Origin of the sequence: Streptomyces nitrosporeus (genome assembly GCF_008704555.1) — a bacterium.
Classification (GTDB): domain Bacteria; phylum Actinomycetota; class Actinomycetes; order Streptomycetales; family Streptomycetaceae; genus Streptomyces; species Streptomyces nitrosporeus.
On sequence record NZ_CP023702.1, the window covers coordinates 1,599,048 to 1,656,718 of the forward strand.

Sequence of the window (57,671 nt, forward strand, 5' to 3'; positions counted from 1 at the left end):
TCGATCTCCTGGAGTTCCAGCTCCTGGCGTCCCTGGTTCAGTTGCCGCTCGTGGCCGAGGTTCTGATTCTGGAGCTCGATCCGGTGCTGCTGTGCTCCCTGCGCGAGCGCACGTTCCGCCGCCAGTTCGTCCTCCCTCATGAGCAGGGCATGCTGAGGATCGAGCTTCTGCCGGGCGAACTCGATCTCACGCAGCTGGCGGGCATGTTCGAGTGCCTCCTCGTCGCGGCGGATCTGAATGCCGCAACGGACGGTCAGCCCCGCCCCGGCGCCCAGCGAACCGGCGGCTTCAAGCGCCCGCTGTACTTCCTGCTCGGCCTTCGCGCTGTCCTCCATGGGGAAGCCGCGAAGGACGGGTCGTACGGTCTCCTCGACCTGGCGCTGGAGCAGGCCGGGGACATGGCGCTCTCCGCTCGCCACGAACGCCCCGGGGTCACGGACCTGCCAGCTGCAGTTCAGAGAAACCTCGAAGAGGAACGCGTCATCGCTGCTCGCCAGGGTGAGAACGGCCGAGTACTCGTGCCACCCCATGTCCACCTCGTACACACTGGTCCAGCGACGCGTGGTGAGGTCGGCGCGGCTCGGCCGGCTCGGCGGCAGATAGGCGTCGAGGCCGCCCTGGGCCGTGGTGAAAACCAGGGCGTGGTCGACGCGTGTGGTGCGCAGCGGCTTGAAACGCGCCAACTGCTGGATCGTGATCACGGGATCGACGAGCGGGGAGTGGCGGTTCACGTCCTGCTGCCACTGCGGCGGCTCGTTCATCATTCTCATCTGCTCCTTGGTCGGGTCCCGGCGACTACAGCCGCAGGGCACACCGGATGGGGTGCCGGGCTGTGCACGGTGGGCCGGAGACCGGCTCCCGCGCGGAAGTACTCGGCTTGTTCAGGACGGTGCCGAGGCGCCCGTGATCTCATGCGCCGGTTGTGGCACGAAGGGCGCACGCGGGCCGGTCAGCAGGTGGTGCAGCCTGAGCGCGACCTCGGGCGGGGCCTCCCCCTGGCCGTCGCGCAGGTTCTCCAGCAGGTAGGTCAGCCGCCGGGTGTCCTCGCCCGAGACCGCCAGCAGCACGAGGAGATCCGCGAGGGCGGCCTCGGCCCCGGGGTCGTTCCCTGCGGCACGGACCCAGCTTCGCAACGTCTCCAGACCGGAGGAGGAGCACGTCACGTCGTTCAGGACCTTGCGCCACAGTGCGCCGAGAGAGTGCCGCAGTGTGGCTCCGGCCGTACCGGGGGTGGGATCGGCGCGGCCGAACAGGTCGAGCATGAGCGGGCGGCCGGCGCCTGCCATGCCGTCCGTCGGGCCACAGGCGTGGATCACCGTCCGCAGCACGAATTCCCTCGTCGCGCCCGCCTGTGTCAGGGGTACCAGGGCGGACCACAGTTCGGCGGTCGTGTCCGCGCCGCCGGGCCCCACTGGCTCCTGACCGGCGGCGAGCAGCAGGGCGGCCGCCGACTGGGCGAGATCGTTCAGTTCCTGCGCCCATCCACGCACCGGGCCACCCCGCTGCTCGACTCCCCGTGCCGCTGCCGCGAGCGCGTCGACGGCCTCCCGCGGGAAGGTGTCCCCGACGAGGGCGTACGTCCGCACCGCCGTCCAGCGCAACCGGTGGTCGGGGGCCGCGCACCACTCCTCCAGGATCCGCGGCACGTGCGGAGCACCCAGGCGGTGGGCCAGTGCCAGCGCGTTCGCGGCTGCCATGCGGGACCGGAGCCGGGTGTCGACCGCCCAGGGCCGGATGAGCCGCACCATCGTGGACGGCAGATCCGCGTCCACCAGTACGGCGGCACTCGACGCAGCCCGGGTGCGTACGACAGGACGCGGGTCGTCGGCCAGTCGGCGCAACCAGGCGATGAGCGCGGGGCGGGCCGACGGATGGCCGGTCCAGACCTCGCGGAGCAGAGTGATGGCGGTGAGCGGATCCCTGAACTGGATCTTCGTCTGGAGGACTGGCCCCCATTCCGTCTGCTCCGCCTCCTGGTACCGGTCCGCCAGCGCCCGCTCGACGCGCTGGGCGCTGGACGTGCCGAACACCGGGATGCGAGTCGGTTCGCCCGGGCTCTCGATGCGTTGCAGGAGACCGTAAAGGATGTCGCTCATCTCGGCAGTGAGGGGATAGGCCGCCTCGTCGAAGGCAGCGAGCGAGATGAGGAACGCCTTGTCGTGCAGGGTCTGATCCGTGCTGTCGAACCAGGAACGCACCTGGCGTTCGGCCACGTAGTGGCCGAACGTCCCGAGTTCGGCCAGGGACAGCTCTCCTCGGGCGTACGCGGCGATCCGGTCGGCGAAGCGGGCTGTTTCGCCGACCGGCCGCCGGTGGGCAAGCAGGGAGCGCACCTCGGTGAGGCCGAGGAGTTCGTCCACGCTCCGGCCGCCGAGGTGCTTGTCCTCCAGGTGTCCGCGGAGCAGCGTCTCCGGCTCTGCCGGCCTCCAGGGCACAGGCCTCACCACATCACTGTTGACCACGGGATGCGGGCCTACCACGATGACCAGGTGGCTGCCGGTCGTGTGCAGTCGCTCGATGAGCGCCCGCAGGTGGTGTTCCTGCAGGGGGCGGTCCGCGTCGTTGGCGAAGTCGGCGATGATGTGGCCGCACTGCCCGCGGAGTTCCCCGACGAGCCGCCCCGGCGGCAGCTCCGGGTCGAGCGCCCTGTACGCGGGCGCCCTCACCGCGCGCAGCAGCATGAGGGCCGCGGACCTGCGTCCTGTGGTCGCCGCCCCCGAGAGCACCGTGACACGGTGCTCCTCCAAGGCGGTGAGGGCGAGCGCGAAGGGACTTCCGGGCTCCCAGGGGCCGAGCGTCCCTGAGGCGTCCGCTCCCGCGTCCTCGTTGCCGGAGCCGGGCGGTGCCGGCGTGGTGGAGTCGGATGACGCGCTCGCGGCGCGCGGGGGGTAGACGAAGTGCCGGGCCAGGGCTTCGACTTCCGCGGCAGGGATCCGGCCGGACCGCTCCTCCGTGTCGCCCCCGAGGTGGTATTCGACCTTACTGCCTCCGAGGATCACGTCACCGGTGACCTGGCCGCCGCTGACCCCGTGCTGGTCTCCCCCGACGAGTGAGCCGCCCAGGCGGGCCGAGCGGCCGAGCATGATGCCGGGACTGTGCCGGTACAGGCCTCGGCGGGAGTCCCAGGCGTGTTCCTCCTCCTCGGCGTCCGCATGTTCGCCTGCGACGTCGGCCGTGGACTCGTCTAAGGAGTCGTCGTGAGCCCTCGGCACCTGGTCCGCCCAGGTGTTTCCAGCGGCGCCGTCCGGCAGGGGGCCGCTCTCCCCCTGACCAGGCATGCTTTCGCCTGGCATGTTCACCGTCGGCCTCCGTCGTCGGTCGTGCCCTCGTCGGCGGCGGAGGCGGGAAGCGGGACGGACCCGGTGGCCGAGCCGCCGAGGACGACCCCGCCGGACACCTGGCCGCCGCTGACCCCGTGCTGGTCGCCCCCGACGAGTGATCCGTGGACCACCGGGCTGCCATGGAAATGGAAGACCGCGCCACCACCTCGGCGTTCCTGTGCCGGTGGCCGGGCGGTGGCAAGCTCCGCCGGACCCTCGGGATCCCGGGTCCCGGCAGGCTCCCCGCCGCCGGATGGCGCCGTCCCGTCGCTGGACGCGGACGGGCGTCCTTCGGTCGCCCGCGTGTCCGCGGTGCAGCCGTTGTGCAGCCAGGCAGAGAGCGTTCCGTCCTTTACCGCCACCTCCGAACGCCGGAACAGCTCGGGGCGTACGCCTTGGTGACCGTGCCTGACGATTCCCTCGTACACCGGCGCGCTCACCGCCAGGACGCAGCCCTCGGCCTCCCGCCGGGCAAGTGTGTCCCGCAGGGTGTCGGAATCGAGCAGCCGGAACGCCTGGTTGAGGTCGTGGCCGACGAGTCCTCCGGTGGTCCCTCCCTGGGGGTCGTGTGCGACCTCACCCGACGCGAGCACGATACGCAGCCGCATCTGCGCGCTGCCCGAGGCGAGCCGGTTGTAGTCGTGGACGAGTTCGGGCGTCACCCCGAGAAGTGACCGCAGGACTGCGGTCTTTGCCACATCTCCGCTGATGAGCACGATCAGACCGTCACCGCGGTCCTCTCGGTACTGCTGGGTCGCCTCGACACCGGCGGCCACGAGCGTACGGTCCACGACAGCGTTGAGGGTGCGCCGGAGTGCCACCTGCACCACGTCGTCGCGGCGGCTGAACCTCTCGATGTCGAGGAGCAGGATGGTCCGGTTGACAGGCTCGCGCATGGGTGCCTTCCGCAGAGGACGGGGCCCGGGGCGGGCCGTGTGGATACCGAGAAGGTGTCATTGGTGAGGTGCCGGGGGCGACGGAATCCTGCACACCGCGAATGTGACCGCGTACACACAGCGGGACCTCGCCAGGTGGCCGGGGCCGCGTGCCGAGGGCCTGCGTCATCCCGTCCCGGCACGCGCCATCTGCCGCAGTACGTCCGGACGTACCACCACCAGTCCGCGGCGGCCGGTTCGCACGACGCCCCGGTCCCTCAGCTGCTTCAGAAGCCGGGCGACCGCCTCCCTGGACGCGCCCACCGAACCCGCCAGCTCGCTCTGGGTGAGCCCTGCCGTCAGCTGTACCCCGCCCCCCGCCTCCTCGCCGTGCGTGCGCATCAGCTCCAACAACAGCAGGGCCAGCCGCTCCTGCACGTTGAGGGAGGCGAACTGCACCCGTCGGCGGTCGCTGTCGCGAGTCCGGTCCGCGGTCAGTTCCAGCAGCTTCCGGGAGATGTCAGGGTGCTCGTCCAGAAGCCTGTTGAACCGTCCCGAGTCGACCGCCAGCGCCTCGACCCGGCTCAGGGCCGACACGGTGGCCCCTCGGCGGCGCCCACTGAGCGCGGCCTGCTCACCGATGATGTCCCCCGGGCCTCGTAACGCCAGCAGGGCTTCGTAGCCGTTGGGCGCGGCCGAGGTGACTTTCGTCCATCCGGTGAGGACGATCAGCACGTGTGTCGTGGGCTCATGCTCCCGAAGCAACACCTGACGCACGGGGAAAGCGAGGGGAGTGCCGTTGGCGAAGAGCGCTTCACGGTCCTCTGCCTCCAGCCGGACCACGAAGGGGACCTGGTCCTCGAACTGCATCAGCCGCTTCTCCTCGCAGAACCCTTCACGCTGCGTCACCCGCGCGTGACGATGCGGCAGGCTAGCGCATCCGGCGCTCTCATGCCGAAAGACCGGGTCAGCACATCGATAGGGCGCCGGTCGCCCCCACGACGGCGGCATTCACCGGCCGGTGTCCGGGGGCGGAACGGCCCCGCTGGTGCGGCGGGCGGATTCCGGCGCCCGGGTCGGCCCCGCGAACCGCCCGCCCGTGGGCGGGACGGGCCGACGGACAGGCGGGACAGACGGAACGGCCGGTCGAGCACCGCACAGGAACGGCTGAGCAGGCGCGCCGGCCGGGCCGGCCGCGGCAGACCCGTGGAAGTCCGGACACATCGCGTTTTCCGGCACGTGACGCAGGCCATCGTCTGGGCACGCGATCTCTGGGAATGTCTCCGGTACGGTGACGAACGCTCCGGCCCGGGAACGGGCCCGGGGTTTCGGAGCACCTCACCACCGATCTGTGACCGCCGGGACGCCGGTCCGCGCGTCCGCGCGCCGTCGCCCGCCTTGGGACCGTACGCCCGTGACACGACTGGGGAGTCTGATGTTCGAGAAGGTATTGGTGGCCAACCGCGGGGAGATCGCGATCCGCGCGTTCCGCGCGGCGTTCGAGCTCGGGATCTCGACGGTGGCCGTGTACCCGCACGAGGACCGCAACTCCCTGCACCGGGCCAAGGCCGACGAGGCGTACCGGATCGGGGAGCCGGGGCATCCCGTGCGGGCGTACCTCTCGGTGGACGAGGTCGTCCGGGCCGCCCGGGAGGCGGGGGCCGACGCGATCTACCCGGGGTACGGCTTCCTGTCGGAGAACCCCGACCTCGCCGCCGCCTGCGCGGACGCCGGGATCACCTTCGTGGGGCCTCCGGCGCCGGTGCTGAACCTGACGGGGAACAAGTCCCGGGCGGTCGCGGCGGCCCGGGAGGCCGGTGTGCCGGTGCTGAAGTCGTCCGAGCCGTCCGAGGACGTCGACACACTGGTCGCCGCCAGTGAGGACATCGGCTTCCCGGTCTTCGTGAAGGCGGTCGCGGGTGGTGGCGGGCGCGGGATGCGCCGGGTCGCGGAGCCCGGTGAGCTGCGCGAGTCGATCGACGCGGCGATGCGCGAGGCCCGTTCGGCGTTCGGTGACGCGACGGTCTTCCTGGAGCAGGCGGTGATCGACCCCCGCCACATCGAGGTGCAGATCCTCGCGGACGCCGAGGGCAACGTCGTGCATCTCTTCGAGCGGGACTGCTCGGTGCAGCGCCGCCACCAGAAGGTGGTGGAGATCGCGCCCGCGCCGAACCTCGATCCGGCGCTGCGGGAGCGGATCTGCGCGGACGCCGTCGCCTTCGCCCGCCATATCGGCTATGTGAACGCGGGCACCGTCGAGTTCCTCGTGGACGGGCGCGGCAACCACGTCTTCATCGAGATGAATCCGCGCATCCAGGTCGAGCACACCGTGACCGAGCAGGTGACCGGGCGCGACCTCGTCATCGCGCAGCTGCGGATCGCCGCCGGCATGACCCTGCCCGAACTGCGGCTGACCCAGGACGACATCACCCTCACCGGTACCGCCCTGCAGTGCCGCATCACCACGGAGGACCCGGCCAACGGGTTCCGGCCGGACACCGGCACCATCTCCGCCTACCGTTCGCCCGGCGGGCCCGGCGTCCGGCTGGACGGCGGCACCGTGCACACCGGTGCCGAGGTCTCCGCGCACTTCGACTCGATGCTGGTGAAGCTCACCTGCCACGGGCACGACTTCGCGAACGCGGCCCGCCGCGCGCGCCGGGCCATCGCGGAGTTCCGGATCCGCGGGGTGGCCACCAACCTTCCGTTCCTCGGTGCGGTGCTGGACCAGCCCGACTTCCGGGCGGGGCACATCACCACCGGGTTCATCGACGCGCACCCGGAGCTGATCCGGGCCCGCCCGTCGGCGGACCGCGGCAGCCGCATGCTGCACTACCTCGCCGAGACGACGGTCAACCGCCCCTACGGGACCCGCCCGTCCGTCATCGAGCCGGCCGCCAAGCTGCCCCCGCTCCCGTCCGGGATCCCGCGGGCCGGGTCGCGCCAGCGCCTCGCCGCCCTCGGCCCCGAGGCGTTCGCCGCCGAACTGCGCGCCCAGCCGGCGGTGGCGGTCACCGACACGACCTTCCGCGACGCCCACCAGTCCCTGCTGGCGACCCGGGTCAGGACCCGGGACCTGCTGGCCGTCGCCCCGCACGTCGCCCGCACCGTCCCCGAGCTGCTCAGCCTGGAGTGCTGGGGAGGCGCGACGTACGACGTGGCGCTGCGTTTCCTGGCCGAGGACCCGTGGGAGCGGCTGGCGAAGCTCCGGGAAGCGGTACCCAACATCTGTACGCAGATGCTGCTGCGCGGCCGGAACACGGTCGGGTACACGCCCTACCCCACCGAGGTCACCGAGGCGTTCGTCGCCGAGGCCGCCTCCACCGGGATGGACATCTTCCGGATCTTCGACGCCCTCAACGACGTGTCCCAGATGCGCCCGGCGATCGACGCCGTGCGCGCCACCGGCACCGCCCTCGCCGAGGTCGCGCTCTGCTACACCGCGGACCTGTCCGACCCCGGTGAGACCCTGTACACCCTCGACTACTACCTGCGTCTCGCCGAGCAGATCGTGGAGGCGGGCGCCCATGTGCTCGCCATCAAGGACATGGCCGGGCTGCTGCGCCCGCCGGCCGCCCGCACCCTGGTGACCGCGCTGCGCGAACGGTTCGACCTCCCGGTCCACCTGCACACCCACGACACCGCGGGCGGTCAGCTCGCCACACTGGTCGCCGCGATCGACGCGGGGGTCGACGCGGTCGACGCGGCGGTCGCCTCCATGGCCGGCACCACCAGCCAGCCCCCGCTGTCGGCGCTGGTCGCCGCGACCGACCACACCGAGCGCGCCACGGGTCTCTCCCTCCAGGCGGTCGGCGACCTGGAGCCGTACTGGGAGGCGACGCGCAAGGTCTACGCCCCCTTCGAGTCCGGACTCGCCTCCCCCACCGGCCGGATCTACCACCACGAGATCCCCGGCGGGCAGTTGTCCAACCTGCGCCAGCAGGCCATCGCCCTCGGTCTGGGCGACCGCTTCGAACTGATCGAGGACTGCTACGCGGCGGCCGACCGCATGCTCGGCCGGCTGGTGAAGGTGACGCCGTCCTCGAAGGTGGTCGGCGACCTCGCCCTGCATCTGGTGGGCGCGGGTGTCGAGGCGGCGGACTTCGAGTCGGACCCGGGCAAGTTCGACGTACCGGACTCCGTGATCGGCTTCCTCCGGGGCGAGCTGGGCGATCCGCCGGGCGGCTGGCCAGAGCCGTTCCGTACCCGTGCGCTGCACGGCCGCCCGGACAAGGCGCGGACGCCGCACCTGTCGGACGAGGACCGCGAGGCCCTGCGGACGGCACCGCGCGCGACGCTGAACCGGCTCCTCTTCCCGGGCCCGACCAAGGAGTTCGAGGCCCACCGTGAGACGTACGGGGACACGTCGGTGCTGCCGACCCAGGACTTCCTGTACGGGCTGGAGACCGAGACCGAACACACCGTCACCCTCGAACCGGGGGTGACCCTGCTGATCGAGCTGGAGGCCGTCTCCGAGGCCGACGAGCGCGGTTTCCGCAGCGTACTGGCCACTCTCAACGGGCAGTTGAGGCCGGTCTCGGTGCGGGACCGGTCCGTGGCCACCGAGGTCAAGGCCGCCGAGAAGGCCGACCGCTCCCGGCCCGGCCATGTCGCGGCGCCGTTCGCCGGGGTGGTCACGCTCCAGGTTGAGGAGGGCGCTCCGGTGGCGGCGGGCGAGACGGTCGCCACGATCGAGGCGATGAAGATGGAGGCGTCGATCACCGCGCAGACGGCGGGCACCGTACGGCGTCTCGCGATCGGCGGTGTCCAGCAGGTGGAGGCGGGGGATCTGCTGATCGAGATCGGCTGACCGCACCCAGGCCCGCCGCGTCTCCCCCGCCGTTCCCCCGGTGTCAGCGGCCCGTGTGATGATGCGCAGCACACATGTCCGCCCGGGGCGAGGTCCGGGCGCGGCCCCGGGCCTGGCCGGGGCGGGTGAGAAGGGGCGGGGGCACAGCCGTGGGCAAGGAGAGTTCGTCGATACCGGACGAGGAGTGGGAACGCTTCCTGCGGGATGCCGGAGCGGGCGCGGCCGAGGCTCCCCAGGAGCCCTCGGCGCGGGCCCGGATGGTGACGCGGCGGCTGCGCGAGGAGCCGGAACCGCCGCGTGGCTGGCGGATCCACGAGCCGCCCCGGCAAAGGCGGGGCAAGGGCCGGTACGCCGTCGGCCTGGTGGCGGTCGTGGTCTGCCTGTTGGCCGTGGTGCTGGCTCCGGGGCCGGTGGCCGGATGGTTCGGCGGTGAGGACGACACCGGTTCGTCGTCCGCCGCCGTGCGGGAGGGGCCCGGCGGGTCCGCGGCCGGAGGCTCCCAGGACGCGGTACCGACGGTCGAGGAGCCGTTCAGGGGGTCGCCGGCGGCCGGCTGGGAGGACGGAAGGGCCGGTATCGGCCTGCCCGAGGCGCGTGCGACCGGCTGGATGGACAAGGGGCAGGTCGCCGACGCCCTCGACCGGACCCTGGACTTCCTGGCCGCCTCCAGCCTGGACGCCGGGGTGCTGGCCGGGCAGCGGCCGGACGGGGCGATCGCGCTGGTCAACCCGCACCAGGAGGACGTGCGGGACTATGTGAAGGCCGCGTTCGGCTCCCCCAGCGAGGAGAACGACCCGCTGCTGCTGTTCAGCCGCTTCGACGCGTCGGAGGTACGGCCCGCCGGGGACGTGGTCAAGACCCGGGGGAAGGTGACGTACCGGGAGGGGAAACGCGGTGCGCTGGAGGTGACCGCCGATGTCACCTATGTCTACGCGCTCGTCCGCGCGGACGGGGAGAGCGACGAGGTCGCCCGTACGGTCGTGCGCCGCGAGACCGTGATGAGCTGGGACGACCCGGAGAAGGTGATCACCGAGCCGGGGACGTTCTCGCTCGTCTCCTATGCGGCGGACATCGCCAACGGCGGCTGTGACAACCACACCGGTTATTTCTCCCCCGAGTTCGTCGCCGAACGTACGGCCGGCGGTTCGGGTGAGGGCCCCGAGGTGGACCCGTACGACCGGGACGTCCCCATGGAGGAGCGGATGCGCCAGGGCGACGCGACGGAGTGCGGGAGGGCCGGCCGCCTCTGACCGGGGCGCCCGGCAGCACCACTCGCCCGCCGGCCTGCCTGCCTGCTCGTCCGCCTGCGGGATTTCCGTCAGGCGGACGGGCCGTACCGCTCTTCCGCTCACCCGCTGTTGTAACCCCACCTCGCCTGGCCGTCCTTGCCCATGTAGCACTTCGCGGGGCGGCCGTCGGCCGTGGTCGCGGTGGCACCCACGGGTGAGCAGTACCGTCCGAAGCCGACACCGGCTCCACCGCCGGAGGTGCCACCGGACCCGCCCGTGGACCCGCCTGTGGACGACCCGCCCGAGGTGGATCCTCCGCCGCTGCCGCCGGACGAAGTGCCGCCGCCGGACGGGCTTCCGCCGGAACCGCTGCCGTACGAGGGCCGGGGGCGCGGCTCGGGGTCGGCCTTCGGCTTCGGCTCGGGTTCCGGCTTCGGCTTCGGCTTCGGCTTCGGCTTCGGTGTGGGCTTCGGGCTGGGGGCGGTACAGGGGTCTCCCGGGCCGATCAGCCACAGGTCGACCGGCCTCCACGTGGAGATCTCGGTGCCGGGGTCCGGTTGCTGGCGGCAGACCTCCCAGGCGGCCTGGCCGTCCGGGTCGTCGCTCAGGCGCTTCCCTGTGTGCGCGTGGAAGCGGTCCACCCGGGTGGCTTCGACGTCGAGCCCGGCAAGCGTGTCCGAGGCGTCCGCGTAGCGCTCACCGACCAGGTCCGGCATGAGGATGCGGCGCGGCCCGAACAGGTTCGCCGGGCACTCCTCCCTCTCCGGTACGGCGTACAGGGTCAGCATCCTGGAGGAGGGCCGGACGGTCTCGCCCCTGGCAGGCGTCTGGAAGCAGATCCGCCAGTCCGCCGCGGAACCCGTCACCGGCCGGAAGCCTGAGGTCGCGTCGGCCGTCGACACCCTCATCCACCCCTGGCCGTCGGCCTCGGCGGTGGCCGCCGCGAGGGAGGAGTTGCCGAAGAACGGGACCCGCAGGCTGCCGTCGGCGCTCGCCCCCGTCGTGGCGGTCCCCTCGCCGGGTCCGGACGCCAGCCCGCCGGCGAGCAGTGCCACCGTCCCCACGGACATCAGGACCGGGTGCCGGCGCATCCATGTGAGCCGGCGGGCCTTCGGGCCGGGGCGGAGGGGGGAGTCGGGGGGCAGCGCCTCTCCCCCGGAGACGAGGAGCTTCCCCTTGGGGTCCAGCTTCGAGCCGTGCAGCTTGTGGAGCTTGCCTCCGACGAGGAGGTCGACGGAGTCGAGGATGCCGTACGGGCCGCGGAGAATCTTCCAGGGCCCCGGCACACGTATCGCCTTGGGCGACAGGAAACCGCGCAGCAGGATGAGTCCGCGGCTGGTCAGCGCGGCATAGCTCCAGCCGTCGTGGTAGAGCGCGCGGACCGCTTCGCCGGGTTCCAGCTCCTCCAGCAGCGCCTTCCTGCCGTCCTCGGGGAGACTGACCGTCTCGCCCGCCAGGACCTCGCGCAGGCCGGGCTTCTCTCCGGCGGGCCCTGCGGGCGGCACCGGCGCCCCGGGCGCGGGGCTCCCGGCCGCGGGTCTCCCCCTGCGTACGAGCAGTTCGCCCGCCGGGTCGGTCGCCGAGCCCCAGAAACCGGCGGGCCGGCCCCGCACGGAGAGTTCCACGCGCCGCTGGGGGCCGTGGGCGGGGCGGAGGACCACCAGCGGCACGGGGACCCGGACCGAGGTCCTCTTGTCCAGAAGGATCAGGGCGCCTTCGGTGAGGGCCGCACGCCCTTCCTCCCGGCGGTAGAGGGCGAGTACCTCTTCTCCTGCCCGGAGGGCACGCAGGAGCGTTTCCGCTTCCTGGGTGGTGATTCCCGCGGCTTCGTCGGCCGCCACCCGCATGGTGCGTGAGTCGTTCCGCAGGAGACGCTGCGCTGAAGTCCCGGACATGCGGGGATATTAACGACTGCCGCCCCAGGGGCGAAAACCAGCCATCCGGAAGCCCGCCCCGGGATCCGGCCGTCCGCCCGCCCACCCGGCCGCCGGCTGTCCGTCCAGGTCAGAGCATGATGAGCAGACGCGTCTTCGGCTTGAGCTTCCTGTTCACCGAACGGCTCTGTACGTACACCTCCAGATCGGGGTTGTTCCCGGCCTTCACGGAGACGGTGCCCTGGATGCCCGTGCCGAACAGGAGGTTGCGGGCGGCGTCACCCGTGTAGGCGCGGTCGGTGTTCTTCTCCACCACGATGACGTCCTTGTCGGGCTGGACCTGGACCCGGGCACCCAGCTGGTAGTAGCAGGAACCGCGCTGGTACGTCACGCCCGGGTGCGAATCGACGAAGGCCCGGATCCCGGTCTCCTGGTCGACCTTGAGCAGGCGGTACCTGTCGGTCGGGACCGGTTCGAGGCTGGCCCGCACCTGGTCGACGGATATGCCCTGGCCGACGGCGAACAGGTTCTTCGTGCCGCGCACGCCCTGTTCGCGGCCCCGGAGGAAGCTGGTGGCGGCGGCGCGGACGGTGCCGATCGCCTCCTCGACCCCTTCCTTGGAGTCCGCGTCCCATATGGCGATGTTCCCGGCCGGGAAGCCGTAGTTCTGGGCGGTGCGCTTGGCCAGGGAGTTCGGGACGAGGATCGCGGAGGTCCAGTGGCCCGGCAGCGCGCCCATCTTCGCCGTGATCCTGTCGAGCCACGGCCCGAGGATGCTCATGTCGCCGTCGTGCCGCCTGTCGCCGCCGGAGGCGTTCTCCTCGCCGTCCGTCACCACGATCTGGAGGAAGCTGTGCTCGCCGTACTCCTCCCAGATGTGCCCGAGGTCGTCCAGGGACTTCAGGGACGCCTCGATGAGGGCCGTGGCGCCGTTGTTGACCTTGTACAGGCCGCGCATGGACGGCAGATGCTTCACGTCCATGTCCCAGACGAGGTTCTCGACACGGTGGTCGAAGGAGTAGAGGCTGATCCGGGTCTCGTGGCCGAGGCTGTCCGACTCGGCCTTCAGTCCCGCCACGAACTCGTCCACGACGCGGATGAGCTGGCCTTCGTGCGGACGCATCGAACCCGAGCAGTCCACGACCAGCGCGACGTGGTTGACCTTGTGCTGAATCCTGTTGGCGGCCATGCTTCCGCTCCCCCTCCGACGTTCCCCGAGTGATGTCTTCACCCTAGGAGGGGGCTCTGACAACGGGACCCGCCGAACCGTCAGTGCGGGAAGGTACGGGGCGGGCGGGTGATGACGGAATCGCGGAACTCGGCGCTCCGGCACACGACGCCGGAGCTGCCGGGCCGCCGCCCCGAGCCCGGTCTGCTGCTCCTGCGCGATCTGCGCGAACTGCATCTCGCCGCCGCGCACAACTCGTTGCACTGGAAGATGCTCGCCCAGGTTGCCCAGGCCACCAGGTCCACCGGACTGCTCGACCTGGCCTCGTCCTGTCATCCGCGGACGCTGCGCCAGATGCGCTGGACCAACACCATGATCAAGAACCTGTCTCCCCAGATCCTCAGCAGTCTGTGACCCCGGGGACGGAACCGGGAACGGGACGCGCGTAGGGAGGCATAGGGGGCGGGGGCCGGGGTAGACGGGCCGATGACCGGCCCGGACGGCAGACGGAACCCGGACGGCAGACGGAGAAGGAGACTTCGGTGTTGATGGCCCACCCTGCGGTGCTGCAGAACCTCATCGAGCAGTACGACACCCTGCGGATTCTGCACGCGGAGAACGGCGACCCCGATGTCCGGCAGCGGATGAACGACGTCGCCTACACGCTCTGTGTCTCCACCGGCACCCGTGACGTCGACACCGCTCTGATCGTCGCACGCCACCGGCTGCCCGGCGGACGCGTCCAGGACGACTCCGTCCTCACCGGCTGAAAAGGTCCGGAGCCCCCGCCCGTACGCCGGAGCCCCCTCCCCGGCGTACGGGGCGGGGGCTCCGCGCGTCCGCCGGGGAGGGCGGAGCACCGCTCAGGGCCGGTGCGGGGAGCGGCCGAGGTGGTGCTGGAGGTGGGTGTGGCGGAACTGGTAGACGGCGCCCGTCCGCCGGAGGACGCCCCGGTGGTACGCGTCCTTCAGGAACGCGGCGGTGTTCCAGGGCAGCTGGCCCCGGAGGGGCAGCAGGAGGCGCGCGAAGACCATCCACTGCCCCCACGCGGTGAAGCACAGGGCGTACGAGAGGCCGCCGCCGACGCCGCCCACCGTGCCGATGACGACCGCGTCCTGCGGCAGCCACAGCAGAGGGCCCAGGACGGGGTCCAGCAGATCGGTGACCAGTCCTCCGCCGAAGGCGATCGTCAGGGCCAGCGCGGGAGCGATGACGGACAGCTGGCTCCGTACCGCCCTGCGGTTGGCGTCCAGGAGGCTGTCGGGTGTGGCCGCGGAGGACACGTCCAGGGGTGCTTCCAGCATGGCGGCCAGTCCGAAGACCGTGCCGAAGGCGGTGCCGAAGATCAGCCCGAGGAGCAGTCCGTCGGTCGCGAGGACCCGGAGCACCTCGGGCGACGTGAGCGGCCAGTCGAGGTAGAGGACCCGTTGCAGCGTGCTGGTGCAGGAGACGCCGATGCCCATGGCGAACCCCGCCAGCAGCATCGCGCCGAAACGGGTGGCGAACGTGCGGGCCGGCGACCGTCCGGCGCCGAGTCCGCCGCGCAGGCGCAGCCGTGTGCGCGAGGGGGCGAAGACGCTGCCGCCGAACGTGGTCATCCCCGCGTACAGGGCCCCGCAGGTGATTCCCGCGCCGAGTCCCAGGGCGGCCCCCTGGGTCATCACCGCGACGAACTGGATCTCGTGGAGGAACACGAAGATCAGCGCGTTGGCCAGCCAGACCGGCAGGGCGACGCACAGCGCGGACACCGCCGCCACGGCCAGCGCGCGGGTCGAGGTGCGCAGCGACCCGCTGATCTGCCACCACGCGATGTCCTGCCGCTCCCGGCCGGCCTGGTCCAGGTGGCGGGCGAGGTAGCCGAACCAGCGGTGGGCGCGCTCCGGTGTCCACTCCCGGTGCCGGCCGCCCCGGGCATGCTCCTCGGATGTGAGGGGCCGGTGGTCGGACGGGCGGGGCCGGTAGACCGCGGGTACGAAAGCGGCGAGCAGATGCCGCCGCAGGGAGTCCTCCGTCGGGAAGCGTGACCCGTCCGTCAGCTCCTCCGGGTCCCCGGCCCGCCCCTCGCCGTACACCGTGCGGGCCAGGAACACCATCAGCGGGGTGCCGAGGACCCGTTGGAGCCGGACGTCCGGGTCCGTCCGGCCGGTCAGGGCCCGGTTCCACGGGCCGTCGCCCGGCGGGGCGGAGCGGGTGGCACGGGGCATGTAGTCGAGGAGGTCGGCCGGAGTGATCCCGGTCAGCTCGACCGCGGCAGCCCATTTCAGGGGCGTCACCGCTCCGTCCCGCGTGGGCCGTACGGCCTTCTCGTACTCGTCCGGGCGGCTGGTCAGGACGAGCGGCAGCGACGTCCGGTCGAGTTCGTCGAGCGCCCGGCGCCGCAGGCCCTCGGCCATCTCGTCGAATCCGTCCAGCACCGGGAGTACGTGGCCGTCCTCGACCAGCGCGGCGGCCAGCGTCCCCGCAGTGGACGAACCGCGGGCCAGGTACGGGTAGTCGCGCAGTAGCCGCCCGGTCAGCCAGCCGCGCAGTGTGTGGACCGTCGGGTCCCAGGAACCGATACCGAAGATCACCGGTACGGGGTCGGCGCCGGTGCGGGCGCCGTCCTGGAGGAGATCGAGGACGAGCCGGACCGCGAGCACCGATTTTCCCGAACCGGCCTGGCCGAGGACCACCAGCCGCCCCGAACCGATGCTCCGGTACAGGTCGCCGATGCTTCGCTGGTCGCCGCCCAGGTCCAGGGGCTCGGCCACGGCTCCCGGCGGAAGGCGCCGGATGTTCGCGTCCAGGTCGGTGATCCCGGTGGACACGGAGCGCCAGCGCACCGGGAGCGGGTACGGGTCGAGGACCAGGCGCTGTTCTTCCTCGCGCCGCAAGCGGCGCCCGGTTTCCGTGGCCAGATCGGCGGCGGCTTCGGAAAGACGGCTGTTCGCGGGCCGGGAGAAGGGCCGGCGGATTTCCGGCGGGGAGGGTTCTTCCGCGACGGTTCCGAGTGGGTCCTCTTTCTGGATCCCGGTGAGCAGAGCCGCTATTCGCCCCCGGTCCTCGGTGTTCGGCTCCATGGCGTCGAGCAGCCGGTTCACGGTGTCCCTGCGGACGTTACGGGATTTCCCGGTCTCGATCCGGCTGATGTGGGTCGCGCTGATTCCGGAGCGCTCTTCCAGCTTCAGCTGGCTCAGTCCCGCCTTCTCCCGCAGTTCCCTCAGTAAGGGGCCGATCTCGTCAGCCACTTCGAGTCCCTTCCGCCTGGTGATCCGGGCGCCGCAGTCTACCGGGACGGCCTTGACCTATATGTCAAGGCGCATGTCATGGCCTCCTTCCCGGCCCGGTGCCACGCTCGGAGCCACCTGAACCGCCCGTGCCGCAGGGGGGAGATCGGCTGCCGTGCCGGACGGCCGGACGGCCCCTGGCGCGGGCAGCGCGTGTCAAGAGAGCAGGAATCGACATGGCCTATCGCTACTGGTGCGGTGAATGCCGCCATCGGTCCCCGTGGCTGCGTGAGTACGAGATCGAACAGGCGCACACCGACCATTACGTGGCCGAGCATCCGCGGATCGCACCGGAGGGACGGATCGAAAGCAACGGAAAAAACTCCGAAGGGGCATCAGGATACCTGCTGGTACTGGTCGTTCTCGCCCTTCTGCTGATTCTTCCGGCCGTCTTCCAGCGGTGATCCGGGCCGGTCGCGAGAGCTCCGGGACAGTGATGCCGACCGATGAGAGAAACGTGAAAGGCAGGAATCACCATGACCCCACCGCCGTCCCGTGCCCGGCACCGCGTCCGCCGGGCCCTGTCCACCGCCGCCGCCGCGGTCGCCGTACTCGGTGCCCTGGCCGTGCCGCCGGCCCACGCCGGCGCATCGCAGGTCCCCGTCTTCCGTGACGGGTTCGGCCTCACCCAGGTCGCCGACGGTTCCGTGGTCCGCGGCGATACGGACTTCACCCTCACCGTCACCTCCGCCGAGGTCACAGGCCCCCACCGGATCCGGGTGTTCCTGCCCTCGGGGTACGCCGCGGACCCCGGACGGCGCTGGCCCGTCACGTACTTCCTGCACGGCGGTCCCGGCACCGTCGACGACGTGGCGGCGGTGCCGGCCCTGCGCTCCGACGACATGATCACCGTGGTGCCCGACGGCGGACGGAAGGGCTGGTACGCCGACTGGGTCATGCAGAACACCGCGCTGGGCGCCGCCGACTGGGAGACCTTCCACCTCGAACAGGTCGTCCCGTTCATCGACGCCAACCTCCGCACCGTGCCGGACCGCGCCCACCGCGCCGTCTCCGGGCTGTCCATGGGCGGCAGCGGCGCACTGCACTACGCCGAGGCCCGGCCCGACCTGTTCGGCCACGTGGCCGCCCTGTCCGGCGGACTCGACTTCGGCATGGCGGAGTTCCGCGCCGCGGTCCTGGCCACGGAGCTGAACCTGCCGGGCGCCTGGTGCGCCATCAGCTCCGCCGCCCCCGGTACCTGCGCGGACTACGGCCCGTACGTCGACAGCGACGCGGTCTTCGGCTCGCCGTACCCGGTCCTCGGCGCCGACCGGGTCTGGAAGGCGTACGACCCCGCCGCCCCCACGAACCTGTCCCGCCTCGCCGACACCGGGATCACCCTCTACACCGGCGACAACGACCTCATCGAGAGCTACACCGCCCGGGCCGCGCACACCGTCAAGGCCCGTCTGGACCAGCTCGGCATCGCGAACCGCCTCGTCGACTACGGAAACGGCGCCTCCCTCTCCCCGGCCTGCAACGGCGGGCACACCTACGCCTGCTGGGCCCCCGCCTTCGCGGACTGGGTGCCGCGCGTGACGGCGGCCTTCGCAGCCGCCGCCTGACATTCCCGCGTCCGACCGACGCCTCATCAAGGAGAACCCGCATGACCACCCGTCGGAACAGAACCAGGCTCTCCGCCGCCATCGGCGCCGTGTGCGCGCTGACGCTGACGCTCACCGCGCACAGCGGCACGGCGTACGCCCGGTCCGATGACCACACAGCGACGCGCACGGCGCTCCAGGCACTCCAGGCCGGCGGCGGCCCGGGAGCCGCCGTCCACGCCGGCACGGAGGGAGACGGCTGGACCCTGTCCGCCGGCACCGGCACGTTCGGTGCCGACCGGCCGATCCGGCAGGACGAGCACCTCCTCATCGGCAGCCAGACGAAGAGCTTCACGGCCACCGTGGTGCTGCAACTGGTCGACGAGGGCAGGGTCTCCCTGGACACGCCCATCGAGACGTACCTGCCCGGTGTCGTCACCGGCAACGGTTACGACGGCACACGCATCACCGTGCGGCACCTCCTCCAGCACACCAGCGGCATCGCGGCGTACAGTCCGGGCATCCCGTTGACGGTGTCGGTCCAGCCCCCGCGCAACCCCGACGGTACGTACGATCCGCGTGCCGTCGTACGGACGGGGCTGAGCCTCGCCCCCGTCTCGGTGCCGGGCGCGAGCTTCACGTACTCCAACACCAACTACATGATCCTCGGGCTGCTCGTCGAGGCGGTCACCGGAGCACCCGCGCGCGAGGCGGTCCGGAGCCGCGTCATCGAGCCGCTGGGCCTCACCGGGACCTCCTTCCCCGCCCCCGGGGACCGCTCACTGCCCCTCCCGGCGGTCACCGGCTACCACGGGGCCCGGCTCGGCGGGGTCTCCTTCTGGACCCCCGCCGCGATCCTCGACCCGTCCCTCTACGGCAGCGCCGGGGCGATGGTGTCCACCCTGGAGGACGTGACGGCCTTCTACAGGTCGCTCCTCGGCGGTGAGCTCGTCTCGTCCGCATCCCTGGCCGAGATGACGGACACCACCGGCTTCGGCGTCGGCCTGGGACTCGCCTCCATACAGTTGTCCTGCGGTGTCACGGCATGGGGCCACGACGGCATGATGCCGGGCTACCTCTCCTACACCCTGGTCACGGAAGACGGCCGGTACGCCTCCACCATGACCAACGCCCTGTTCCGGCTCGGCACGCCCAAGGCCCAGATGCGCGAGGTCGCGGACACGGCCATCTGCGAGGGCTGATCCCGGCACACCGGTGGCCGCCTCCCCTGCCGGAACCCGGCGGGGAAGGCGGCCACCGGCACGGGGCCGGTCCGGCTCCTGGTCCGGGAAACGCCTCAGACGGCCAGGGTGCCGCTCTTCACCGCGGACACGAAGGACGACCAGTCGTCCGCCGCGAAGGTGAGGGCGGGGCCGTGCGGGTTCTTGCTGTCCCGGACGGGGACGAACGCGGTGAAGTCGTCGGAGACCTCGACGCACTGTCCACCGTCCTGATTGCTGTAACTGCTCGCACGCCAAGTCGCCACAGTCAGGTCGAGGGGTCGCACGGCACTTCCTCCAGAAGGCGCAGAATGAACTTCCGCGACTCGGCAGGGGTCAACGCCAGGTCGCGTACCGAATCATATGCGCGTTGCAGCTGCTCAACCGGGCTGGTTTCTTCGATGAGTTCCCCTCGGTACCCGTTCTCCGCGTAGGCCACGACACGCCCCTCCGTCAGACGAAGAAACATCACGTCGGTATTGGTCAGGGCGTGAAGCCCCACACTGAACGGTGCCACCTGCACCGTTACCCCGTCCCTCTCCCCCGCCTCCCTCAAGTACTCCAGTTGCTGTCGCCACTCACCGGCATCCCTCAAAGGGGACCTCAAGACCGCCTCGGACAGAATGGTGCGGAACTGAGGTGCGGCTTCGCCCGCCAGCAACTCCCGTCGCCCTGTCCGTGCCTCGACCTGTTGGTCCAGGGTGTCGCCGCGCAGCCCTCCTGCGGCCAGCAGCTCCCTCGCGTACCCCGGTGTCTGGAGCAGACCTGGCACGATGCTCACCGCGAAGTGCCACAGGCTCGTCGCCTCCGCCTCCAGGGCCATGTACCGCCGGTACCGCTCCTTGAACTGCGTCTGGTCGCTGATGGCCAGCTCCCACAGTGCCAGCAGCAACCCCGGTGTCTCGTAGTACTGGTCGAGCGCCTCCACGACCTCCGGGCCGCCGACCGTCTCGCCCTTCTCCATCTTGCCGAACAACGACCAGTCCCAGCCCAGCCGTTCACCGAGCTGACGCAGACTGTCGCCGCGCGCGGCGCGCAAGGACCTCAGCTCCTCCGCGAACCGTGCGCGGGGTTCCCTGCTGCGGCCCGTGACCGCCCGCCTCGTCGGCATCTCACCCTCCGTGGAACGTGTGGAACGTGGCTCACCGCCGGGGAAGCACGCCCCGCCCCCGGTGTGTCACTTCCCTGACCGGGCCATTCTCGTAATGAGCCCCTCACGCACCGTAGTCCGGCGTGTGAGGCCGGGCAGAGGATTCCGCGAAAGAACAGCCGAAGGGAAACACCCATGACTCCGCCGTCGCAGAAGCCGGCCCTCCCCCGCAGGACGGCCAAGATCCAGGAGGCATTCGATGCGCGCGACGACCTCGCCGCCGCCCTGACCGCCGCCGGCATCCAGCTGCCCGCGATGGATGTGCGTACCCCGTGGCCGGACACGGAGGGCGACGGCGGCGCGCGGCCGGCCCGTTACGCCCTCGTCCACCTCGGCGTCTGTTCCGCTCCCGTCGCGCATGCCCTCGCCTCGGCGATCAGGAACGGGACAGCCGGGTGACCGATGACGGCGTCCCCCGGATCGGGACAGCCGTGCACGACGGTGGCAGCGGCCGGGTGGGCCTGGTGGCGGGCTACGAGGGCCCTCGCCTCCGGCTCCGCCCGCTCGGCGGTGGCCGCGCGTGGGACGCGGACCCGGCCCGCCTCCGGCCGCTCGGCCCGGCCGAGCTGCTGAGCGCTCGCGTCGCCGAGGCGAACGCCCGCAGCCGTACCGGTCTCGGTCTCGGTGAGATACGCGGCTCCCCGCCTCCCGGCCCGGCGGAGGACGGCGTCCGGTGACGGCGCGGCACGCGCCTGTCCGCGCCGGGCCGAGGCGAACGAACCGTACGTGCGGGCCGTACCCACTCGTACGAGAGGACGGGGGCTACCTCCCGGCCGTACCGGGTTCCCCGCCGAGGGACTCCTGATAGATGTCCGCGTAGGTGCGTGAGTCCTTGACGAGGTCGTCGCAGAACGCGGCGACGTCCGGGCCGATGAGTTCCAGAACGCCCTTGCCCCCAGCGGCGCCTTCCTCGAAGAAGTCGACGATCCCCGGGAGCAGGGGCCCGTCGGACAGGTCGACCGGTCCGACCTTGAACAGGTACTTCTGCATCTCCTTGTAGACGATCCGGTAGTCCGGCGGCAGCGCCTTGACCCGGGCCACGTGCGCGCGCCACTGCTTCTTGCCCTCGATGATGTCCTGGATACTCACGTCAGCCTCCCAGCCGGCTCAGTTTCCGTGCGACATTCCTGTTCAGCTGCTCGCGCCACCGGTCGCGGTAGGTCCGCGCCCCTTCCCCGCCGGCCAATGCCGTGCAGAAGCCCGGGATGTCGTCGCCGAGCACCTCATGGACGCCCTGCCCCTCCGCCGCCGTCTCTTCGAGCAGCCCCAGGACCGAGTCCAGGATCGGCGTCAGGTTGCGGCCGGTGAAGTCGCCCTGGGGAAGGAGGTGGATCTTGATCTGCTCCCACGCCGGCCGGTAGTCCTCCGGAAGCGCCGCGGCCCTGGCTTCGAACGCCTTCCAGTCCCTGGTGAGATCGCTGCCCGTGACTTTCTCCCAGAAGTTCATCCCCGGCCCTCCTTGAGCGTGTCGATACGCGATGAGACGTACTGCCATTTCGCCCAGAACTTCGCGAGCTCCTCGCGTCCGGCGTCGTTGAGGGCGTAGAACTTGCGGGGCGGCCCGACCCCGGACGGCCGCTTCTCCACCTGGACGAGCTTGTTCCGCTCCAGCCGCAGCAGGATGGTGTACACCGTCCCCTCGACGACGTCGGCGAAGCCGAGTTCGTTCAACTGCCGGGTGATGGCGTAACCGTAGGTTTCCTCCCGGCCGATGATTTCGAGCACGCACCCTTCGAGGGTGCCCTTCAGCATCTCCGTCAGGTCGTCCATGGCCAGTCCTCCTCGGCCTCGCGGTACTCCGTAGTACCGAGTACCACTACACGGTACCACCGAGTAGTGGGGGTGTCACCGGGACGTCCCGCTTTCCGTGGGCCCGAAAGCCGTCCTCTGCCGTGACAGGTGGAACCCGGCGGAGAAGAAGCCGGCGTACAGGAGTGCCCGCCGGGACCGGGTCCGCCGGACGAGCGGCTCCACCCTGCCTACGCCGGCCTGCCGGCCGCTGGTGAAGCCGCTGACCGGCCGAGTTCGCCGGCGTTCGGGAGAGGGCGGTCCTCAGCGGCACCCGGGGCAGACGGAATCCGCGCGGCCGAGGCGGGTCATGGCGCGGTCGAGTGCGGCCGGGGCGGGCGCTCCGGGGAGCGGGGCCGGGGCGTCGGGGACGGCGCTGATCAACCGGCCGGGATCAGTGAAGCGGCGGGAGAGAGTGGCCTGGCCCACGCCCGCCCGGCGGGCGATGGCGGCCGTGGAGGCGCCGGGTCCTTCGCGGGCAGCGGGCATGGAGGCGGCAGGCGGCGGGCGGCGGGCGGCGGGCGGCGGCGAGGACGCGTTCACGGTCGCGTCCGGCGTCCGGTGTCCGCCCGCGATCCCGTTCCGCCTGGGGTCCCGGCATCGGCGCTGCCTTGATCTCCCGCACCGGGGAGAGAAGCAGGGGACGCCGGCCGGTGGGTTTTGGAACGCCCCTCAGATACGCGAGTTGCGCAGCGACTGCCACGCGGCGCCGGCCAGGGCCCGCGTCGCCCGCGGGACCGACAGGTGCTCGTGCTCGCGGTACAGGGACCAGTTGTACTTGACCAGGGACATCTTGTTGGAGGACAGCGACCCCGCCTGACCGGACCGGTACACCGCGAGCGGCTCGGCCAGGCCGCGGGCGTCGGCGCCGTCCCGCATGATCGACAGCCACAGCGCGTAGTCCTGGCGCTTGCGCATCTCCGGCATCAGCCGGGTGCCCAGGGCGTTGCGGTCGTACATGGCGGTGAGGGCGCCGATGTAGTCCCGGCGCAGCATCGCGCGGTAGTCCACGTGCGCTCGCGCGGCGATCACCCGCCCGTTGGGCACCCAGTCGGTGCTCTCGCCGTCGTGGTCGGCGTCCATCTTGAAGTACGAGGTGAACGTCAGCGGCGCGTCGCCCTCGGCGGCGAAGGCGAGCTGCTTCTCGGTCTTCTCCGGCAGCCACATGTCGTCGGAGTCGAGGAACGCCACGTAGTCCCCGCGGGCGCGCTCGATGGCCAGGTTGCGAGCCCGGCCCGCGCCGCCCCGCTCGGGCGCCGACCGCGGCAGCACACGCTCGTCCTGGGCGGCGAACTCGCGCAGCAGATCCATCGAGCTGTCGGAGGACTGGTCATCGGTGACCAGCAGCTCCACATCACTGTGCGTCTGCGTGAGCACCGATCGGACGGCCGCGCCGAGGGTGGCCGCCGAGTTGTAGACGGGCATCACGACAGACACCAGGGGCACAGCACATCTCCTTGCCGGATCAGGAATGACGGTCCATTCAAGCACCGCGGCCGGGCAGGAGCTGACATGCGGGTCGTCGTCGCTGGTCAGAGCCGTGCAGGACGTCCGCGACCCGGCCGGTTCCGGGTCCGGGCGCAGCGCTCCGGAAAACAGCCGCCGCCCGGCCGGGCCGTGCCGCCGCGCCGCCAGCTCACCCGGCGTGACCGAGTGGTTCCACCGGGGTGCCCCCGGACCTCGGTCCCGGTGTCCCGGGCCGGGTGTCAGTGGGGCCGGGTACGTTCCGTCCCATGACCGACACCGAACTGACCGCGCTGCTCGGCGTCCTGGACGGCAAGCGCACACATGTCCTGGACATCCTGGAGGGCCTGGACGAGGAGGCGCTCCGGCGCCCGGTGCTGCCGTCCGGCTGGACGTGCCTCGGGCTGGTGCACCATCTCGCCCTGGACGACGAGAAGTTCTGGTTCCGCGCGGTCGCGGCGGGGGAGGAATCGGCGATCGAGGAGATCCTCGGGGCCGGGGAGAACGCGTGGCAGCCCGACCCGGGGAAGACCGCCGAGGAGATCTTCGCCCTCTACCGCCGGGAAGGGGAGCTCGCGGACGCCTTCCTGTCCGGCGCCGACCTGGACGCGGCCCCGGCCTGGTGGCCGGACTTCTTCGGTGACTGGCGGTACGGAACCCTGCGCGAGGTCGTCCTGCACGTGATCACCGAGACCGCCACCCACGCGGGCCATCTGGACGCGGTGCGCGAACTCATCGACGGCAGGCAGCGGCTGGTCATCACCTGACGGGCGAGCCGGGGCGCTCCGCCGGCCGGGCCCGCCGGGCGCGGGGTCCGGAGCCCGGAGCCGCGGCGGTCCGGCGATCCCGCGCCCTGGCCGGCGGCCCGGAGCCGGGTGCGGCCGTCACCGCGTGCGCGGTGACCGGCGGCACCCGGCCCGGAGCGCCGGTTCACCGGCGGGCGGTCGCGGCTCCGGTCAGGCGGAGCCGGTCCTGGCCCGCAGGACCTCGCCGATTGACGTCTCACGCCACCGCTCCAGCAGGGCGTGGAAGGCGACGGCGCCGTGCGGGTAGGCGCTCGCGCCGTTCGGCCGGCCGAGGCCCTCGCGGTTGTAGTAGCCGGGGGTGCACTCGGCGTGGAACCACTCGTGGTCGGGGGCGCCCTCGGTCATGGTGGCGATCCAGGCGTCCTCGGCCTCGGTGGACGGTTCGATGAGCGCGCCCTTCGCCTCGGCGGCGGCGACGAGGGCGGCCGCGTGGACGGCCTGCTCGTCCAGGATGTGCGTGAAGTTGACGCTGCTGGCGTTCTGCAGGGATCCCAGGTGGATCAGGTTCGGGAAGCCGTTGCTGGTGAAGCCGTGCAGTGTACGGGGGCCCGTCCGGGCCCAGGTGTGCAGCAGCTGGGCGCCGCCCCGGCCGTGGACGGGCAGCCTGCCGGAGGAGATGCCGGAGACCCCGACGGAGAAGCCCGTGGCGAAGATCAGGCAGTCGAGTTCGTAGGCGGCGGTGCCGACGACGACGCCGTGTTCGGTGACGCGCTCGATCCCGTGGGTGTCCGCGGTGTCCACGAGGGTGACGTTGTCGCGGTTGAACGCCGGGTAGTACAGGTCGGAGAAGGTGGGGCGCTTGCAGGCGTACCGGTACCAGGGCTGGAGTCTGCCCGCGGTGTCCGGGTCCGTCACGGTCTCCTGGACACGGGCGCGGAGTTCGTTCATCTTCGCGGCGTCGGCCGCCTCGTAGGCGGCCTCGAAGTCCGGCCCGCGCTCCGGGCGGCTGAAGCTCGGCAGGAGCTTCTCCAGCAGAGCGGCCGACGCGGTCCAGCCGTCCGCCACGAGGTCCTGGTCCGCGCCCTCGCCGGAGACGATGCGGAGGAAGTTCTCGCGGCGTGCCCGCGCCCACCCGTCGCCGCCGGCGCCGACGTCCTCGGCGGTGGTACGGCGGTTGGCGCGCACGTCCACGCTGGAGGGGGTGCGCTGGAAGACGTAGACGTGTCCGGCGTCCTCGGCGAGTGCCGGGATGACCTGGACCCCGGTGGCACCGGTTCCGACGATGCCCACGCGCTTCCCGGCGAGGCCGGTCAGCCCGCCGTCCGGGGTGCCGCCGGTGTAGGCGTAGTCCCAGCGCGAGGTGTGGAAGGTGTGGCCCCGGAAGGTCTCGATCCCGGGGAGGCCGGGCAGCTTCGGTTCGGAGAGGGTCCCGGTGGCGGTGACGACGTAGGTGGCGTGGAAGGTGTCGCCGCGGTCGGTGGCCACGATCCACGTCCCGGTCGCGTCGTCCCAGGTGAGCGAAGTGACGGCGGTGGAGAAGAGCGCGTCCGGGTAGAGGTCGAACTTCCTTGCCACGCGGACCGCGTGGCGGCGGATCTCGTCGCCGGGGGCGTACTTCCACTCCGGCACGTACCCGGTCTCGTCGAGCATCGGCAGATAGACGTGCGACTCGATGTCGCAGTGGACACCCGGGTAGCGGTTCCAGTACCAGGTGCCGCCGAAGTCGCCGCCCTTCTCGACGATCCGGACGCGTTCCACGCCCTGCTGCCGCATACGCGCCCCGGCGAGGATGCCACCGAACCCGCCGCCGATCACGGCGACGTCGACGGTGTCGCGCACCGGCGCGCGTGCGCCCGTCTCCGGTGTGTACGGGTCTGCGGCGTAGTAGCCGAACCCGGCTTCCGTACCGAGGTACTGGCGTGCCCCGTCGGGCCGTACGCGTCGCTCGCGTTCGTGGCGGTAGCGCTCCCTCAGCGCGGCGATCTCGTCGGGAAGCGGTTCTTGACTGGCCGTCATGTGGGGGGTCTCGCTCCTGCCTTGTCGATCGGCGGCCACCCCGGAACGGGCGGCCGTCCACTACCGTAACAACTACCGGACAGCGCTGTCCGGTTAACTCCGTGGACGAGCAGACAGGAAGAGTGAGACCCCCATGCGACGACTTCCGATCCGGCCCCTTGCCACGCTCACCGCCCTCGGCGCCCTGGCCCTCACCGGATGCGGTACGCAGACGGCCGGCCCCGCAGGCGACCGGAGCACCGCCTCCGGCGCGGACCGGACCATCCGCGCCCACGAACTGATGCAGGTGACGAAGGTGCACGAGGAGACCGGGATGACCCTGCTGGAGGGCCCGGTGTTCGACGAGGACGGCAGGCTGCTCCTGGTGGACGTCACCGCGCCCGCGGGCAAGCCGAAGGTGATGCGCGTCGACGTGGCGAGGAAGACGGCACGCGCGGTCCACACGGACGGGCGGGGCGCCTACACCTCGGCGCAGTTCAGCCCGTACGACGGACGGCTCTACCTGACCGACTACGCCCACGGCGAGATCGTGAGCCTGGCACCGGACGGCGGCGATCCGCGGGTCTTCTTCTCCGGCGAGGTCGACGGGGCGCAGATGAACCCGGACGACCTCGCCTTCGACGGGGAGGGGAACCTGTACGTCAGCGATTCGCGCGGCCTGTCCGAAGGGAAGGCGCGGGGCCGCGTGGTGCGCGTCGGGCGTGACGGCGAGGAGGCCACGGTGCTGGCCGACGATCTGGCCGCGACCAACGGCATCTCCTTCGACGCGGACTACCGGGGGCTGTGGTTCAGCGAACTCACCGAGAACCGGATCTCCTACCTGGGCCTCGACGCGGAGGGCCGGGTGACGTCCCGGCACACCGCGATCCGGGTCGACGGCGGGATCGCCCAGACCGACTCGATCGCCGTGGACGCGGACGGCAACCTCTACCAGGGGCTCCACGGCCGGCCCGCGATGGCCGTGTACAGCCCGCACGGTGAGCGCCTGGCGACCGTCGAGATCCCCGGCCGCGCCGAGGGGCTCGAATCGGCGACGAACATCGCGATCACCCCCGGCGGCACCAAGGCGTACATGACCGTCAGCGGACCCGCGGGCGGCTACCTGTACACCTTCGAGGCACTGGCACAGGGCATCCGGCAGTCCAACGGAGGCTGAGCCCGGCCCGCCTCATCCGGCAGTCCGACGGAGGGCTGAGCCCGGCCCCGCCTCCCCGCACTCATCCGCCGAAGGGCCGTACCGGTCCCACCTCGACACCGAGCAGCCGCCAGGCATCCAGCGCCCGGCGCTCCCGGTCCTCGCGGGTGGGGCCGGCGACGGCACCGGAGACCATGGCGACGGCGAGCATGAGGTCGTTCCCCGCGCCCAGCCGATGCCCCTTCGGGAGGAGGTCCCGCAGGGCACGCTCGACCCGCTCCGACAGGCCCAGGGCGTACACGAGCGCCTCGGAGCGGCCGACGGCCCCGCCCGCGTGCAGCAGACCCAGGAAGGCCGCCGACTCCGTCACGTGCCAGGTCAGCACGCCGAGGACGTCCGTGAAGAGCGCGTCCCGGGCCGCGGCCGCCTGTTCGATCTGCCGGACGTTCTCGTCCAGCACCGCGCCCGCCAGGGCCGCCCGGTCGGGGAAGTGCCGGTACAGCACCCCCTGCCCGACCCCGGCCCGGCGCGCGATCGCGGAGAGCGGGGCGTCCAGCCCGTACGCCGCGTAGATCTCCCGTGCGGCGGCGATCAGAGCTGTCCGGTTACGGGCGGCTGCTTTCGGCCCGCCGTTCGCGGGCCGCCGCTCATCGGGCACAAGGGGCTGAGTCATCCCGAAAGGGTACGTGCCGGTCCGGGGAGGGCCGGCGGGCGTCCGCTCGCGGGCCGGGCCCCTCAGCCCACGCGACCGGCTCACGCATGGCTCGAACCCATGTGCCGGGTGGCTGACTTCCGCCTATGCCACAGGCTCTTCACATGATCGACTTGATCTGTCGGTGCCGTGGAGGGGGCGGACGGGGCGAGACAGCTCCGACGGTCCACGCAGACCACGAGACCTTATCTGTACTACATGTACGACATGGGGGAAATCGTGGTTCGCCACTTCGGATGTACGGCCTTCGCGTCGGTCCCGGCCGCCGCCGGGCCGGCCGCACGCCCGCCGAAGGACGCTCCGGTCCCCCCGGACACGGCCGTCGCCTGAGACCGCCGTACGGACGGCGGCGCACCCGCCTCACCCGGCCGCACGGCCGCCGTGCCCGGCCGCCCGGTCCAGCGGTTTCCCGGACACGTCTTCCCCGCGTCCGGCCGACACCTCCGCGCGCCCGCTCCGGGGACGGTGGCCCTCACCGTCCCGCTGCCGGCCCGCTCCCTTCCCCGTTCCACGAGACGACCTGGAGTTCATGATGTCCGGCACCCTCAGAGCCGCCCTCGCCACAGGCGTCGGCCTCGCCGCGCTCATCGGCGGCGCGGCCCCCGTCCACGCCGATCAGCACGCGTCGTCCGAGATCCTCATGACGGTCCAGTTGCAGGTCAAGTACAAGAGCAAGTGCCTCTCGGTCGCGAACGGAAGCCTGGCCAACGGGGCGCACGTGGTCGAGGCGGACTGCGACAGCAGCGCGGAGAACCAGATCTTCGGCCTGCGGGACGCCGCCTCCGGCTGGGAGATCGTGGCGAAGCACAGCGGCCGCTGCGTCACCTACTCCCCCACCGGCACCGCCGGCGTGGTGCAGCGCTGGTGCAACGGTTCCTCGGACCAGCAGTGGTCGATGTCGTTCATCGAGGACGAGGCCGAGCCGAACCGGCTGACGCTGCGTCCGGACGACGCACCCGACGAGTGCCTGTCCATGGGCGGGACCCCCGCGGGGGAGGAGCCGGTCGCCTACGTCATGGACTGCTTCGACGACCTGCCCAGCCAGGAGTGGAAGCTGCTCTTCATCTGAGCCGCGCCGCCGGGCCGCCGCCCGCACGGTGCACGCGTTCCGGCCCGCACGCATGTCCCGGGCACCGGTGCGCCCCCATGGCGCCACCGCCCGCGCGCCGCCCCGCCGCCATCCCGTCGAACCCGCCCCCCGGCGGGGACAGAGGAGTTACCGAACCATCATGAACACCAGTCACATCGCCCCTCGGCGTACACGGATGAGACTCACCCGTGGCATCGTCACCGTCACCGCGCTGGCGACCGTCGCCGGCACGGTCGGACTGAGCACCGCCTCGGCCCAGCCCGCCGGCACGGTGGTCCAGGCGGCCGGCATCGGCACGACCGACCTCCAGAGGGTCGACGCCGCGGCGGTCGTCCGCCTCGACCCGACCGCGGACGTACTCCTGCTCAGCGACTACGACTTCATCCACGCGCTGTGGCAGAAGGCCAGGGACGGGGGCGAACTCTTCGACTCGGTGCGCACGGCCGCCGAGGAGGCGCTGAGCAGCACCGCCGCCGCCGACCACGTGCGGTACATCGTCACCGGCATCCACGAGGCGTACCGGCTCGACCAGCAGCGGGAGCGGGACAAGGCCGAGGCCGAACGGGCGGCCAGGCTGGCCAAGTCCCAGGCACTGCTGGCGATCGGCATCCCCAGCACCCCGGAACTGCTGGCGCTCACCGACGACAACTTCATCCGCGCGGTCGCCAAGCACTCCGCCTCCGGACCCGAGGTGCGGTCGGCGGCTCTCCAGGCACTGCTCGGCGAGCCCGCCGACTGGCAGGAGTTCATCATCAACGGCGCGCGCGAGGCCCACAAGCGCGACGTGCTCCGGGAACTGGAGGAACTCGCCGAGCAGGACCGCCTGGAGGCCGAGCGGCGCAGGGAACTCGCCGCCCGTACGAACGCCGCCGCGCTGTTCCGTCTCGCCCCGTCCGAGGCCATGCTCGCCCTCGGTGACGACAACTTCATCCGGGAGCTGCTCCGGCTCGCCCCCGCGGACCTGGCCGGCAGCGAGCTCTACGCCGAGGGGCAGCGCGCGGTCCTCAGCTCCGACCCGGCGGTGTGGAAGGCGTACATCCACACCGGTGCCGAGGAGGCGTACAAGCGTGACGACGAGGCCCGCCGCCAGAAGATAGCCGAGGCCAACCGCAAGCTGGCCCTCCAGATCCAGGCCGCCGCCGAGAACGGCGGGGTGAACCCCAACCTGGTGGCGGCCGCGAGGAAGGCGCTGGCGGGCACCGACGAGGCCGTCGCCGAGTTCCTCAAGGAGGACAACCTGTACCGGGCGCGGCGCCAGTCCATCCAGATGAACGACGCCGCGCTGTCGGGCTGGTACGCGCGCCAGTCCGGCGTGGACGGCGGCCTGGGCTTCATCGGCCCGGTGAGCGCCTCCTCCAAGCCGGCCGACCGCGAGGACGCCACCTGGGTCGTCGTTCCCGCGCTCGCCAGCAAGCCCGGCTGCTACTCCTTCGAGTCGGCCCGCAAGCCGGGTTACTACCTGAAGGGCGACGACCCCGGCCTCCGGGTGCGCATGGCGCCCGACGACCGGAGCGCGGCGTTCAAGCAGAACGCCACCTGGTGCGCCGTCAAGGGGCAGTCCGGTTCGGGCACGTCCTTCGTCTGGGGCACGGGCACGGTGCAGCGCTCGCTGCGCCACATCGACGGAGACCTCTACGCGGCCCAGAACTACGGGACCGCGGAGGGCAACCTGGCCGCCACCTGGAAGATCTCCCCTCCGCTCGCCCCCTGAGCGGACCTCGCGGAAACACCGCCCCGCCCCGCACAGGGGCGGGGCGCGTGGCATCCGGCGCCAGGGGCCGCGCGGGCGGCACAGCCGGGTGCGCCCACCGTCCGACCGCCCCTGTCCCCGGCCGGAGGCAGGGGCGTCACTCTTCCACGAACGAGAGGATTCCCCATGCTGGGCCGAACAGGGCGAGCGGACACGGCGAGAGGCAGACCCGGAGCCCTGCCGGGCAGAGCCCGGCGGATGGTGTCCGTGGCGATGGCCGTGGTGCTGCTGGGGGGTATGGCCGGGCAGGCCGCGGCGGAGCCGCCGTCGCCGCGGGCCGCCACCGTGGCCGATGTGCTGTCCGCACTGCGTTCCTCCTCCCCCGCGGCCCCGCCGCCTCCCGGGACCGAACTGTCCGTGCTCAGCTCGGACATGGACCGGCGGCTGGTGGAGGACTTCGCGGAGTTCGACGAGGAGGAAGAGGTCCGCGAGGCGGCCAGAGCGGCGCTGGAGAGCACGGACCCGAACGCGATCCGGGACTTCCTGGAACACGGCGAGGCCGAGGCCCGGCAGCGCGCGCAGGACAAGCGGGACGCCGCGGACGCCGCCAACCGCCAGGAGATCGAGGCGTTGCGGGGCACGGGAGGCCCGTACTTCAACGCCGAGGTCGAGCGGGTCCTCCAGGGCACGGCCCGGGACCGGGCCGACTTCCTGGCGTTCGGCGCCGACCTCGCCCGCCAGCGGGACGAGGCGGCCGAGCAGAACGAGCGTGAGCGGGCGGCGGAGAACCGCCGGCGGGTCGAGATGCTCGTCACGGTGGGCGGGCCCGAGGTGCGCAGAGCCGCGCAGGCGGCGCTGGACACGGACGACGACAAGGTGATCGCCGAGTTCCTGAACAAGGGCTACCTGATCGCCGCCCAGAAGGACGCCGAGGACCAGGCCGCGCACGAGGCGGCCCAGCAGGAAGCGCTGGAGGCGGCGGAGCGGCTGCGGGAACTGGCCGGGAAGACGGCTCGCGCCGCCGAGGCGCGTACCAAGCTGATCGCCGCGCACGGGGACGCCGCGAAGGCGCTGAAGAACGCCTCCAACGCGATGAACGCCGCGGCGGCGGCGGCGCGTGAGGCCGACCGGATGCTCGCCGCGGACCGGGCCGGGAAGCGGGCCTCCGACTACACCGCCGTCAAGGCCGAGGTCGCGCGGCAGGTCGCGAACGCGCGGTCGGCCGCCGACCAGGCCGATGTGGCCGCGAGGCAGGCGAAGGCCCAGGCCGACGTGCTGGTGGAGACCGGGCTCCTCCACGGCGTCCAGTGGGCGCAGGTCGCGGCGGGTGGCGCGGCGGCCGTGGAGGCCGCGGCCGGGGCCGCGCGGACGGCGCAGCACGCGGTGGACGCGAGCGCCGCCGCAGCCGCCGGCCTCGATGCCCAGAACCAGGCCGAGCTGCACGAACAGCAGGCGGTCGCGTGGAGGGCGAACGCGGAGGCGCACGCCGAAGCGGCCGCACTGCTCGCCGGTGCCGCCGCGAAGCAGGCCGCGGTGGCCGCGGACGCCGCCTCGAAGGGCCGGCAGGCGCGGATCGAGACGGAGCAGGCCGAGAAGGAGGCCTGGGAGCACGCGCTGAAGACCAGGAACGCCCGGCTGGAGGCCCAGCACCAGGCGAAGGTCGCCGCGGAGCAGCGGGTGGTCGCCGAACAGGAACGCGATCTGGCCGAGGCCGCGAGCCTGCGTGCCGAGCAGGAACGGGACGTGGCGACGCAGGCCCGTGCGCGTGCGGACGCCGAAGCGCTCGTGGCCGCGCAGAAGCGTGCCGAGGCCGACGCGGCGGCGGCCGTCACGGCCGAGCTGCGCGGTGTGGCCGCGACCCAGGAGGGGCTCGCCGCCGCGGCGGACGACCGGGCGCGGGGTGAGGAGAGGACGGCCTCCGAGGCGCGGAGGAAGGCGGAGGAGGCGGAACGCCTGCACCAGTCGGAGGAGGCCCGGGCCCAGGCGACGGCAGCGCTGGCCGCCTCGGTCCGGGGCACCACGGAAGCGGCTGCCGCGCAGGCCGCCGCGGACGAGGCGCGCGCGGCGGCCGACGCGGCCGGGAGGGCCGCCGCCACGGCCCGCGCCGCCGCCGACGCGGCCGGTGAGGCGGCCACCCGTTCGCGGGCCGCGGCCATCGAGGCGGCCGGGGCCGCCGCCCGGGCCCGTGCGGCCGCGGCCGAGGCAACGGCGCACGCCTTGCAGGCCGACGCCGCCGCGTCCAAGGCCGAAGCCGCCGCGTTCGCCGCGGACGCCGCCGCGGGCAGGGCCGAGGCCGAGGCGGCCGCCACCCGTGCCGCCGCCCAGCGGGCGAACGCCAAGGCGCAGGAGGCCACCGCGCAGGAGGCCCGGGCCGGTATCGCCGCCCACGAGGCGGCCCGGCTGGCGGGGCTCGCGGCGCTGCACGCCAACCAGTCGCTGCAGGCCGCCCACCGCACCCGGTCGGAGGCCGACGGCGCCGTCAGTGAGGCCGCGACGGCCCGGGTCCAGTCCGCCATCGCGTTGCGGGCCGCCGCGTCCGCGCGTACGGCGGCGGCGGGGATCGCCGCTCCGGCCGACACCGCGATCGTGCTCACCGCTCCCTTCACCGGGGAGGACGTGACCGCCGACTTCGCCGCGGCGGTGGCTCGGGCCGCCCTGGAGACGGGCGCGGAGCAGGTGGCCTCCGCGGAGGCCAAGGCGGCCGAGGCGGTGGCGGCGGCCGAGGCCGCCGAGGCCGCGGCCGAGCGGGCGAACGCCCAGGTCGCTCCCGCGTACCGGGCCGCCGCAGCCGCCGCCCGCTCCTCGGCGGACGCGGCGCGTTCGACGGCGGAGGCCATGAAGTCGGCGGCGCAGGCCGCGGAGGACGGCGCGCTGGCGCGGGCCTCCGCCGCCCGGGCCGACGAGGCCGACGCGCAGGCGCAGGCCGACGCGAAGCTGGCCCGCGAGGCCGCGACGGCCGCGGCCGCCGACGCGGTGGCCGCGCGTACGGCGGCCACGGAGGCCGAGGCCGCGGCGGAACGCGCCCGGGGCGCGGCCACCGAGGCGGACAACCAGGCGGCGGCGGCAGGCAGCGCCGCCACCTGGGCGGAGAACGAGGCCGCGGCGGCCAGTGGCGCGGCGACGCGGGCGGAGAAGGACGCGGCCGGAGCCGCCGAACTCGCCGCTTCGGCCGAGGCACACGCCAAGTCCGCGGAGACCGCGGCCGCGAACGCGGCGGAACACGCCCGTGCGGCCGACGAGGCGGCGAAGAGGGCCGAGGAGTACCAGCGGCAGTTCGAGCGTGAGGCCCGTGAGGAGGCCGCCAGGGAGAAGACCGACAGCCCGTCGCCCCCCACCCTGGAGGACGCTCAGCGGGAGGCCCTCGAAGCGGCCGGCATCACACCCGAGGAGTACGAGGCGGCCCGTGCGCTCATGGCGAAGGACCTCCTCGACTACCTGATGGAGAACGGCGCCGAGATCCTCGTCGAGATCCTGGCCGAGGACATCATGGCCTGCATCGACGATCCGGACATCGCGACCTGTCTGTGGGCCCTCATCCAGAACCTCGGCCCGGTCAAGGCGCTCAAGATCGCCAGCAAGCTGCCGAGGATCGCGAAGGCCATCGCCGGCATCAACAGCTTCCTCGACAAGTCGGCCGCCGCGAAGAATCTGGTCAAGAAGGCCGAGAAGATCATCGACCGGGTGCAGGCCGTCTTCTGTGACGCCCCGGCCGGGAAGACGTCCGCTCCGCGGGCACTGTTCTCGTCCGCGTCCGTGTCCTCGTCGGGAGGCGGCTTCGACGGATGGAGCGGATGGGACGGATGGGACGACTGCGAGTTCATCCCCACCGGCCAGAACCTCCCCGAGCACGGCATCGACGTCGCCCTGGACACGCTGGCGCTGAGGAACCTGCGGGATCACCACTTCGAGGGCGGCGCGTTCTTCGGCGACAGCAAGGGGATGTTCAACTCGGACCTCACCCTGGCGGACATGAAGGACATCTTCTACCGGGCGATGGTGGACCAGGGGGGCTGGAAGCAGGCGAACGGCGGTGCCTCCTACCGTGAGAAGGACGTCTGCCTGGATCCCAAGAAGAAGTTCGGCACGTCTTCCCGGAACTCCGGGGAGAGGGAGACCCACTGCCTCACCATCGTGGTGAGCGTGCACGGGGACCTGGTGACGATGTTCCCGATCGTTCCGGTCGTCTGACGTGGGCGACATGGGATCCGACAGGAGAGGAGAGCCCGGATGGGGCTGGGAATCCGCAGGCTGAACCGTGGCCGGGACGTCGTGGAGCAGTTCGACGACGACGCGGACGACTGGTTCCGCGGGCTGTGCGCGCGGGCGCCGGAGGACAGTCTCCGGCGCGGCGTCTCGCCGTACGACCTGACGATGTTCAACACCCCCCAGCTGGAACGGTTCGTCGCCGAACTCGAAGCGCTGCCGGAGGAGGAGCGAAGGCCCGTGGTGCGGCGCGTCATCGAGGAGGCGCACCACGCGATCCGCCGGTCGGGCTACCTGCTCTTCATCGGGGACTGAAGGGGTCCCGGCGCGGTGGCCGGGACCCCTCCCGAGGGGCCCGGTCACCGCACGGCGGACACCCCCGGGGCCGGCAGGAAGCCCGTGCCCTGGAAGTACGTCAGGTAACGGTCCAGGACCTCGTCGGTCAGGGGGATCCGGCGGACCCCCAGGGCCGCCGCCTCCCCGGCCGTCCGGCTGGAGTCGAAACGGCGGTGGGCCGCCGCCGCGTCCGGGTGGGCGGGTCCGTCGGCGCCGAGGAACAGCTGCGCCGCGTTGTCGGGCCGCTCCGCGACGCGGCGCCGCCATTCCCCGGCGGGGACGGTGCGCACCTCGTGGCCGAGGCGGGCGGCCGCCGCGAAGACGCGGTCCAGGCCCGGCGCGTCCGGATCGGTGAAGTGGTACGCCTGTGCGCCGGACGGGCCGGACAGGGCGAGTGCCACCACCGCCGCGCTGACGTAGTCCACCGGCACCCAGTCGGTGGACCCGTACGGCAGGTCCGGGACCGCCCCCGCCTGGAGGCACCCCTTGACGAGCCGCCACAGCAGGTCGAGGTCCTGGCACGCGCCGGTGGCGGTGTCGCCGCTGATGCGGCCGGGCCGGTGGACGGTCACCGGCAGGCCGCGTTCGCGGGCCAGGCCGACGAGCTGTTCGGCGACCCATTTGCTCCGGGCGTATCCGTCGGGGAGGCCGGACGCCGGTCCCGTCGGGGTGGTCTCCGTGACGGCCGCGGCGTCGGGGTCGTGCACCGGTGCGTAGACGCTGGTGGTCGAGATGTGGTGCATCCCGGGTGAGGAGGAGTCCGCGAGCAGGCGCAGCAGTTCCTCGGTGCCGGCCACGTTGGGGGCGCGCAGGTCTCCGTACCCGGCGGCGAAGTTGACGCGGGCGCCGTTGTGCAGCACCGGTCCGAGGCGGCGTACCAGAGCCTTGCGGTCCCGCGGTGACAGGCCGAGTCCGGGGGCGGTGAGGTCCCCGGGGACGGGGTGGATCAGGTCCGCGTACCGGGGGCGCCACAGCCCGTAGCGCTCCAGGTTGGCCCGCAGCCGGTGTGCCGCGTGCTGTTCGCCGTCGGCGCGTACCAGGCAGTCGACCGGGCCGCCGGTGGCCTCCAGGAGGTCGCGCAGGAGGAAGGCGCCGAGGAAGCCGGAGGCGCCGGTCAGCAGGGGCCGGGCGAAGGGGCGGGAGGGGCCGCGGGCCCCGGCGGGTCCCGGGACGGCCCGGCCCGCGCCCGTGATGTCCTCGGCCAGCCGGACCTCGGCGGCGAGGTCCACCACGGTGGCATCCGGCACGGTGGCCTCCGTGCCGGTCCCGTCCCCCGCCGGGCCCCCCAGCAGCCGGTCGACGCCCTCGACGGTGGGGGCCGCGAACAGGGCCCGCAGGGAAGGGCGCCGGCCGCACCGCTCCTCGATGTTCCGGGCCAGGGTCACGGCGAGCAGCGAGTGGCCGCCCAGGGCGAAGAAGTCGTCCGTGACACCGACCTCGGGCACGCCGAGCGTCCGCGCGAACACCTCGCAGAGGTCCCGTTCGCGTGCGGTGCGCGGCCCGCGCCCCCCGGCCGGCGGGGTGTGGCCGGGGGCAGGCAGGGCGCGGCGGTCGGTCTTGCCGTTGGGGGTCAGCGGCAGGGCGCCGAGCCGTACGTGGGCGGCGGGGACCATGTGCCCGGGGAGGGTGGCGGCGAGGTGGGCGCGGATCTCCGCCTCGCCGGGGCCCGGTGCCCCGTCCGCGGCCACGGTGTACGCGACCAGGCGCCGGTCGCCGGGCCGGTCCTCCCGGACGGTGACGCAGGCCGCGGCGACCCCGGGCAGGGCGGTCAGCGCGGCTTCGATCTCACCGGGTTCGATACGGAACCCGCGGAGCTTGACCTGGTCGTCGGCGCGGGAGACGTAGACGAGCTCCCCGCCGGCCGTCCAGCGCACCAGGTCGCCGGTGCGGTACATCCGGCCCCCCGAGCGGTCGAACGGGTCGGCCACGAACCGGGACGCGGTCAGGCCGGCCCTGCCGTGGTACCCGCGGGCCACGCCCTGCCCGGCGACGTACAGTTCGCCGGTGACACCGGGCGGTACGGGGACCAGCCGGTCGTCCAGGACGTGGACGCGGGTGCCGTTGACGGGAACGCCGATGGGCACGGTCCGGCCGGGGGCGAGCGGTCCGTCCGCGTGCTGGAAGGCGCTCATGGTGGCGCAGACGGTGGTCTCGGTGGGGCCGTAGGCGTTGACGAGGTACCGGTCCCCCGCCCAGGCGCGCGCCAGGGCGGGCGGGCACGCCTCGCCGGCGAGGACCATCACCGTCCCGGCGGGCAGCGAGCCGGGCGGCATCACGGCGAGGGCCGCGGGCGGCAGGGTGAGGTGGGTGACGCCCCGCTCGCGGACCAGGGCGGCGAGGGCGGGGCCGGGCAGCAGGGCGTCGCGTTCGTCGATCTCCAGGCAGGCGCCGGAGAGCAGTGCCATGCACAGCTCCCAGAACGCCGCGTCGAAGCTGACCGACGCCATGTGCAGGACCCGGCTGTCCGGGGTGAGCGCCAGCCGCTCGCTCTGGGTCCTGGCCATGGCCCCGGCGCCCCGGTGGGTGACCACGACCCCCTTGGGCCGGCCGGTGGAGCCGGAGGTGTAGATGACGTACGCCGGGTGGTCCGGGTGCGGTGCGGCCCCGGTGCGGGGGGCCGCTGGTGCCGGGGTCCGGGTGGCGGGGTCCTCCGTGTACAGGTGCGGCACCGGGGAGGCGGGGAGCCGGCGGTGGACGGCGGCTGTGGTCAGGAGCAGCCGGGGCCGGGCGTCGTCGAGCATGTGGGTCAGCCGCGGGGCCGGGTAGTCCGGGTCGAGCGGCACATAGGCGGCCCCGGCCTTGAGGACGCCCAGGAGCGCCACGACCAGGTCGTGGGTGCGGGGCAGGGCCACCGCCACCCGGTCCTCGGGGCCGATGCCCCGGGCGGTGAGCAGGCGGGCGAGGGCCTCGGCCCGTGCGTCGAGTTCGCCGTAGGTGAGCGCGGTGCGGGCGTCGCGGACCGCGGGGGCGCCGGGGGTGCGCCGGACCCACCGCTCGAAGAGGGCGGGGACCGTGGAGGCGGGCAGGTCCTCGACGGGCCCGGTCCCCCAGGCGGTGAGGCGGGCCCGTTCGGCGGCGGTGAGGACGTCGTAGGTGCTCAGCGGGCGGCCGGGGTCGGCGGTGACGGCTTCGAGCAGCAGGACGAACCGTTCGGTGAGGGCGCGGACGGTCTCCGCGTCGAAGAGTTCCGTCGCGTAGTCGACGGTGCCCCGCATGGCGCCGGGCGTCCCGTCGGCGTCGTACGTCTCGGTGAGGGCGAAGGAGAGGTCGAACTTGCTGACCCCGAGGCCGACGGGCAGGCCCTCGGCGGTGAGGCCGGGCAGGTCGAGGCCGGCGGCGGGGGCGTGGTTCTGGAGGACGAGCATGGTCTGGAAGAGCGGGTGGTGGTTCTGCGAGCGCGCGGGGTTGAGCAGTTCCACCAGGCGCTCGAAGGGGATGTCCTGGTTCGCATAGGCCGAGAGGTCGAACTCCCGGACTCTTTCCAGCAGTTCGAGGAAGGTGGGGTCGCCCGTCAGGTCGGTGCGCAGGACGAGTGTGTTCACGAAGAAGCCGACGAGCTCCGAGGCCGCCTCGTCGGTCCGTCCGGCGACGGCCGTGCCCAGCGGGATGTCGTCGCCCGCCCCGTGCCGGGAGAGCACGGTCGCCAGGGCCGCCTGGAGCACCATGAAGACGCTGCATCCGCCGGCGCGGGCGAGTTCGGCGATCCGCCGGGCGGTGGCGCGGCCGACGGTGAAGCCGTGGGCGGCCCCGGTGTGCCGGGGCAGGGCCGGGCGCGGCCTGTCCCAGGGCAGTTCGACCAGCTCCGGCAGGCCGCTCAGCGCCTGGCGCCAGTGGTCGAGCTGGCGCGCCGCGAGGCTCTCCGGGTCCTGGGCGTCGCCCAGCAGGCGGCGCTGCCAGAGGGTGTGGTCGGCGTAGTCGACCGGGAGCGCGGTCCAGGCGGGGGCGGCGCCGCGGGCGCGGGCCCGGTAGGCGGTGCCCAGGTCGCGGACGAGGGGGGCCAGGGACGAGCCGTCGGCGGCGATGTGGTGGACCACCAGGACCAGGACGTGGGCGTCGGCGGCGAGGCGCAGCAGGGTCGCCTGGAGCGGGAGGCGGTGCTCGATGTCGATGGGTTCGGCGGCGGCGGCCCTGATCCGGTCGGCCAGCTTGTCCGCGTCGACGGCTTCCAGGGCGAACGGGAGGCGGACGTCGTCCGGGGCGGTGATGTGCTGGCGCGGTCCGCCGCCGTGCTCGGGGAAGACGGTGCGCAGGGCGGCGTGCCGGGCGACGGTGTCGCCGAGGGCCCGGCGCAGGGCGTCCGTGTCGAGGGGGCCGCCGACGCGCACGGCGAAGGGGATGTTGTACGTGGCGGAGGGCCCTTCGAGCCGGTGCAGGAACCACAGCCGCTGCTGGGCGTAGGACAGCGGGAGCACGCCGGGGCGCTCCTGCGGTACGAGGGCGGGCCGGTCGGAGCGGTCCGCGCCCCGCAGGGCCGTGGCGAGCGCGGCGACGGTGGGGTTCTCGAAGAGGGTGCGGATCTCGGTCCCGGTGCCCAGGGCGGCGCGGACGCGGCCCACCAGGCGGGTGGCGAGCAGGGAGTGGCCGCCCAGGGCGAAGAAGTCGTCGTCGGCGCCGACGCGGGCCACGCCGAGGACGTCGGCGAACAGTCCGGCGAGGATCTCCTCCAGGCCGCCGCGCGGCGGCCTGCCCCCGGCGGCGGACGGGGCGGGGGGCGCCGGCAGCGCCGCCCGGTCCAGTTTGCCGTTGGGGGTCAGCGGCAGGGCGTCCAGCCCCTGGACGACGGCCGGCACCATGTAGGCGGGCAGGTGGCGGCCGACGTGTGCGGCGAGCCGGCCGGGGTCGGGGGTGTGCCCGGGCTCCGGGACGACGTAGGCGGTGAGGGTGCGGTCGCCGGGGAGGTCCTCGCGGACCAGGACGCAGGCGGCGCGTACCGACGGGTCGGTGCGCAGCACCGCCTCGATCTCCGCGGGTTCGATGCGGTGGCCGCGCAGTTTGATCTGCTGGTCGGCCCGCGCCACGTAGCTCAGGGAGCCGTCGGCGCACCGCCGTACGAGGTCGCCGGTGCGGTACATGCGTGCCCCGGCGCCGGCGAACGGGTCGGCGACGAACCGGGTGGCGGTGAGGCCGGGGCGCCCGAGGTAGCCGCGCGCGACCCCGGCGCCCGCGACGTACAGCTCGCCCTCGGCGCCGGGCGGGACGAGCCGCATCGCCGCGTCCAGGACGTAGGCGCGCATGCCGTCGAGCGGCCGTCCGATCGGGGCCGCGCCGCCGGTCTCCCCGTCGGGGCGGACGCGGTGGGCGGTGGCGAAGGTGGTGGCCTCGGTGGGTCCGTAGACGTGCAGGACCGCGGTGCCGGGGTGGGCGGCCGCGAGGCGCTGCAGGACGCCGGGGGCGGCCGCCTCGCCGCCCGAGGCGACCAGGCGCAGCAGGCCGAGGGCCCCGGGGTCGGTCTCGGCGACGACGTCGAGCAGGGCCGTCGTCAGGAACGCCGCCGTCACCCCCTCCCGGGCGGCGAGGTCCCGGAGCACACCGGGCTGGAGGGGGCCGTCGGGGGCCACGACGATCCGCCCGCCGTTGAGGAGGGGCGCCCAGATCTCGAAGGTGGAGGCGTCGAAAACGTACGCCGAGTGCATCAGGACCGCGTCGGCCGCGCCGCCGCCCCATCTCCGGTCGGCGGCGAGGGCGGTGATGTCGGCGTGGGTGACGCCGACGCCCTTGGGCAGCCCGGTGGACCCGGAGGTGAACATCACGTACGCGAGCCGGGAGTCCGGCCCGGAGTCCCGCAGCGGCCCGGGGGCGGCGGGGCCGCCGTGCAGGAGCCCGCCCGCGCCGTCAACAGTCACCAGGGCCACCCCGGGGCCGAGCCCGCGCACCCAGGGGTGGTCGCGGGTGGTCCCGTCGACGATCAGGGCGCGCGGGGCGGCGACCTCGGCGACCCGGTCGAGCCGCTCGGCGGGCCAGCGCGGGTCGAGGGGCACATAGGCGGCACCCGCGCGCAGGGCGGCCAGGGAGGCGGTGACCAGGGCGGCGCCCCGGCCCATGAGGATGCCGACGCCGTCCTCGGGACCGGTGCCCAGTCCGGTCAGGGCACGGGCCAGCTCCCCGGACAGCGCGGTGAGCTGACGGTACGTCAATGATGTGCCCGGGGCGGAGACGGCGACCGCGTCCGGGTGGCGGGCGGCCTGCCGGGCGACGGCGTCCGGAACGCTCGTCCCCGTCGCCCCCCGGGGCAGGCCGGCGCCGCGCCCCTGGGTGAGCAGCGTCTCGCGTTCCCCGTCCAGGAGGAGGGGGACGGCGTCGGCGCGGCGGTCGAGCCCGTCCGCCATGACCGTGAGCAGCCGCCGCATACGGGCGGCCGTACGGGCCACCTCCTCGCGGCCGAGGGCGGCCGTGCGGTAGCCGAAGGTGATCCGCAGGCTGTCGGCCGGGGCGATGGTGAGGGTGAGGGGGTAGTGGGCCGCGTCCGTGCCGCTGACCCCGGTGACGGCGATGCCGGGCAGCGACCGCTGCGCGGTGCGCAGGGCCTCGGCGTCCAGCGGGTAGTTCTCGAACACGGCGAGGGTGTCGAAGAGTTCGTCCAGCCCGGTGACGCCGCGTATCTCGGTGAGGCCCACGTACTGGCTGCCGAGGAGTTCGCCCTGCTCCTCCTGGAACCGGGTCAGGAGCGCGGCCAGGGTTTCGCCGGGGGCCGGGCGCAGCCGGACCGGCACGGTGTTGATGAACAGGCCGACCATCGTCTCGACGCCGGGGATCTCCGGCGGGCGGCCGGACACCGTGGTCCCGAACACGACGTCGGGGCGCCCGGTGAGATGGGTGAGCAGGAGCCCCCAGGCGCCCTGGACCAGGGTGTTGAGGGTGAGCCGGTGGGCGCGGGCCGTCTCGCGCAGCCGCCCCGTGGTGGGGCCGTCCAGTGCGAGGACGAGGGTGGCGGGCAGGTCGCCGGGGTCCGGCACGCCGGCGGCGGCCGGTCCGGCGAGCAGGGTCGGCGCCTCGATCCCGGCGAGGGCGGTGCGCCAGGTGTCCAGGGCCGCGGCGCGGTCCTGCCGGGCCAGCCAGGCGAGGTAGCCGCGGTACGGGGCGACGCGCGGCAGGGCGCGGTCGTCGCCCCGGGAGGCGTACAGCTCGAACAGTTCCCGTACGAGCAGGGGCATCGACCATCCGTCGAGCAGGATGTGATGGCTCGTCATGACCAGCCGGCAGCGCTCCGGCGCGGTGTGCACCAGGGTGAACCGCATCAGCGGCGGGGTGGAGAGGTCGAAGCGGCGGGTGCGGTCGGCGGCGAGGAACGCGGCGAGGCGCTCCTCCGCCGTGCCCCCGCCGTCCGCCCCGGTCAGGTCCCGTTCCTCCAGCGGTACGGGCACCTCCCGGGCGACGGCCTGCACGGGCTCGTCCAGGCCCTCGTGGAGGAAGCCGACCCGCAGGTTGGCGTGGCGTCGCAGCAGGCCGGCGACGGCGGCCCGCAGGGCGGGGACGTCGACGGGGCCTTCGAGGGCGAAGACGAACTGCGCGGTGTAGACGTCCACGGCGCGGGTGTCGTACAGCGCGTGGAAGAGCATGCCTGCCTGCAACGGCGTCAGTGGCAGTACGTCCTCCAGCTGGAAGTCGGTCACTTGCGTCCACCCCACTTGTTCTGCAGTCGGTCGATCTGGTTCTGGCTGAGCGAGACCAGAGGGAGGTCGGACGGCGTCCAGCCGCCCGCGTCGGGCTGTCCGGCGAGTTCCGCGACGGTCCGCAGGGCCCGGGTGAAGGTGTCGGCCAGGGCCCGCACGTCCGCCTCCTCCAGGAGGTCCCCGGGCCAGGTCCAGCGGGCCACCAGGCACGGACCGTCCGGGAGGTCCTCGGTGTGCGCGTTGATGTCGACGACGTGGTGGACGGGCATGTCCGGGTCCTGGGCGCGCGGGCCGCCGCCGTCGAGCAGCACCTCCCAGTCGGCGCCGCCGGCCTCCCCGGCCCCGGGCGAGGAGGCGTACCTGCCCAGGTAGTTGAAGCCGATCTGGGGCCGGCGGGCGAAGGCCGGCGAGGAGCGGGCCGCGGGGTTGAGGTGGCACAGCATTCCGTAGCCGACGCCGTGGTCGGGGACGGCCCGCAGGTCCTCCTTGACGCGTTTGAGGGCGCGTCCGGCCTGTGCGGCGTCCAGGCGTGACGGGTCGCGGGGGTCGGCGGGGCCGGGATCGAGGCGCACCGGGTAGAGGCTGGTGAACCAGCCGACGGTACGGGAGAGGTCGAGGTGGCCGGCGATCTGCTCGCGGCCGTGGCCCTCCAGGTCGATGAGGACCCCGCTGCCGGCGGGCCCGGCGGCGGCACCGGCGCGTTCCTCGCGCCAGGTGCGGACGGCGAGGGCGAGGGCGGTGAGCAGGACGTCGTCCACCCCTGCGTGGAAGGCGGCGGGGACGGTGGTGAGCAGGTCCTTCGTCCAGGCGGCAGGCAGCCGGGTGACCAGGTTGCGGGTGCGGCCGGCGGTGTCCTGTCCGGGGTCGAGCGGCCGGTGGCCCAGCCGCGGGTCGGGGGTGCTCAGGATGCTCTCCCAGAGCGGGAGTTCAGCCTCCCGGGCGGCCTCGCGCGCCTGGGAGGCGAGGAGGCGGGCCCACTGCCGGTAGGAGGTGGTGGCCGGGGGCAGCGTGTCCGCCGGGCCGTCACCGGTGACGGCCCGCCAGGCGGTCGCCAGGTCCTCGGCGAGGATGCGCCAGGAGACCGCGTCGACGGCCAGGTGGTGCACGACGAGCAGCAGGCGCCCCCGGGTGTGCGGTCCCGCGTCGCCCCAGACGGCTTCGACGACGTGCCCCCGGCCGGGCCGCAGCCGCCCGCGGGCCGCCTCGCCCGCCTCGGTGAGGGCGGCCCGGAGGGCTTCGGGGCCGAGTCCCGCCACATCGAGGCGGGTGAAGCGGGTACGGGCCGGCACGCTGCCGGGGGGCAGCACTTCGAGGACGGCGTCGCCCCCGGCCGGCCGGGTGGCGCGCAGCCGGAGGGTGTCGTGGTGGTCGAGGAGGAGCTGGAGGGCGGCGACGAGGGTCTCCTCCCCGGCGCCCGCGGGGGTGCGCAGCACCCCGGACTGGTTGTAGCCGTCGACGGGGCCGGGCCCGCCCAGCAGCCAGGCGGCGATGGGGGTCGCCGGCATCTCGCCGGTCCCTTCCCCGGTGCGCGGGGCCGTGTCCCGGCCGGGCGCGGTGGCGACGGCCGCGATGGCCTCGGGGGTGCGGTGGACGAAGACGTCGCGCGGGGTGACGGTGAGACCGGCCTTGCGGACGCGGCTGACGAGCTGGATGGAGAGGATGCTGTCCCCGCCGAGGGCGAAGAAGTCGTCGTCGGTACGGACCCCGGGGGTGCCGAGGACGGCGGCGAACACCTCGCACAGGACGCGTTCACGCGCGGTGCGCGGCTCGCCGCCCGGCCGGTCGGCGTCGGGGCGGGCCGGGGCGGGCAGGGCCCGCCGGTCGGTCTTGCCGTTGGGCAGCAGGGGCAGCGCGTCCAGGGTGACGAAGTCGGCCGGCACCATGTACGGCGGCAGCGCCGAGGCCAGCCGGGAGCGCAGTTCGGCGTCGGACGGCGCGGTGGCGGGCGGTCCGGCGGGGACGGTGTAGGCGACCAGGCGCCGCTCGCCCGGCCGGTCCTCGCGGACGAGGGCGCAGGCGGCGGCGACGGTGTCGAGCGCGGTGAGGGCGGCCTCGATCTCGCCGGGTTCGATGCGGAAGCCGTGCAGCTTGACCTGGTCGTCGGCGCGGGAGACGTAGGTGAGCAGCCCCTTGGCGTCCCGCCGGACGAGGTCGCCGGTGCGGTACATGCGGCTTCCCGCGGGCCCGTACGGGTCGGCGACGAACCGCGCGGCGGTCAGACCGGGGCGTCCCAGGTAGCCGCGGGCCAGGCCGTCGCCCGCGAGGTACAGCTCGCCGGTGACGCCCGGGGGCACCGGCCTCAGGGCCGTGTCCAGGACGAGGGCGCGGGTGTTGTCGACGGGCCGGCCGAGCGGCACCCCGCCCTCCGGTGCGTCCGTCCCCCCGGGCAGGTGGAGGTGGGCGGTGGCGTCGATGGCCGTCTCGGTGGGCCCGTACAGGTTGTGCACCCGGACCCGCCAGTCCCGGCCGGTCCGCTCGGCCAGGGACCGGGGCAGGGGTTCGCCGCCGCACAGGACGGCCCGCAGCGTGGCGGGCGCGTCGCCGGGGGAGGTCTCGGCGAGGACGGCCGTCAGGTGCGAGGGCACGAACTGGGCGATGGTCACGCCCGCCTCGCGCATCAGGGCCAGCAGTCCGGCGGGGTCGTGGTTGGCGGCGGACGGCACGGGGCAGGTGGCCCCGCCGTGCAGCAGCGGCAGCCAGGTCTCCCAGACCGAGGCGTCGAAGCTGGGCGAGGTGCGCGCGAGGACCCGGTCGTCGTCGGTGAGGCCGAGGTGGCCGGCCATCCACGCCATGTGGTTGGTCAGGGAGGCGTGGGTGACGACGACCCCCTTGGGGCGGCCGGTGGAGCCCGAGGTGTAGATCACGTACGCCGCGTCGCGCGGGTCCACCGCGGGGGGCGGGGCCGTACGCCCGGGGGGACCGTCCCCAGCGGCGGACGGGGCCAGGAGGGGCACGGCCGGGGCGTACCGCGCGGCGCGGGCGGTGTCGTGGGTCAGGAGCAGGGCCGGGCGGGCGTCGTCGAGCACGAAGGCGATCCGCGCCTCGGGGTACTCCAGGTCGAGGGGGAGGCAGGCGGCCCCGGCCTTGGCGACCGCCAGCATCGCGACGGCCCGGTCCGCGGTGCCCTCCAGGGCGAGGGCGACCAGGTCGCCGCGGCCGATGGACCTCTCGCGCAGGCGGTGCGCGAGGCCGTCCGACAGCGCGTCCAGTTCCCGGAAGGTGAGCCGGTGCCCGCCGGCGTGGACGGCGACCGCGCCGGGCGTCCGGGCGCACTGCGCGCGGAACGCCTCGGGTGCCGTGCGCGCGGCCACCGGCCGGGACGGGCCGTGCCCGGTGTCGAGGAGGCCGCGCCGCTCGGCGGGGTCCAGGACGTCGACGGAGTGGACGCGTGTCCCGGGACCGTCGGCGAGTACGGCGAGCAGCCGGGTCAGCCGGGCGGCCAGCGCGCGCGCCGTCGCGGGGAGGAAGAGCTCCGTGGAGAACTCCAGGACGCCGTCGAGGCCGGCGGGCCGGCCCGCGTCGTCGTGGGTCTCGGTGAAGGTGAACGTCAGGTCGAACTTGCTGATGCCGGTGCGTACGGGCTGCGGCGTCACCGTGAGGCCGGGCAGGCCGATCACGGCGTCCGCCTGGTTCTGGAGGACGAGCATGGTCTGGAACAGCGGGTGGTGGTTCTGGGCCCGGGACGGGCTCAGCCGGTCCACCAGCCGCTCGAACGGCACGTCCTGGTGGGCGTAGGCGGCGAGGTCGAACTCGCGTACCCGGTCGATCACCTCACCGAAGGTGGGGTCACCGGTCAGATCGGTGCGCAGGACGAGGGTGTTGACGAAGAAGCCCACCAGGTCGTCGAGTGCCTCGTCGGTCCGTCCGGCGACGGCGGTGCCGAGCGGGATGTCCTCACCGGCGCCGTGCCGGGACAGCAGCACCGCCAGGGCCGCCTGGAGCACCATGAAGAGACTGCTCCCACGGGACCGGGCCAGCCGCGCGAGGGCCTGGTGGGTGTCCGCGCCGACGGGGAAGGCGAAGGCGTCGCCCCGGTGCGCGGTGACGGTGGGGCGCGGCAGGTCGCAGGGCAGTTCGAGCAGCCCGGGTGCGCCGTCGAGGGCGGTGCGCCAGAACTCCAGCTGCCGTGCGGCCGGGCTGTCCGGGTCGTCCTCGTCGCCGAGCAGCGCGCGCTGCCACAGGGTGTAGTCGGCGTACTGGACGGCGAGTTCCGTCCACGCGGGCTCCGCCCCCTCGGTGCGGGCCCGGTAGGCCTCTCCCAGGTCGCGGGCGAGCGGGGCGAGGGACCAGCCGTCTCCGGCGATGTGATGGACCAGCAGCACCAGGACGTGCGCCTCGGCGCCCAGCCGCAGCAGCCTTACGCGCACCGGGGGTTCCGCACTCACGTCGAACGCGTGCGCCACCTCGGCGGCCACGTCCTCGTCCAGGCGGGCGGATTCGGTGTAGCGGGGGGTCAGGTCGAGGTCGGCCCCGTCGGCGGCCAGGACGTCCTGGCGCGCCACGCCGTCGGTGTCGGGGAAGACCGTGCGCAGGCTCTCATGGCGTTCGATGACGTCCGCGAGGGCCGTCTCCAGGGCGCCCGTGTCCAGCGGGCCGTCCAGGCGGAGCACGAGCGGCACGTTGTACGTGGCGCTGGGCCCCTCGAAGCGGTTGAGGAACCACAGGCGCTGCTGGGCGAAGGACAGCGGCAGCGGGTCGGGGCGGACCGGCGCCCTCCGCAGCGGGGCCCTCCCCTCGCCTGCGCCCTCCAGCACCGCGGCGAGGGCGGCCGGGGTGGGGTGCTCGAAGAGGGTCTTGACCTGCACCTCCACCCCCAGGGCGGTACGGACGCGGGCGGCGAGGCGGGTGGCGAGCAGCGAGTGTCCGCCCAGCGTGAAGAAGTCGTCGTCCGCTCCCGCCCCCTCCAGGCCGAGCACGTCGGCGAAGAGCCCGCACAGGAGTTCCTCGCGGACGGTGCGGGCACCGCGCCCGCGTGCCGGGGCGTGCTGTCCGGGCTCGGGCAGGGCCCTGCGGTCCACCTTGCCGTTGACGGTCAGCGGCAGCGCGTCCAGCACGACGAACGCGGAGGGCACCATGTAGGCGGGCAGGGACCCGCCGACGGCCCGGGCGAGTTCCCCGGGGTCGGGGCGGGCCCCGGCGGAGGGCACCACGTACGCGACGAGCCGGCGGTCGCCGGGGGTGTCCTCGCGTACGGCGACGAAGGTGTCGGCCACGCCCTCGCAGCAGGCCAGCACCCCCTCGATCTCGCCGGGTTCGATGCGGTGGCCGCGCAGCTTCACCTGGCTGTCGGCGCGGGAGACGTAGGCGATCCGTCCGTCCCGGGTCCACCGGACGAGATCGCCGGTGCGGTACATGCGGTCCCCCGCCGGGCCGAACGGGTCGGCCACGAAGCGGGTGGCGGTCGGGCCGGGGTGGCCGGTGTACCCGCGTGCCACACCGGGCCCGGCGAGGTACAGCTCTCCGGTGACGCCCGGCGGGACGGGGCCCAGGGAACCGTCCAGGACGTAGGCGCGCATGCCGTCCAGGGGGCGCCCGATGGGCGGCGGGCCCGCCGGCAGGCAGGCCGTGACGTCGTGGCGGGTGGCGAAGGTGGTGGTCTCGGTGGGCCCGTACACGTGCAGGACCCGTACTCCGGGCGCGGCCCCGGCGGCCCTCTGCATCGCGTCCGGGGAGGCGAGTTCACCCCCGGCGCAGACGAGCCTCAGACCGGCGAAGGCACCGGGGTCGGTCTCGGCGATCACGTTGAACAGGGCGGTCGTCAGGAAGACCGCGGTCACCCCGTGCTCGTGGACGGCGTCACCGAGCGCACGGGCCTCCAGGACGCCCTGGGGGGCGACGACGACCCGGCCGCCGTTCAGGAGCGGGGCCCAGATCTCGAAGGTGGAGGCGTCGAAGACGTACGCCGAGTGCATCAGGACCGCGTCGGCCGCTCCCCCGTGCCAGGCGGAGTCCGCCGCGAGCGCGGCCACGTCGGCGTGGGTGACGCCGACGCCCTTGGGCAGACCGGTCGAGCCGGAGGTGAACATCACGTAGGCCAGGGCGCGGGGGTGCGGCACGGCGGCCGGGCGGGCGGTCCGTGCGGGCGCGCCGCGCAGGACCCGGCCGAGCCGGTCCACGACCACGACCGGCCGGTGGCGGGCCGCCTCGGCCACCCAGGGGGAGGCGACGGCGTCCTCGTCGACCACCAGGACCCGTACGTCCGCCGCGTCCGCGGCCTGTCCGAGCCGCTCGCCGGGCCAGCGGGCGTCCAGCGGGACGTAGGCGCCGGCGGCCCGGACCGTGCCGAGGGTGACCGAGACCACCGCCGGGGACCGGGAGAGCAGTACCCCGACGCCCGTCTCGGGGCCGACGCCGAGGCCGGCGAGGCAGCGGGCGAGGTCGTCGGAGATCCGGTCGAGTCCGGCGTAGGTGAGGGCGGTGCCGTCCGCGGTGACGGCCACGGCGTCCGGGGTGCGGCGCGCACGGGCCGCGAAGAGCGCGGGCAGGGTGGCGTCCGCGGTCCCCGCGGGCAGGGGGGCGCCGGTGCCCTGGCGCGTGACGCGGGCGTGTTCCTCCGGCGTCATCAGGTCGTAGCCGGCCAGGGGCAGGGCGGGGTCGGCGGCCACCTGTTCCAGGAGGCGCACCAGGCGGCCGGCGAGGGTCTCGACGGTGGTCCTGTCGAAGAGGGCCGTGGCGTACTCGATCCCGGCGGTGAGCGCGCCGGCGCCGTCCCCGCCGGGCCCGCCGTCCGGTTCCTCGGTGAAGGCGAAGGTGAGGTCGAACTTGCTCAGGCCGTTGTGGACGAGCCGGTCCTCGACCACGAGCCCGGGCAGGTCGGGGCTGACGGCCTCCTGGTTCTGGAGGACCAGCATGACCTGGAACAGCGGGTGGTGGTCGCGTGCCCGGTCCGGGTTGAGGACCTCCACCAGCCGCTCGAAGGGCACGTCCTGGTGCGCGTAGGCGGCGAGGTCGAACTCCCTCACCCGTTCCAGCAGTTCGCGGAAGGTCGGGTTGCCGGAGAGGTCCGTGCGCAGGACCAGGGTGTTGACGAAGAACCCGACCAGTTCCTCCAGCGCCTCGTCCGTGCGGCCGGCCACGGGCGAGCCGATCGGGATGTCGTCCCCGGCGCCGTGCCGGTGCAGGACGGTGGCCACCGCCGCCTGGAGCACCATGAACAGGGTGCTGCCGGATTCCCTCGCCAGCTCCAGCAGCCGGGCGTGCAGCCCGGGCGGCAGGCCGAAGGTGTGGACGGCTCCCCTCGGGTCGGCGGTGGCGGGGCGGGGCCGGTCCAGCGGCAGGACCGTCGGTCCGGGCAGGCCCGCCAGGGCGGTGCGCCAGTGGCCGAGCTGCTGCCGCAGGACGCTGTCCGGCGCTTCGCCGTCGCCCAGGACCTCCTGCTGCCAGAGGGTGTAGTCGGCGTACTGGAGCGGGGTGCCGGAGACCGGTCCGGGCTCCCGGCCCGCCAGGCGCGCCCGGTAGGCGTCGCCGAGGTGGCGGGCGAGCGGGGCGAGGGACCAGCCGTCGCCCGCGATGTGGTGCAGGACGAGCACCAGGACGTGGTGGGCGGGCGCGGAGCGCAGCAGCAGGGCCCGCAGCGGCAGGTCCCGGGCCACGTCGAACGGCTCGCGCACGGCGTCCAGGACGGCCGCCTCCAGCCCGGCGGGGGCGGTGCCCACGACCGGCAGCCGGGGCGCGGCCTCACCGGCCGGCAGGACCGACTGGCGGGGCACGCCGTCCTGTTCGGGGAAGACCGTGCGCAGCGCCTCGTGCCGCTCCACGACGTCGTGCAGGGCGCCGCGCAGGGCGTGGGCGTCCAGGGTGCCGTGGAGTTCCAGGACGAGCGGGATGTTGTACGCGGAGCCGGGCCCTTCGAGCCGGTTCAGGAACCACAGGCGGCGCTGGGCGAAGGACAGCGGCATCGGGTCGGGCCGCCGCGCCGCGGGGAGCACCGGCGGGCGGGCGCGGCCCGGGGCGTCGAGGACACGGGCCAGGGCGGCGGGCGTGGGGTGCTCGAAGAGGGTGCGTACGGCGATCTCGGCGCCCAGCAGGGCGCGCACCCGGCTGACGACGCGCATCGCGAGGAGCGAGTGCCCGCCGAGGTCGAAGAAGCTGTCGTGCGGGCCCGTCAGGGGCCGTTGCAGGACGTCGGCGAAGACGCCGGTCAGCAGGTCCTCGTGGAAGGTGCGCGGCCCTCCCCGGCCGGGGGTCCCGGTGTACGGCCCGGGTTCGGGCAGGGCGCGCCGGTCCACCTTGCCGTTGGGCAGGAGCGGGAGGCGGTCCAGGACGACGACGGCGCCGGGGACCATGTAGTGCGGCAGGGTCTCGGCGAGGGCGTCGCGGAGGGCCGCGGGGTGCGGAGCCGGGTCGCCCGCGGCGTAGGCGACGAGGTCGCGCCGGCCGGGTGCGTCCTCCCGGATCACGGCGCAGGCGGCCGTGACGCCGGGCCGGGCCAGGAGGGCCGCCTCGATCTCACCCGGCTCGACGCGGAAGCCGCGGAGTTTGACCTGGTCGTCGGCGCGGGCCACATGGTCGAGCAGGCCGTCCCGGTTCCACCGCACGAGGTCCCCCGTCCGGTACATCCGGTGACCGGGGCCGCCGAACGGGTCGGCGACGAACCGGGTGGCGGTCAGGTCCGGCCGGTTCAGGTAGCCGCGGGCCAGGTTGGGGCCCGCCAGGTACAGCTCACCGGTGACGCCCGGGGGCACGGGCCGCAGCCGGCCGTCGAGGACGTAGGCGCGCATGGTGTCGACGGGACGGCCGATCGGCACGGTCCCGGACGGGGCGGCGGGGTGCGCGGACCCGTCCGCGGCTTCCTCCCGGGGGCTTCGGACGCGGTGGGCGGTCGCGTCGACGGTCGTCTCGGTCGGCCCGTAGAGGTTGTGCGCCTCGGCCCCCCACAGCCGGGTGATGTCCTCGGCGAGGGCGCGCGGCAGTGGCTCGCCGCCGCACAGGACGGCGCGCAGGGCGGGCAGCGGCGCGGCGTGCGCCGCCGAGGACAGGACGAGACCCAGGTGGGAGGGGGTGAACTGGGCGACGGTGACACCGAACCGGCTCATCCAGGAGACGAGGGCGGCCGGTTCCCGGTTGACACCGTGCGGCAGGACGCAGAGCTCGGCGCCGTTCATCAGGGGGAGCCACAGCTCCCACACGGAGGCGTCGAAGCTGGTGGAGGTACGGGCGAGGACCTTGTCGTCCGGGGTGACGGCGAGGTGCCGTGCTATCCAGGCCATGTGGCCGGCCAGGGCCGCGTGCGGCACGACCACGCCCTTGGGGCGGCCGGTGGAGCCGGACGTGTGGATGACGTACGCGGGGTCCGCCGGGTGGGGCGTGTCCGGGGCCCCGGAGGCAGCGGGCCCGGCGTACGTGTCGTCGAGGGCCCCGAGGGCGTCGAGGGCGAGCCACGGCACGTCGCAGGGAGGCAGGTCCGGGTGGACGTCCGTCGTGGTGAGCAGCAGCACGGGCCGGGCGTCGTCGAACATGTGCCGGATGCGGGCGGGCGGGTACTCCGGGTCGACGGGGAGGTAGGCGGCCCCGGCCCGCAGCACGGCCAGCATGGCCACGACGGTGTGCACGGACGGCGGCGCGGCGATGGCCACCCGGTCCTCCCGGCCGGCGCCCCGCGCGCGCAGGGCGTGGGCGAGGGCGTCGGCGCGGGCGTCGAGGGCGGCGTAGGTGAGGCTGGTGTGCGCGTCGCGCACGGCCGTCCGGTGGGGTGTACGGGCCGCCTGTTCCCGCACCGCCTCGGGGACGGTGCGGACGGGGCCGGGCGGTGCCGCGCCGCGCCCCTGGGCGAGGACGCGGTCCCGTTCCTCCGGGGTGAGGGGGTCCAGGTCGCCGACCGTCCGGCCGGGGTCGGTGACGGCGAGGGTGAGGACCCGGGCGAAGCGGGCGCACAGGGCGCGGGCGGTAGCGGCGTCGAAGAGGTCGGTGGCGTACTCCAGGTAGCCGCCGAGGGCTGCCGGGGCGGCGCTTCCCGGGGGTCCCGCCGCACCGGCGGCCCCGGGGCCCTCGATGCCCTCGGTGATCTCGGGGGCCTCGGTGACCTCGCTCAGCGAGAACGTCAGGTCGAACTTGCTGATCCCGGTGTGGCGGGACCGGTCGTGAACCGTGAGGCCCGGCAGGCCGAGCTGTGCGGAGCGCTGGTTCTGGAGCACCAGCATGGTCTGGAAGAGCGGGTGGTGGTCGCCGGACCGCTCGGGGTTGAGCGCTTCCACGATCCGTTCGAAGGGGAGGTCGCCGTGGCTGAACGCGGCGACTCCGAACTCCTTGACCCGGTCGAGGAGTTCGCGGAAGGTCGGGTTCCCGGACAGATCCGTGCGCAGGACGACGGTGTTGACGAAGAAACCGACCAGGTCGTCGAGTGCCTCGTCGGAGCGTCCGGCCACCGCCGTGCCCACCGGGATGTCGGTCCCGGCGCCGTGGGCGTGCAGCGTCACGGCCAGGGCCGCCTGGAGGACCATGAAGGGGGTGCAGCCGGCGGTGCGGGCGAGCCGCGTCAGCGCGGCGTACACGGGCGCGGGCAGCGTGAAGGGGACGGCGTCGCCCCGGTGTCCGCGCACGGCCGGCCGGGGCCGGTCGAGGGGCAGGTCGAGCAGGTCGGGGGCTCCGTCCAGCGCCTTCGTCCAGTGGGCGAGCTGGCGGGCGGCCAGGCTGTCCGGGTCGTTCTCGTCACCGAGCAGCCGGCGCTGCCACAGGGCGTAGTCGGCGTACTGCACGCGCAGCGCGGGCCACTCGGGCGTGTCCGCGCCCTCGCGCCGGGCGCGGTAGGCGGCGCCGAGGTCCCGGGTGAGCGGGGCGAGCGACCAGCCGTCGGCGACGACATGGTGCAGGACGAGGACCAGGAGGTGCCGGCCGGGTTCCGGGCGGAGCAGAGCGGCGCGGACGGCGGGCTCGCCGGTGAGGTCGAAGGGGGCCGCGGTCAGCCGGTCCACCCTCTCCTCGGCCCAGGCTCCGGCGGCCTCCCCCGCCGGGGGCTCCTCGATGTCCAGGGGTACGAGCGAGGGGGCCGCGGCCGCGTCGAGGACGTCCTGCCGGGGGACGCCGTCGTGTTCGGCGAGGACGGTGCGCAGGCTCTCGTGCCGGGCGACCACGTCGGCCAGGGCGCCCCGCAGGGCGTCCGTGTCCAGGGGGCCGCGGAGTTCCAGGACGAGCGGGACGTTGTAGGTGTCGCCGGCGCCCTCCGTCCGGTTGAGGAACCACAGGCGCTGCTGCGCGAAGGACAGCGGCAGCGTGCCGGGCCGTTCCTGCCGGACGAGGGCGGGCCGGGCCGCCCCGGTGCCGTCCAGGGCGGCGGCCAGCGAGGCGACGGTCGGGTTCTCGAAGAGCGTGCGCAGAGCGGGTCCGGCGCCCAGCGCCGCCCGGACCCGGCCGATGAGGCGGGTGGCGAGCAGGGAGTGGCCGCCCAGGGAGAAGAAGTTGTCGTCGGCGCCGACGGCGTCCAGGCCCAGGACGTCGGCGAACAGCCCGGCCAGGATCTCCTCGTCGGCGGTGCGCGGGGCACGGCCCGTGGGGGCCTCGGCGCGGGGTGCGGGCAGGGCGCGGTGGTCGACCTTGCCGTTCGCGTTCAGGGGCAGCGCGTCGAGGGGGACGAACACGGAGGGCACCATGTAGGCGGGCAGGACCCGGCCGACGCGGCGCGCCAGGGCGGAGCCGTCCGGCCGGGCGCCGGGTCCGGGCACGACGTAGGCGACGAGCCTGCGGTCGCCCGGGGTGTCCTCACGGACCAGGACGCGGGCGGCGCGTACGTCCGGGCCGGCGAGGAGGACGTTCTCGATCTCGGCGGGCTCGATGCGGTACCCGCGGAGTTTGACCTGCCCGTCCGCGCGCCCGACGTACTCGATGTCACCGCGGGCGTTCCAGCGCACGAGGTCGCCGGTGCGGTACATGCGGCTCCCCGCCGGCCCGAACGGGTCGGCCACGAACCGGGTGGCGGTCAGGGCGGCACGGCCTTGGTAGCCGCGGGCGACGCCGTGGCCGCCCGCGTACAGCTCGCCCACGACGCCGGGCGGCACCAGGCGCAGGGCCGGGTCCAGGACGTACAGGGACATCCCGTCGAGGGCCCGGCCGATGGGCGGCACGCCCGTCGTGCCGGCGCCGACCCGGTGGCGGGCGGCGAAGGTGGTGGTCTCCGTGGGGCCGTACACGTGCAGGACGTGCGTGCCGCCGGCGGCGGCGGCCACGCGCCGCATCAGGTCCGGGGCGGCCGCCTCGCCGCCCGCGGCGACCAGCCGCAGCCCGGCGAACGCGGCCGGGTCCGCCTCGGCCATCACCTCGAACAGGGCCGTCGTGAGGAACAGCGCGGTCACCCCGCACCGGTCCACCAGGTCCCGGAGCACCGGGGCCTCCAGGACGCCCCGGGGGGCGACGACCACGCGTCCGCCGTTCAGGAGCGGCGCCCAGATCTCGAACGTGGAGGCGTCGAAGACGTACGCCGAGTGCATCAGGACCGCCTCGCAGGCACCGTCCGACCAGGCGGTGTCGGCGGTCAGCGCGAGGACGTCGGCGTGGGTGACGCCGACCCCCTTGGGCAGGCCGGTGGAACCGGAGGTGAACATCACGTAGGCGAGCCGGCCGTCGTGGGTCACCCGCGGCAGCGGCCCCGGCGCCGGCGGGGCGCCCTGTACGACGCGGCCGAGGCCGTCCACGACGAGCAGCGGCAGCCCGCCGGCTCTCTCCCGTACCCAGGGCTGCGCCGCGGCCGCCTCGTCGGCCACCAGGGCGCGGACGCGGGCGGCCCCGGCGACCCGGTCGAGCCGTTCGGCGGGCCAGGAGGCGTCCATCGGTACGTACGCGGCCCCGGCGCCGACCACGCCGAGGGTGGCGGGCACCACGGCCGCCGACCGGCCCACGAGGACACCGACACCGTCCTCGGCGCCGACGCCCCGGCCCGTCAGGGCACCGGACAGGTCCCCGGCCAGCCGGGCCAGCTCCCGGTAGGAGAGCGTGGCGGAACCGTCCACCACCGCCGGGGCGCCCGGCGTCCGGCGTGCCCGGGCGCCGAACGCCTCCATCAGACCCGGCGCCCGGGTCCGCTCGGGCAGGGGGGCGCCGCGCCCCTGGGTGAGCAGGGCCCCGGCGGCGGGGCCGTCGAGGAACGGCAGGTCGCGCAGGAGGGTGCCGGCGTCGGCGCGGGCCAGGGCGGAGACGAAGGACACCACGGCCCGCTGGTGCAGCCGCAGGTCCTCGGGGCGGTACAGCTCCGGGTCGGCGTCGAAGCCGATCAGCGGGCCGGTGCCCTCGGAGCGTTCGGAGACGAAGAAGGACACGTCGTCGACCGGGCCGACGGACAGCACACGGGACGTGCCGGGGCTTCCGGCGAAGTCGAGGCCGTAGTCGTATCCCATGATGTTGACGACGACACCGGCCAGGCGTGCCGCGCCGTCGGCCATGTTCAGTTCGCGGGCGAGCTGTTCACGGGAGAAGCGGCGGTGGCGCAGGGCCCCGCGCATCTCGGTGGCGACCGCGCGTACGAGCGTGCCGACCGTCATCTCCCCGGTGAGGTCCAGGCGGAGCGGCAGGATGTTGGCGGTCATGCCGACGATGTGCCGGAGTCCGCCGTGGCGGCCGTTGGAGGCGAGTCCCAGGGTGACGGACCGTGTCCCGGTGACCTGGCCGGCGTACGCGGCGACCGCGCTGACCAGGACCGCGGTCCAGGTGGTGCGGTGGGAGGCGGCCAGCCGCCGCAGGCCGTCGAGGACGTCGAGGGGCAGGGTCTCGCCGGTGTGCAGACGCACGTCCGGGGCGGCTTCGGGCGCGTCCGGTCCGGGGGCGCCGGTGCGCCGGCGGATGAGTTCCCCGCCGTGGGCGCCCTCGCCCCGGGGTCCGCCGGCCGGTTCCTCCGGGGGGCCGCCGGCCAGGTCCTTCGGGGGGGCGCCGGCCAGGTCCGCGAACTTGGCGGTCCAGTAGGCCCGGTCGGCCTCGTAGCGGTCCGACGCGCGGTAGGCCGCCTCGTCGGCCAGGAGGTCCCGCAGGGGCGCGGCGGGCAGGGCGGCCGTGGCGGGGTCCTCGCCGCGCACGGCACGTGTGTAGAGGTCGGCCACGGCGCGGGCGAACACGGCGCCGCCGAGGCCGTCGATGGCTATGTGGTGGAAGCGGACGTACCAGTGGTGCAGCCGGTCGCCGAGACGCAGCAGCGCGAAGTGGTGCCGCGGGGCGTCCAGCCGGTCGACCCGGGCCATGTCGTCGGCCAGGTAGCGCTCGGCTGCGGCGGCGGGGTCGTCGGCGCCGGACAGGTCGACGACGCGGAGCCTGCCGGCCGCGGTCCGCGGGCGGCGGGGGACGTGCTGGAGGACCGTGTCGCCCCTGGTGACGAACTCGGCGTTGAGGCTGTCGCTCTCCGCGAGGGTCCGTTCGAGCGCCGCGGCGAACAGGTCCTCGTCGAGGCCGCCGCGGATCTCGAAGCATTCCGCGATGTTGTATTTCGGGCTGTCCGGATCGACCAGCTGCC

General features: G+C 73.8%; 31 protein-coding genes and 1 pseudogene (2 of these 32 cut by a window edge). 15 read left to right on the forward strand and 17 right to left on the reverse strand.

The window, feature by feature from the left end; all coding sequences use genetic code 11:
• The 4 genes from CP967_RS06865 to CP967_RS06880 form a co-directional block, all read right to left on the reverse strand.
• A protein-coding gene (locus tag CP967_RS06865; RefSeq protein ID WP_150487095.1) for a PE-PGRS family protein crosses the window boundary here: on the reverse strand, window positions 1-770 show its 5' portion. The gene continues 460 nt to the left of window position 1, outside the view; 770 of the gene's 1,230 nt are visible here — the first part of the coding sequence; it begins with the start codon at window positions 768-770; the stop codon falls past the left edge of the window.
• Window positions 771-881: 111 nt separating this feature from the next.
• Window positions 882-3,278, reverse strand: a complete 2,397-nt coding sequence (locus CP967_RS06870; protein WP_150487096.1) for a hypothetical protein — start codon at window positions 3,276-3,278, stop codon at window positions 882-884.
• Between the two features lie 17 nt (window positions 3,279-3,295).
• A complete protein-coding gene (locus tag CP967_RS06875) occupies window positions 3,296-4,216 on the reverse strand; it encodes a hypothetical protein (RefSeq protein ID WP_229888339.1) in 921 nt (306 codons plus the stop codon).
• Between the two features lie 165 nt (window positions 4,217-4,381).
• Window positions 4,382-5,065: a Crp/Fnr family transcriptional regulator gene (locus tag CP967_RS06880; RefSeq protein ID WP_150491740.1), complete on the reverse strand. Its 684-nt coding sequence runs from the start codon at window positions 5,063-5,065 to the stop codon at window positions 4,382-4,384.
• Window positions 5,066-5,630: 565 nt separating this feature from the next.
• On the opposite strand from CP967_RS06880, the gene CP967_RS06885 reads away from it, so the two are divergent.
• On the forward strand, window positions 5,631-9,005 hold the full coding sequence (locus tag CP967_RS06885) for a pyruvate carboxylase (RefSeq protein ID WP_150491741.1): 3,375 nt from the start codon (window positions 5,631-5,633) through the stop codon (window positions 9,003-9,005).
• Between the two features lie 149 nt (window positions 9,006-9,154).
• Window positions 9,155-10,255 (forward strand): hypothetical protein, encoded by a 1,101-nt coding sequence (locus tag CP967_RS06890; protein ID WP_150487097.1) that lies wholly within the window; start codon window positions 9,155-9,157, stop codon window positions 10,253-10,255.
• A 98-nt stretch (window positions 10,256-10,353) separates the two neighbouring features.
• Here CP967_RS06890 and CP967_RS06895 read toward each other — a convergent pair whose 3' ends face one another.
• On the reverse strand, window positions 10,354-12,129 hold the full coding sequence (locus tag CP967_RS06895) for a PASTA domain-containing protein (RefSeq protein WP_150487098.1): 1,776 nt from the start codon (window positions 12,127-12,129) through the stop codon (window positions 10,354-10,356).
• Window positions 12,130-12,238: 109 nt separating this feature from the next.
• The gene (locus CP967_RS06900) at window positions 12,239-13,297 is read right to left on the reverse strand and encodes a vWA domain-containing protein (protein WP_150487099.1); all 1,059 of its coding nucleotides are present in this window, start codon (window positions 13,295-13,297) and stop codon (window positions 12,239-12,241) included.
• Between the two features lie 162 nt (window positions 13,298-13,459).
• Here CP967_RS06900 and CP967_RS06905 point away from each other — a divergent pair.
• Both CP967_RS06905 and CP967_RS06910 read left to right on the forward strand, forming a co-directional pair.
• A pseudogene (locus tag CP967_RS06905) lies at window positions 13,460-13,690 on the forward strand (hypothetical protein); the annotation flags it as partial.
• Window positions 13,691-13,818: 128 nt separating this feature from the next.
• The gene (locus tag CP967_RS06910; RefSeq protein ID WP_150487100.1) at window positions 13,819-14,046 is read left to right on the forward strand and encodes a DUF5133 domain-containing protein; all 228 of its coding nucleotides are present in this window, start codon (window positions 13,819-13,821) and stop codon (window positions 14,044-14,046) included.
• A 93-nt stretch (window positions 14,047-14,139) separates the two neighbouring features.
• Here CP967_RS06910 and CP967_RS06915 read toward each other — a convergent pair whose 3' ends face one another.
• Window positions 14,140-16,503, reverse strand: a complete 2,364-nt coding sequence (locus CP967_RS06915) for a helix-turn-helix domain-containing protein (RefSeq protein ID WP_150487101.1) — start codon at window positions 16,501-16,503, stop codon at window positions 14,140-14,142.
• A gap of 215 nt (window positions 16,504-16,718) precedes the next feature.
• Between CP967_RS06915 and CP967_RS06920 the strand changes: the two genes are divergently transcribed.
• From CP967_RS06920 to CP967_RS06930, 3 genes are all read left to right on the forward strand, one after another.
• The gene (locus CP967_RS06920; RefSeq protein WP_150487102.1) at window positions 16,719-16,946 is read left to right on the forward strand and encodes a hypothetical protein; all 228 of its coding nucleotides are present in this window, start codon (window positions 16,719-16,721) and stop codon (window positions 16,944-16,946) included.
• Window positions 16,947-17,018: 72 nt separating this feature from the next.
• Complete coding sequence (locus CP967_RS06925; protein ID WP_150487103.1) at window positions 17,019-18,107, forward strand: alpha/beta hydrolase; 1,089 nt, start codon at window positions 17,019-17,021, stop codon at window positions 18,105-18,107.
• A gap of 41 nt (window positions 18,108-18,148) precedes the next feature.
• Window positions 18,149-19,288, forward strand: coding sequence for a serine hydrolase domain-containing protein (locus tag CP967_RS06930; RefSeq protein ID WP_150487104.1), 1,140 nt, complete (start codon window positions 18,149-18,151; stop codon window positions 19,286-19,288).
• 95 nt (window positions 19,289-19,383) lie between these two features.
• On the opposite strand, the gene CP967_RS06935 is transcribed toward CP967_RS06930, so the two are convergent.
• Both CP967_RS06935 and CP967_RS06940 read right to left on the reverse strand, forming a co-directional pair.
• The gene (locus CP967_RS06935) at window positions 19,384-19,593 is read right to left on the reverse strand and encodes a DUF397 domain-containing protein (RefSeq protein ID WP_150487105.1); all 210 of its coding nucleotides are present in this window, start codon (window positions 19,591-19,593) and stop codon (window positions 19,384-19,386) included.
• Complete coding sequence (locus tag CP967_RS06940) at window positions 19,575-20,417, reverse strand: helix-turn-helix domain-containing protein (RefSeq protein WP_150487106.1); 843 nt, start codon at window positions 20,415-20,417, stop codon at window positions 19,575-19,577. The genes CP967_RS06935 and CP967_RS06940 overlap by 19 nt, the downstream gene beginning before the upstream one ends.
• 174 nt (window positions 20,418-20,591) lie before the next feature.
• On the opposite strand from CP967_RS06940, the gene CP967_RS06945 reads away from it, so the two are divergent.
• A complete protein-coding gene (locus CP967_RS06945; RefSeq protein ID WP_150487107.1) occupies window positions 20,592-20,855 on the forward strand; it encodes a hypothetical protein in 264 nt (87 codons plus the stop codon).
• Window positions 20,852-21,133, forward strand: a complete 282-nt coding sequence (locus CP967_RS06950) for a hypothetical protein (protein WP_150487108.1) — start codon at window positions 20,852-20,854, stop codon at window positions 21,131-21,133. The genes CP967_RS06945 and CP967_RS06950 overlap by 4 nt, the downstream gene beginning before the upstream one ends.
• Before the next feature lie 85 nt (window positions 21,134-21,218).
• Here the strand turns inward: CP967_RS06950 and CP967_RS06955 are convergent, their stop codons facing one another.
• From CP967_RS06955 to CP967_RS06975, 4 genes are all read right to left on the reverse strand, one after another.
• Window positions 21,219-21,545 carry a DUF1048 domain-containing protein gene (locus tag CP967_RS06955; RefSeq protein WP_150487109.1) on the reverse strand — a complete coding sequence of 109 codons (327 nt, stop codon included), beginning with the start codon at window positions 21,543-21,545 and terminating at the stop codon, window positions 21,219-21,221.
• A gap of 1 nt (window position 21,546) precedes the next feature.
• Window positions 21,547-21,903: a DUF1048 domain-containing protein gene (locus CP967_RS06960; protein ID WP_150487110.1), complete on the reverse strand. Its 357-nt coding sequence runs from the start codon at window positions 21,901-21,903 to the stop codon at window positions 21,547-21,549.
• Complete coding sequence (locus CP967_RS06965; RefSeq protein WP_150487111.1) at window positions 21,900-22,226, reverse strand: PadR family transcriptional regulator; 327 nt, start codon at window positions 22,224-22,226, stop codon at window positions 21,900-21,902. Before CP967_RS06965 ends, CP967_RS06960 begins: the two co-directional genes overlap by 4 nt.
• A gap of 690 nt (window positions 22,227-22,916) precedes the next feature.
• Window positions 22,917-23,690 (reverse strand): glycosyltransferase family 2 protein, encoded by a 774-nt coding sequence (locus tag CP967_RS06975; RefSeq protein WP_150487113.1) that lies wholly within the window; start codon window positions 23,688-23,690, stop codon window positions 22,917-22,919.
• 287 nt (window positions 23,691-23,977) lie between these two features.
• On the opposite strand from CP967_RS06975, the gene CP967_RS06980 reads away from it, so the two are divergent.
• Window positions 23,978-24,475: a DinB family protein gene (locus CP967_RS06980; protein ID WP_150487114.1), complete on the forward strand. Its 498-nt coding sequence runs from the start codon at window positions 23,978-23,980 to the stop codon at window positions 24,473-24,475.
• Between the two features lie 189 nt (window positions 24,476-24,664).
• On the opposite strand, the gene CP967_RS06985 is transcribed toward CP967_RS06980, so the two are convergent.
• Complete coding sequence (locus tag CP967_RS06985) at window positions 24,665-26,470, reverse strand: flavin-containing monooxygenase (RefSeq protein WP_150487115.1); 1,806 nt, start codon at window positions 26,468-26,470, stop codon at window positions 24,665-24,667.
• Between the two features lie 133 nt (window positions 26,471-26,603).
• Here CP967_RS06985 and CP967_RS06990 point away from each other — a divergent pair, with 133 nt between their 5' ends.
• Complete coding sequence (locus CP967_RS06990; RefSeq protein WP_150487116.1) at window positions 26,604-27,626, forward strand: SMP-30/gluconolactonase/LRE family protein; 1,023 nt, start codon at window positions 26,604-26,606, stop codon at window positions 27,624-27,626.
• 61 nt (window positions 27,627-27,687) lie between these two features.
• Here the strand turns inward: CP967_RS06990 and CP967_RS06995 are convergent, their stop codons facing one another.
• Entirely contained in the window at window positions 27,688-28,278 is a 591-nt protein-coding gene (locus CP967_RS06995) for a TetR/AcrR family transcriptional regulator (RefSeq protein WP_150487117.1), read from the reverse strand.
• A 571-nt stretch (window positions 28,279-28,849) separates the two neighbouring features.
• On the opposite strand from CP967_RS06995, the gene CP967_RS07000 reads away from it, so the two are divergent.
• The 4 genes from CP967_RS07000 to CP967_RS07015 all read left to right on the forward strand — a co-directional run bounded on the left by CP967_RS07000 (window position 28,850) and on the right by CP967_RS07015 (window position 35,615).
• Window positions 28,850-29,386: an RICIN domain-containing protein gene (locus CP967_RS07000; protein WP_167535340.1), complete on the forward strand. Its 537-nt coding sequence runs from the start codon at window positions 28,850-28,852 to the stop codon at window positions 29,384-29,386.
• Between the two features lie 160 nt (window positions 29,387-29,546).
• Entirely contained in the window at window positions 29,547-31,118 is a 1,572-nt protein-coding gene (locus CP967_RS07005; protein WP_150487119.1) for an AbfB domain-containing protein, read from the forward strand.
• A 252-nt stretch (window positions 31,119-31,370) separates the two neighbouring features.
• The gene (locus CP967_RS07010; RefSeq protein ID WP_229888347.1) at window positions 31,371-35,285 is read left to right on the forward strand and encodes a hypothetical protein; all 3,915 of its coding nucleotides are present in this window, start codon (window positions 31,371-31,373) and stop codon (window positions 35,283-35,285) included.
• A 39-nt stretch (window positions 35,286-35,324) separates the two neighbouring features.
• Window positions 35,325-35,615, forward strand: coding sequence for a hypothetical protein (locus CP967_RS07015; RefSeq protein WP_150487120.1), 291 nt, complete (start codon window positions 35,325-35,327; stop codon window positions 35,613-35,615).
• Between the two features lie 44 nt (window positions 35,616-35,659).
• On the opposite strand, the gene CP967_RS07020 is transcribed toward CP967_RS07015, so the two are convergent.
• Together CP967_RS07020 and CP967_RS07025 are read right to left on the reverse strand one after the other, a co-directional pair.
• Window positions 35,660-43,246 carry a non-ribosomal peptide synthetase gene (locus CP967_RS07020; protein WP_150487121.1) on the reverse strand — a complete coding sequence of 2,529 codons (7,587 nt, stop codon included), beginning with the start codon at window positions 43,244-43,246 and terminating at the stop codon, window positions 35,660-35,662.
• Window positions 43,243-57,671: the 3' portion of a non-ribosomal peptide synthetase gene (locus tag CP967_RS07025; RefSeq protein WP_150487122.1), read on the reverse strand. Its footprint extends 121 nt past the window's final position; the window shows 14,429 of its 14,550 coding nt (coding positions 122-14,550); its start codon lies off the right edge, out of view; its stop codon occupies window positions 43,243-43,245. Before CP967_RS07025 ends, CP967_RS07020 begins: the two co-directional genes overlap by 4 nt.

What these genes read in the sequence shown, in the direction of transcription:
- CP967_RS06870 (WP_150487096.1), bottom strand. Translation starts at nt 3,278, where the DNA reads ATGCCTGGTCAGGGGGAGAGCGGCCCCCTGCCGGACGGCGCCGCTGGA.
- CP967_RS06875 (WP_229888339.1), bottom strand. Translation starts at nt 4,216, where the DNA reads ATGCGCGAGCCTGTCAACCGGACCATCCTGCTCCTCGACATCGAGAGG.
- CP967_RS06880 (WP_150491740.1), bottom strand. Translation starts at nt 5,065, where the DNA reads ATGCAGTTCGAGGACCAGGTCCCCTTCGTGGTCCGGCTGGAGGCAGAG.
- CP967_RS06885 (WP_150491741.1), top strand. Translation starts at nt 5,631, where the DNA reads ATGTTCGAGAAGGTATTGGTGGCCAACCGCGGGGAGATCGCGATCCGC.
- CP967_RS06895 (WP_150487098.1), bottom strand. Translation starts at nt 12,129, where the DNA reads ATGTCCGGGACTTCAGCGCAGCGTCTCCTGCGGAACGACTCACGCACC.
- CP967_RS06900 (WP_150487099.1), bottom strand. Translation starts at nt 13,297, where the DNA reads ATGGCCGCCAACAGGATTCAGCACAAGGTCAACCACGTCGCGCTGGTC.
- CP967_RS06920 (WP_150487102.1), top strand. Translation starts at nt 16,719, where the DNA reads ATGGCCTATCGCTACTGGTGCGGTGAATGCCGCCATCGGTCCCCGTGG.
- CP967_RS06925 (WP_150487103.1), top strand. Translation starts at nt 17,019, where the DNA reads ATGACCCCACCGCCGTCCCGTGCCCGGCACCGCGTCCGCCGGGCCCTG.
- CP967_RS06930 (WP_150487104.1), top strand. Translation starts at nt 18,149, where the DNA reads ATGACCACCCGTCGGAACAGAACCAGGCTCTCCGCCGCCATCGGCGCC.
- CP967_RS06940 (WP_150487106.1), bottom strand. Translation starts at nt 20,417, where the DNA reads ATGCCGACGAGGCGGGCGGTCACGGGCCGCAGCAGGGAACCCCGCGCA.
- CP967_RS06945 (WP_150487107.1), top strand. Translation starts at nt 20,592, where the DNA reads ATGACTCCGCCGTCGCAGAAGCCGGCCCTCCCCCGCAGGACGGCCAAG.
- CP967_RS06960 (WP_150487110.1), bottom strand. Translation starts at nt 21,903, where the DNA reads ATGAACTTCTGGGAGAAAGTCACGGGCAGCGATCTCACCAGGGACTGG.
- CP967_RS06965 (WP_150487111.1), bottom strand. Translation starts at nt 22,226, where the DNA reads ATGGACGACCTGACGGAGATGCTGAAGGGCACCCTCGAAGGGTGCGTG.
- CP967_RS06980 (WP_150487114.1), top strand. Translation starts at nt 23,978, where the DNA reads ATGACCGACACCGAACTGACCGCGCTGCTCGGCGTCCTGGACGGCAAG.
- CP967_RS06985 (WP_150487115.1), bottom strand. Translation starts at nt 26,470, where the DNA reads ATGACGGCCAGTCAAGAACCGCTTCCCGACGAGATCGCCGCGCTGAGG.
- CP967_RS06990 (WP_150487116.1), top strand. Translation starts at nt 26,604, where the DNA reads ATGCGACGACTTCCGATCCGGCCCCTTGCCACGCTCACCGCCCTCGGC.
- CP967_RS06995 (WP_150487117.1), bottom strand. Translation starts at nt 28,278, where the DNA reads ATGACTCAGCCCCTTGTGCCCGATGAGCGGCGGCCCGCGAACGGCGGG.
- CP967_RS07000 (WP_167535340.1), top strand. Translation starts at nt 28,850, where the DNA reads ATGTCCGGCACCCTCAGAGCCGCCCTCGCCACAGGCGTCGGCCTCGCC.
- CP967_RS07005 (WP_150487119.1), top strand. Translation starts at nt 29,547, where the DNA reads ATGAACACCAGTCACATCGCCCCTCGGCGTACACGGATGAGACTCACC.
- CP967_RS07010 (WP_229888347.1), top strand. Translation starts at nt 31,371, where the DNA reads ATGGCCGTGGTGCTGCTGGGGGGTATGGCCGGGCAGGCCGCGGCGGAG.
- CP967_RS07015 (WP_150487120.1), top strand. Translation starts at nt 35,325, where the DNA reads ATGGGGCTGGGAATCCGCAGGCTGAACCGTGGCCGGGACGTCGTGGAG.